Below are 42,518 nucleotides of genomic sequence, written 5' to 3' on the forward strand. Positions count from 1 at the left end.
CCTACATTCTTAACTTATTGTTTATTATGCTATCCCCCTTAAGTAAGCAGTATTAAGGACAGAAGGGGGTCGTGTAAAAACATAGTTGATTACCCATAACTCTTAGCCATATTACAATAATACTTGAAATATTAGTATGTTAAAAAACTCGTCATTCCCGAAGTCTACCCAGTCAAGCGTGGGCACAAGCTTTATCGGGAATCTTTGTCTAACCCCACGAGATTCCTGCTAAAAACATGCAGGAATGACGTAGTGTAGCTGAGAGTTATGGGTAATCAGGAAAACATATGCCATTGAAATTGCGTGATTAGTTTTAAGATATAAAACTTCCCCTAATCCCTCCTAACAGGAAGGGGATTTTGTTGAATACTTTCACTGTCTCTTTTGTCTGCATCTTATAAGGGTGGGCTAAATATCCGCACCTCATTGTGCTATGTTATTTTATCTATTTCCAAGAGAGGGTATTATTAAATTCTCATTCCTGTGGGTTTATTTCACATGATTTTTCACTATATTCATTTCAATTCGCACATTTAAACAGGAGTCTTTTGTGCATATTCATATTTTAGGTATTTGCGGTACATTTATGGGTGGGCTTGCTTTGATTGCAAGAGAGCTGGGGCATACTGTTAGTGGCTCTGATCAGAATGTATATCCTCCGATGAGCATGCAATTAGCTGAGCAAGGCATACAGTTAATGCAGGGCTATAGGGCTGAAAATTTACAGATCAAACCAGATTTAGTCGTGATCGGTAATGCGCTGTCGCGGGGTAATCCTGAAGTTGAAGCGGTATTAAATCAGGGTTTAAAATATACCTCGGGTCCACAGTGGTTGGCTGAATATGTGTTGCAGAATAAATGGGTGTTGGCTGTTGCAGGGACTCACGGAAAAACTACCACCAGTAGTATGCTTGCCTGGATTCTGGAGCACCAGGGCTTTAAACCCGGTTTTTTAATTGGTGGAATTCCGATGAATTTTGGCATTTCGGCGCGTTCAGGCGAGTCCGATTTTTTTGTTATTGAAGCGGATGAATATGATTCGGCATTTTTTGATAAGCGCTCCAAGTTTGTCCATTATCGACCGCGAACCGCCATTTTAAATAATCTGGAATTTGATCATGCGGATATTTTTGATGATTTAGCAGCGATTAAGCGCCAGTTTCATCATTTAGTAAGAACTATTCCGGGTGAGGGGATGATTATCTGCCCTGAAGCAGATGAAAATATACAAGATACTTTGGCTATGGGGTGCTGGACTCCGGTGCAATTAACTGCTATTAATCAGAATGCGGCATGGCAGGCAGAGTTACTAGAAGAGGATGGTAGTCATTTTAGTGTGGCATTTGAGCAGCAAATTCAGGGGCAAGTTAAATGGCCGTTAACCGGCTTGCATAATGTTTATAATGCAGTAGCAGCAATTGCAGCAGCACGACATATCGGAATATTACCTGTCAATGCAATAGCGGCTTTAACAAAGTTTAAAAATGTTAAACGGCGCATGGAAGTGATTGCCAATATTAAGGGTGTTACCGTCTATGATGATTTTGCTCATCATCCGACTGCTATTCAGATGACTTTACAGGGTTTACGCAAGCATGTGGGAGCAGAGAAAATCATTGCTGTGGTTGAACCTCGTTCAAATACAATGCGTATGGGAGTTCATCGTGAAGTATTGGCTGAATCCCTTGTCTTGGCAGATCGTACAATTATCTATCAGCCTGAAGAGCTAGACTGGGATTTAATGGCATTACAAACGGAGACAAATAATATTAAGATTTGTACCTCTATCGATGAAATTATCAGCGAACTGCAGCAAGAAATGGCGCCCAATAGTCATTTTTTAATGATGAGTAATGGTAGTTTTGGCGGTATTTATCAGCGCTTACAAAGTGAGCTGTGATTTGATAATAAACTTTATCTTAGGAATTAAAATTAATTAATATCCCAATTTGATACTTTCGGGTATTTTTAAATCCTCAATCCCCTTCGTAGCCATATCAAATAAGCAGACGATTAATAATCTCATGTCATAAAGCTGTCATATTCTCAATTCATAATACGTTACATGTTAATTTGATAATGAGAGTATTAAAATGAAATTTACTTCTAAAGCTAAATCTTTAGTCGCTGCTGCTGGATTGGTTTCAGCAAGCTTGGTAAGCAATTCTGTGATGGCTGTGCAAACAGTCGATCCTGATCTTGTAGAATATAAAAAAGAAAGTGGCGTTGCCGGTAATCTATCCAGTGTTGGCTCTGATACTTTAGCAAATCTTATGACTTTATGGGCTGAGTCATTCAAGCGTTATTATCCTAATGTAAATATTCAGATTCAGGCAGCAGGTTCATCTACAGCGCCGCCGGCTTTAACAGAAGCAACTGCAAATATCGGTCCTATGAGTCGTAAAATGAAAGACAAGGAACTGGATGCTTTTGAAAAAAAGTATGGTTATAAGTCTACTGCAGTTCCTGTTGCCATCGATGCATTGGCGGTTTATGTCAACAAAGATAATCCGATTGAAGGTATGACAATTGCTCAGGTTGACGCGATTATGTCGTCAACACGCAAATGTGGCTATGCAACTGATATAGCTACCTGGGGTGATGCGGGCTTAACTGATTCATGGGCGAGTAAGAGCATTCAGTTATATGGACGTAATTCGGTGTCAGGTACGTATGGTTATTTTAAGAAAAAAGCTTTATGTAAAGGGGATTTCAAGAACAACGTAAATGAGCAGCCTGGATCAGCATCAGTTGTGCAGTCTGTGTCTACCTCGTTGAACGGTATTGGTTATTCTGGCATCGGTTATAAAACATCAGGGGTTAAAGCAGTTTCATTAACGAAAAAAGAAGGCTCTCCATTTGTTGCTGCAACGCCGGAGAATGCACTATCAGGTAAATACCCTTTGGCGCGTTTCTTATATGTTTATGTTAATAAAAAGCCTAACCATCCTTTAGCACCATTGGAAAGAGAGTTTATTAAGATGGTTCTTTCTAAAGAAGGTCAGCAAATTGTAATTAAAGACGGCTATATTCCTCTGCCTGCCAGTGTCGTTAAGAAAAAGTTAGCTGAACTACAATAACTTTGCCTGAGCAGGGATCATGAAATTGTAGGGCGCGGCTTCAGCTCGCCAGTTCTAAATAAAGGTGGTCTGAAACCATGCCCTACAGTGCTCTCAATTTATTTCACGTTAATCCATTAGTGAGTTCTGGCTTTTTTTTGGTAAGGGAGCTGGAAATAAATAAACGTCCACTATTGGGCAGGATTTTTGTTCGTATTCAAGGCGTAGTAACAGGCGCATAGCAGGCTACGCAACTGTTACTACAGCGTAGAAGACGGACAAAAAGACCAGCAATCTTGGATGATGTGTGTTTCCATCTCCCTAAGTTCATGTCACATTGTTGTCATATAAGGATTGTACAATAGAATATTGATTCGAAAACCACGCAATGATCTTTATTTATGGCAACTTCTAACCTTCAGATAAGTGCAACTTATCAAAAATGGCGCAAGATAAAAGACCAGCTAGCCCGTTATGGCGTTGTTGCCGGCGGTCTGGGTGTTATTGTTGCCATTGTCTTGATTTTCTTCTATTTGATGTATGTGGTCTACCCACTTTTTGTTTCTGCAGAGGCGCATCCGGTACATCAATACCAGGTGCCTGAGGCTTCAGCTGGTAAGACTTTGTTCTTTACCCCTGAAGAGCAGAATGAAGTCGCAGTACGCTTTACCGATCAAGGTAAAGCCGTTTTTTTTGCAGTAGATAGCGGTGTGGTGCTTAAAACCGAGTCTATCGGAGTCCCAGTCGATGTGGCTATTACCAGTTTTGCCGTTGGTTCACCCTCGCAAGGTTATGTGGTATACGGACTGTCTAATGGCGGAGTTATTGTTGTAAGGCATAAATATCGCATTACATATCCCAATGATAAGCGCTTAATTACGCCGCAGTTAGAATTTCCATTAGGCGAGCAAGCTCTACAAATTGACCCGGAAGGGAAGGCTATTATTGATATTGCCTTTAGATCAAATGAGTCAGGTACAACCTTTGTCGCAAGAACAGCAGATAACCGGGTTTTATTAACTAATTTATTTAAGGAAGACTCTCTTTTTGCCGATGAAGACAGTTTTGAACGTTTCGATGCCAGGTTAGAAGTTGATGCAATTGACCTTGAATTTCTGTTACTCGATAAAGAGCAGAGAAACCTGTACCTGGCGACACGAGATGGCCATTTAAGCCTGTTTAATATCAGCGATAAGCAACATCCGGTCCTTGTTCAACATACACAAATCCTTAATGCAGGTGATCAGCTTACCAGTCTGGTTTTTTTGACCGGCGAGTTATCTTTATTGGCGGGAGATAATAATGGTCTCGTGAGCCAGTGGAGTCTGGTGCGTGATGCCACGAATCATTACTCTGTGCAGAAACTGCGCGCATTTAAAGTTTCTGAACTACCTGTTGTTGCCATAGATGCTGAGCAGCGGCGCAAAGGTTTTATTGCTGTTGATGCTCAAGGTGTTGCAGGGATTTATCATTCTACTGCAGAAAGAGAGTTACTCAGGATGAAGGTTACCTCGGCGGTGCCTAAGTTACTAGTGATGTCCCCAAGAGCTAATGCTTTCTTATTGCAGGATAATCTGGGCATGATTCATGTCTGGGAAGTTGATAATGAACACCCGGAAGTCTCAATAAAGTCAATCTGGCAAGAAGTCTGGTATGAGAGTTATCCACAACCTGATTATATCTGGCAATCCTCTTCATCAAGTAATGACTTTGAACCGAAATACAGCCTGACCCCACTAGTTTTTGGAACTTTGAAGGCGGCTTTTTATGCCATGATGTTAGCTGTTCCTTTAGCGATTATGGGCGCGATTTATACCGCTTATTTTATGGCGCCAGGCTTGCGCAGAGTGGTCAAGCCCAGTATTGAGATTATGGAGGCTCTGCCTACCGTTATTCTGGGTTTTCTGGCAGGTTTATGGCTGGCTCCTTTTGTCGAAGAGCACTTAATGTCAGTGTTTAGCATTTTATTAGTACTGCCCATCTCTGTGTTACTGTTCGCTTTTGCATGGCAGTTTTTACCTAAGTCTATACGTTTGAAAGTCCCTGATGGGTATGATGCTGCATTGCTTATCCCCGTCATTCTATTGGCGACGTGGTTCGCTTATAGCGTTAGCGCTCCATTAGAAGATCTGATGTTTAATGGTGAGCTTATTGTCTGGTTTAATAATGAGCTGGGCATAGGTTATGATCAGCGTAACTCGCTGGTGGTCGGTATCGCCATGGGTTTCGCTGTGATTCCTACTATTTTTTCGATTACTGAAGATGCAATTTTTAGTGTACCTAAGCATTTAAGTGTTGGGTCTTTAGCTTTAGGTGCAACACCCTGGCAAACGATGACTAAAGTGGTGTTATTAACAGCGAGCCCGGGGATTTTTTCTGCGGTTATGATTGGTCTGGGGCGAGCTGTGGGCGAAACTATGATTGTCTTAATGGCAACAGGTAATACTCCGGTAATGGATTTAAGTGTATTTCAGGGCATGCGTACTTTATCTGCCAATATTGCGGTTGAAATGCCGGAGGCGGAAGTGGATAGCACTCATTATCGGGTGCTATTTTTAGCAGCACTGGTTTTATTCGCCTTTACCTTTGTTTTTAATACGTTGGCTGAGCTGATTCGTCAGCGTTTACGTGAAAAATACAGCTCATTATGATGCATGATTATAGAATTACAGATTTAAGGGTGTCGGTATGATTCGTGAATGGTTTAAAACAGGTGCGCCGTGGGTCTGGTTAAATGCCGCCGCCGTAAGCTTAAGCTTGATTATGGTTTTTGGCTTATTAGCATTGATTGCAGTACGTGGCTTAGGGCATTTTTGGCCAGCGCAGGTCGCCGCTATTGAATATGTCGAAAAAGGTAGTAAGCAAACTATTACTGTTGTCGGGGAAATGGTTGAGCAGCAAGTACTCAAACCAGAGCTTGCCAAAGCCGCAGGTTATACACCAGAGCAGGCTGCTGCAGGGTTAGCACAGTATTTAGTGAAAACAGGTAATAGAGATATCAGTGGTCTGGATTTTCGCTGGTTACTGGGTAAAGATATGCGTCAGACTAGTTATCCTGAGAATTTAATGGTGCTGGAGCGTCGTGAGTGGGGAAATTTCTACGGCTATTTAGAAAGCATTAAGCAGAGTGGAGAAGTTGTTGCGCAGGGGGAAGGTGCCTGGGCGGATTTAGCAATCCGTATGCAGCGTACACTGGATATCTTTGAGCAAATTAAAGATATTGAGAGGGGTGAAATTGGTACTATTAATTATCAATTGGAGCGCCTACGTCTAAAGCAACGAAAATTAGAATTAGAAAATAAGTTTGATGCTACAGCAAAGCAAGGTCTTGTTTTGCAGAAAGCAGAGCTGCAAAAAAAATATCAGGCCTTGCAGGCTAATCTAACGGATCTCAATCAGAAAATTAGACGGGATAGTCTAGTCGCTAAAACATCTAATGGACAGCAAGTTGAGATTGCATTAGAAAAAGTTGTCCTTTATTATCAACCGAATGCGATGAATGTTTTGCAAAAAACAGGGCATTATTTTAGAAAAGTCTGGGAATTTTTAAGCGATGATCCACGCGAAGCTAATACTGAAGGGGGCGTTTTTCCTGCGATTTTTGGTACCGTGATGATGGTCATGATTATGGCGGTTATTGTCACGCCTTTTGGCGTGATTGCTGCAGTGTATATGCGTGAATATGCCAAACAAGGCACTATGACACGTATTATTCGTATTGCCGTCAATAATCTGGCAGGTGTGCCTTCTATTGTTTACGGGGTGTTTGGGCTAGGGTTTTTTGTTTATATTCTGGGTGGCAATATCGATGCCTTGTTTTTCCCGGAAGCAATGCCAGCTCCTACTTTTGGTACCCCGGGAATGTTGTGGGCATCATTGACGTTGGCATTATTGACTTTACCTGTCGTGATTGTGTCAACGGAAGAAGGTTTATCACGTATTCCTAAATCTATCCGCGAAGGTAGCCTGGCTTTAGGGGCAACTAAAGCAGAAACTTTATGGCGTACGGTGTTGCCAATGGCTAGCCCTGCAATGATGACCGGTTTGATTTTAGCTGTGGCTCGAGCTGCAGGAGAGGTTGCCCCGCTAATGCTAGTCGGGGTGGTGAAATTAGCGCCGACGCTACCGCTAGATGGTAATTTTCCTTTTATGCATTTAGATAGAAAATTTATGCATCTAGGTTTTCATATTTATGATGTTGGCTTCCAAAGCCCTAATGTTGAAGCAGCTAGACCTTTGGTTTATGCCACTGCCTTGTTATTAGTAATGGTCATTATCGGCTTGAATTTATTTGCTGTTGGAATAAGAAACCATCTACGCGAAAAATATAGAGCATTAGAAAATTAATAGCTCCTTAGGAACGAGAATTCAATAATACCCGAGTCTGACTTGTCTTTTGACTCCACATCCGCCCTAAAAAAACAGTTGCGTAGCCTGCTATGCGCCTATTTTCCTAGTACGACTGTGAATCCAAAATCCTGCGCCATACTTTCGGGTATTATTAAATCCTAGCTTCTTAGGTGAGTTTTTATCGCCATGAAGTACGTGAAGTGAGCAAAGAAAGTTTGCTAGTAATTTGCCGAATAAGCATCTGAATTTCAGAAAAGCATAGTTTCAAGGCCTGCAAACTTTTCATGGTAAAAATAATTATTTAAATACACAGTAACCGAGTAACCCTATGAGTACCGAACCAGTACGTACACATGCCATTGATATGAGTGCTATTGCACAAAATAATCAAGTCAAAAGCCAGGTAGCAGAAACCAGTATTAGCATACAGGGCTTAAATCTGTTTTATGGCGAAAAACAAGCCTTACACGGTATTACTATGGAAATACCTAAAAAACAGGTGACTGCTTATATTGGTCCGAGTGGTTGTGGTAAATCAACTTTATTGCGCTGCATAAATCGTATGAATGATTTAGTTGATATAGCCAGAATTGAGGGCAGTATTAAAATAGAAGGCAAAGATATTTATCGGCCTGGTGTTGATGTGGCAGAATTACGTAGGCATGTGGGGATGGTATTTCAGAAGCCGAACCCGTTTCCTAAATCTATTTATGAGAATGTTGCTTATGGTCTGCGTATACAAGGGATTAATGACCGTAGAACTCTGGATGAAGCGGTTGAAAAGTCACTGCGTGGTGCTGCAATCTGGGATGAAGTAAAAGATCGTTTGCAGGATAATGCTCTGGGGTTATCTGGAGGACAACAGCAGCGCTTGGTAATTGCCCGGGCCATCGCTATTGAGCCAACAATTTTGTTGCTGGACGAGCCTTCTTCGGCACTGGATCCCATTTCATCTTTAAAAATTGAAGAGTTGATCAATGAGTTGAAAAAGACCTACACCATTGTGATTGTTACGCATAATATGCAACAGGCTGCGCGCGTATCAGATTACACTGCTTTTATGTATATGGGGGACTTAATAGAGTTTGGTGATACCAATAATATCTTTACTAACCCTACAAAAAAGCAAACGGAAGATTATATTACCGGACGATACGGGTAAAGAAGAATAGCGAGTGCATTGATACTGTCAGGAAGCAGTAACTGGATACGATAATAAGCGAGCAAGAAAAAATGGAAAAAAAACATATAGGTCAGCATATTTCTCATAAATTTAATGAAGAGATAGAAGATATACGCAATAAAGTTTTGGTGATGGGCGGCTTGGTTGAGCAGCAATCGTTAGATGCGATGGAGGCGCTATCAATGGGTGATGTTGAACTAGCTGAACAAGTTGTACAAAAGGACGCGGCTGTCAATGCATTAGAAGGTGAGATTGATGAAGATTGCTTGTTAATTATAGCTAAGCGTCAGCCTGCAGCATTTGATTTGCGCCTGTTAATTGCTATTTCTAAAACAATAACCGAACTGGAACGTATTGGTGATCAGGCTACACGTATTGCGGAAATGGTGTTTAAACTTGAAGAGCACAATAGAGATTTATCGGAATTTTATGAGTTGAAGCATTTATCTGAATTAGTCAGAACAATCTTGCATGATGCGCTGGATGTGTTCGCTAGACTGGATGTAGAGAGTTCGGTAGGTATTTTAGCGCAAGATAAAGACATCGACCGAGAATATGTGGGTATTTTTCGCCAGTTAACGCTATCGATGATGGAAGATAATCGTAATATTAAGCGAGCACTCTATATCATGAATGTCATTCGTTCACTGGAAAGAATTGGGGACCATGCCTGTAATGTCTGTGAGTATGTGATTTATGCAGTTAAAGGTGAAGATGTCAGGCATATGCAGCAGGAAGATATTAAGCAGGTGATTTTGGGTTAAGCTAACCCGATAGCCTCTCGGCTAAAATAGAAAAAACGATAGTTGTGTAGCCCGTATGGAGCTTGTGTAATACGGGGAAGTGAGTGCGCTAATTTTCCTGTATTCCGCAAGCTCCATACAGGCTACGTGATTAATTCAGTGGCGCGATTGTCCGCGGAAACCGTAGCTATGGGCGTGCGAGCATATGCCCTTTCCTAGTAGTGGATGCGTGTTTGAGTGTACCTGTGTCGCCTGCAACGTTATAATGACAAATTATTCTTAATACTCCTGATTTGTTGGCCTATGGATAAATTAACAGGAATGAAGGTATTTGTCAGCGTTGCCAGGGCAGGTAGCTTTGTTGGTGGCGCGAAAGAAATGTCTATTTCCAGGGCAATGGCAACTAAGCATATGGGGCAACTGGAAAGTTATCTGGGTGCGCGTTTATTTAATCGTACGACGCGTAGCCTAAGTTTGACCGATGTTGGTGCAACCTATTTGCAAAGGTGCCGCACAGTTCTGGCGGAAATAGAGGAAATGGAAGATGCTGTTAGCCTCTTGCATACTGAACCTAAAGGAAAGTTAAAGATCAGTGCTCCAAGTGTTATTGGCGCTTTATATGTTGCTCCTGCTATTGCAGAATTTCTTAGATTACATAAGGAGTTATCGGTTAATCTGATTTTACAAAGCAGTTATGGTGACCTGGTAGATGAGGGGATTGATATTGCGATAGCCTTTGGAAGTCTGGAGGATACCAGTTTAGTCGCTAAAAAAATGGCTAGTTCGCCATTGCTAGTTTGTGGTTCTAGTTCTTATTTTGCCGAAAATGGATTGCCTTTGGTACCTGAAGACCTGGTGCAGCATAGTTGCTTAGTGAATAGTTCTATTCCACCGAGCAATAAATGGCTTTTTAAGGGGCAGGAAGGCAAAAAAGAAATTATAGTTTCTGGGCGGATGCAGGCAAATGCAGCGGACCCGATTCGTATTGCCGCTAAAAAAGGCCTGGGACTGGTGATGTTGCCTGAATATATTGTTGCCAGAGATATAGAGAAAGGGCATTTACGGGTTGTATTGCAAGATTATGCGATTGAACCCATGAATATTCATGCTGTCTATCCACACCGAAAATATTTATCAGCAAAAGTTCACGCATTTTTAGTTTTTCTTGAAGAGTGGTTAAGGACGCGCTCGGCCTTTAATGGTTAAGGTGCTGAGGGATAAATGGGATCAGGTTTATCAATCTGAGACTATTAATAGTGAGCCTGCATCAGTTTTATCTGAAAAAATACTGAAGTTTCCCAATTATTGAGTAGCTGAAATACACAATGCTGGTGTATCGAGGTTTATTTTAGGTGGTTTTGCCATGTTTATAGCAAACCCCTACTTAATTCCCCTTAGGCAATAGCATTTGAAACGAATGAAAAGACTATTTTTTTCATATAGTTGTAGCATAGTTTCAATTTTACCATAAATAATTATTGGGAAACTTCAGTATTAATAGTGAGCCTGCATCAGTTTTATCTGAAAACCTTTTTTTATTACCTTCAGCAGGGGTCGCTCTGGATTTAGCCAGTGGCTTAGGTGCCAATGCCTTGCTATTAGCTAAGCAAGGTCTGACCACGCAGGCATGGGATATTTCTTCTGTTGCGCTGCGTAAACTGCAACAGCAAGCAGATGCGCACGCCATAGCTATCAGGACCTTCACTCAAGAAATTACCACGCAAAGATTTTCTCCCAACTGCTTTGATGTGATTGTTGTCAGTCGATTTCTTGACCGTTCGATTTGTAATGCGATAATGGAGAGTTTAAAACCTAATGGTTTGCTGTTTTATCAAACCTATACGCAATATAAATCTTCTGAGCAAGGGCCAAAAAATCTTCGTTATTTATTGGCAGAAAATGAATTGTTACAAATATTTTCCTCGTTGAAGCTAGTGTATTATCGAGAAAATTCAGGCTTAGGTGCGATTCGACAAGGCTTAAGGAATGAAGCTCAGTTTGTCGGGCAAAAGATCTAATTATAATAAGTATTAAGTAAATGATAGAAAACTTAACACCTCAGCAGTCATGGGAATTAATGCAGAAGACCCCGGATGCTGTCATGATTGATGTTCGAACAACCATCGAACATGGTTTTGTTGGTCATCCAGTAGGTGCAGTGCTGGTGCCGTGGAAAGACGCACCTGACTGGCAGTTAAATGCAGATTTTATTAAGCAAGTTAAGCAAGCTGTGAGTGATGTTGCGATCCCTGTTTTGCTTTTATGTCGTAGTGGTAAACGCTCATTAGAGGCTGCCGATGTTTTGCAGCAAGCCGGCTTTAAACACTTGGTTAATATCCTTGATGGTTTTGAAGGCGATCTGGATAAGAATAAGCATCGTGGCAATCTAAGTGGTTGGCGTTTTTGCCAGTTGCCGTGGGAGCAGTCGTAGCTACAAATAAATTTAAACTTACATAGCTAGGCTGTGTAAGCCATAGTCAAAAGAATTAACAACATAAATGTTTTCATTATTTGAAAACATGAAATTCATTAACAATAGTACAAATAAAGTGATAGATAAATTAAGAAATATAGCCATTATTGCCCACGTTGACCATGGTAAAACAACGCTGGTTGACAAATTATTAGAGCAATCTGGTACGTTTGCAGAACATGAGCAAACCACTGAAAGAATGATGGACTCTAATGACCTGGAAAAAGAGCGTGGCATTACCATTCTGGCAAAAAATACGGCTATAGACTGGAATGGCTATCATATTAATATTGTTGATACACCTGGACATGCCGACTTCGGTGGCGAAGTAGAGCGTGTTTTATCCATGGTTGACAGTGTACTGTTATTAGTTGATGCGGTTGATGGACCTATGCCACAAACACGCTTCGTGACGCAAAAAGCCTTTGCTTTGGGTTTGAAGCCGATTGTTGTAATTAACAAGGTTGATCGCCCTGGTGCTCGACCTGACTGGGTTGTCGATCAGACTTTTGATTTATTTGATAATCTGGGTGCTACGGATGAGCAATTAGATTTTCCTATCGTGTATGCCTCAGCAATAAATGGTTATGCGGGACTGGAAGGCGATGTGTCAGGTGGTGATATGACGCCATTATTTGAAACGATTATCGACAAAGTAGAGGCACCTGCAGTAGATGTTGATGGTCCTTTTCAAATGCAGGTTATTAGCCTGGATTTTAACTCCTATGTCGGTATTATCGGTGTGGGACGTATTCAGCGTGGTACGGTTAAACGTAATATGCCACTAACCCTGGTTGATATTGAAGGTAACACTCGTAGTGGCCGGATGCTGAAAATTTATGGCTTTAATGGTTTAGAGCGAGTGGAGGTTAATTCAGCAGGAGCGGGTGATATTATTGCTTTCTGTGGTATTGATGCTTTGCAAATCTCGGAAACGATATGTGATCCAGACAATGTTGAAGCTTTACCGGCCCTATCTATTGACGAGCCAACGGTGAGCATGACTTTTCAGGTAAATAACTCACCTTTTGCCGGTAGAGAAGGAAAATTTATTACCACACGTCAAATCAGTGACCGCCTAGAGAAAGAGTTACAACATAATGTAGCTTTACGTGTTACGCCAACAGATGATCCTGATAAATTTAAAGTTTCAGGGCGTGGTGAATTACATTTATCGGTACTTATTGAAAATATGCGCCGTGAAGGATTTGAGATGGGAGTATCTCGTCCTGAAGTGATTATCAAGGAAATTGATGGGGTTAAATCAGAGCCTTTTGAATATGTGACCATTGAAGTTGAAGAAGAGCATCAAGGCACTATTATGGAAAGGTTAGGAGACCGTAAGGGCGATCTTAAAGATATGGTGCCGGATGGTAAAGGACGTATTCGTTTGGAATATATCGTGCCTTCGCGTGGCCTCTTAGGTTTTCAAACAGAATTCTTAACTGCAACGTCAGGATCTGGTTTGTACTACCATGTTTTCGATCATTATGGCCCTATTAAAGAAGGCGCTGTTGGTAATCGCGTGCGTGGGGTGTTAATTTCTATGGCTAAAGGTAAAGCGGTTGATTACTCTTTATATCCACTGCAAGCTCGTGGTGAATTATTGGTCGTTAATGGCGATGAGATTTATGAAGGCCAGTTAGTGGGTATTCACTCTCGTACTAACGATTTAGTGGTTAACCCAACTAAGCCTAAACCATTAACTAATGTACGTGCCTCAGGAACAGATGAAAGTTTAACCTGTGCCAAGATTCAAAAAATGACTTTAGAGCAATCCTTAGAATTTATCAGTGATGACGAACTAGTTGAAGTCACACCGAAGTCGATTCGTTTACGCAAAATTTTATTGACTGAAATAGAACGTAAGCGCTCTAAATAATAGGCATGTATTCTCGTTCCCATGTTCTGCATGGGAATGCAGTTTGTGACGCTCTGCGTCACGGAACGCAGAGCGTTCTTGCATGAATTCCCGCGGTCTCCGTGGGAACTAGGGTAGATAAAAGAAGATGACAACAAATAGAACCGCAACTGTTGAACGCAACACATTAGAAACGCAGATCAGTGTCAGTATTAATCTGGATGGTACTGGCAAGGCAAAGTTTGATACCGGCGTACCTTTTTTAGAGCACATGCTGGATCAAATTGCCCGCCATGGCTTGATCGATATGGACATCTATTGCAAGGGTGATGTGCAAATCGATGATCACCATACAGTAGAAGACATAGGTATAAGCTTAGGTAAAGCTTTTGCGCAGGCTTTAGGCGATAAAAAGGGCCTGGTTCGTTATGGCCATGCCTATGTGCCTTTAGATGAAGCTTTGTCGCGTGTTGTGATTGATTTTTCAGGGCGGCCTGGCTTGCATTACGAAGTAAATTTTAAACGTGCATTGATTGGTAGCTTTGATGTGGATTTGTTCCGTGAATTTTTTCAGGGCTTTGTCAATCATGCCGGAGTGAGTTTGCATATTGATAACCTGAAAGGTATTAATGCGCACCATGTTGCAGAAACGGTATTTAAAGCAATGGGGCGTGCAGTGCGCATGGCGATTGCCGAAGATCCACGTATGGCAGGCATAATGCCATCTACAAAAGGCGTATTATAATCTTGTAGCTTAGCTTATTTAGCGAAGTACAGATAACGTAACCCAGCATTTTTAGGAAATGCTATGAACAGTTGGTTTAAAGTTTTTTCAAAAAAACTATTCCGCTTGAAGGAGATCTATTGTTCTTTATTATTAAATTGATTAATTTATTCAAATGTCTTCTGTAGCAGTCATAGATTATGGCATGGGAAATCTTCACTCCATCGCTAAAGCTTTACAACATGCATCTCCTGAAGTTGATGTGCGTGTTGTTTCTGATAAACAATCCATCTTAGCGGCTGATCGTGTCGTATTCCCCGGAGTAGGGGCTATTCGCGACTGTATGCATGCTCTGCAAACTGCCGAGTTAGTTGAAGTGATTGCCCAGGTAGCAGATAGCAAGCCCTTGCTAGGTGTTTGCCTAGGAATGCAGGCTTTACTATCTAGTAGTGAGGAAAATGGAGGCACAGATTGCTTAAATCTTATCCCGGGGAAAGTAATACATTTTGAAAAAGACCTGCAGGATGAGCAAGGTCAAAGACTTAAAATCCCGCATATGGGCTGGAATAAAGTGCAGCAACATGCACATCCTTTATGGCAGGATATCGCACAGGATAGTCGATTTTATTTTGTGCACAGTTATTATGCTCTGCCCGATGAGTCTGATGCTATCGCAGCAACAACCGAATACCCAGAGGCTTTTGCCTGTGCCTTAGCAAAAGATAATGTGTTTGCTGTGCAATTTCATCCGGAAAAAAGTCAGGCAGTTGGCTTACAGTTGCTGAAAAACTTTTTGCATTGGGATGGGCAATCCTGATTTGTTTTCTTAATATTATTTTATAATTGAGGCTTAAAAATGTTGTTAATACCTGCCATTGACTTAAAAGACGGCAAATGTGTGCGCTTGCGTCAGGGACGTATGGAAGATGACACTGTTTTTTCAGATAATCCAGTCGAAGTTGCTGGCCGCTGGGTTAAAGCTGGTGCAAGAAGAATTCATTTAGTTGATTTAGATGGGGCGTTTGCAGGTAAACCAAGAAATGCTGAAATTATTCATCAAATAGTCGCGGCCTACCCTGACGTACCTGTACAAATTGGGGGTGGGATACGTGATGAAGATACCATACAAGCTTATTTAGAAGCAGGTGTTAAATATGTCATTATTGGTACTAAAGCAGTAAGCGAGCCGCATTTTGTACGTGATGTGGCGGTTGAATTTCCTGGGCATATTATTGTTGGGCTGGACGCAAAAGACGGTAAGGTGGCGATTGATGGCTGGTTAAAACTATCTCATCATGATGTCATAGATCTGGCGCAGAAGTTTGAGGAGCACGGTGTAGAATCAATTATATACACCGACATTGCTCGTGATGGCATGATGCAGGGAGTTAATGTTGAAGCGACTGCTAAATTAGCCCGAGCTATTAATATTCCTGTGATTGCCTCAGGTGGCATTACCAATATGGATGATATTCATGCGCTGGGTGCAGTTGCTGGAGATGGTATTATGGGTGCAATTACCGGGCGAGCAATATATGAAGGTACGCTTGATTTTGTTGAAGCAGAGAAGCTTGCTGAGTCATTTGCTTAAAGGATAGTTATGAGCCTGGCTAAACGTATAATCCCCTGTCTTGATGTTGATAATGGGCGGGTGGTAAAAGGTGTAAAGTTTGTTGATATTCGTGACGCGGGAGATCCTGTTGAAGTCGCGCGTCGTTATGATCGAGAAGGGGCTGATGAAATTACCTTTCTGGATATAACCGCGACACATGATAATCGCGATACTATTGTGCATGTTGTTGAACAGGTTGCCAGTGAGGTTTTTATTCCGCTTACCGTGGGTGGTGGTATTAGAAAGCTGGAGGATATACGCTGTATGCTGAATGCTGGTGCTGATAAGGTGGGTATTAATAGCGCCGCTGTATTCAATCCGGAATTTGTTAAACAAGCTGCAGAAAAATTTGGTTCACAATGTATTGTTGTGGCAATCGATGCCAAAAAAGTGAGTCTTGTGGGTGAGCCTGATCGTTGGGAAATATTCACTCATGGAGGACGTAAGGAAACGGGCATAGATGCGATCGAATGGGCCATAAAAATGGTTGACTATGGTGCTGGTGAAATTCTGTTGACTAGTATGGATAGAGATGGAACTAAAATTGGTTTTGATCTAGAGTTGACTCGTGCAGTGAGTGAGGCCGTAGCTGTGCCTATTATTGCATCGGGTGGCGTAGGAAATTTAGAGCATCTGGCAGATGGAGTCATAAAAGGTAAAGCTGATGCGGTATTAGCTGCGAGTATTTTTCATTTTGCTGAGTACAGTGTTGAAGAAGCCAAGCAGCATATGCGTGATAAAGGGATCGAGGTGCGCCTTTAAATGAATCAGGCATGGATAGATGAAATTCGCTGGACAGAGGATGGTTTGGTGCCTGTGATTGCTCAGCAAACAGGTACAGGTAGAGTGGTGATGTTTGCCTGGATGAATCGTGAGTCCTTGGCATTAACTGCTGAAAAAGGTTATGCAGTGTATTGGTCACGTTCACGCAAAAGATTATGGCGTAAAGGAGAAGAGTCAGGCAATCAGCAAAAAGTCATTAGTATTCAACTGGACTGTGATGAAGATGTTGTTTTGCTGGAAATTGAACAACAGGGTGGTATTGCTTGTCATACTGGCCGAGAGAGTTGTTTTTATCGGACTCTGGAGAATGGTGTATGGAAAGAAAATGCACCGGTATTAAAAGATCCGGCAGAGATGTATAAAAAATACGAGAAATATAATGAGTGAAGTTTTAACCGAATTAGCTACTGTTCTGGAGCAACGTAAACAGGAATCGCCAGACTCCTCTTATGTAGCAAGCTTATATGCCAAAGGGCTGGATACCATTTTAAAAAAAATTGGTGAAGAAGCGACAGAAACAGTGATAGCCGCAAAAGACGGTGATAAAGAACAAATTATTTATGAAACTGCTGATTTATGGTTTCATTGTATGGTATTACTTGCAGAGCAGGGCTTGCACCCTGATGATGTATTAAATGAATTACAACGACGTTTTGGCTTGTCAGGCCTGGAAGAAAAAGCTCAGCGTCAGAAATAACCTAAAGAGGACTTATTATGGGAATTAGTATAACCCAATTATTAATTGTATTAGTCATTGTGATTGTTTTATTTGGCACTAAACGCTTGCGTAATATCGGTGGTGATCTGGGTGGAGCAATAAAAGGTTTTCGCTCAGCAATGAAAGAGGGTGAGGGGGATAATAAGCTCTCAGAAAAAGATGATGATGTGATCGATGCGGATGTTATTAATGCAGAAGTTACAGAAAAAAAACCAGAAGATAAAGTTTAAGCCGTGTTTGATATTGGTTTTTGGGAGCTTTGTCTGATTGGGTTAGTAAGTTTGCTGGTTATTGGTCCTGAGAAATTACCTAAGGTTGCGCGTATTGCTGGCTTTTGGCTGGGTAAAACACGAAATATGGTTGCCGTAGTAAAAGAAGAAATCAAGGAAGAGTTTAAGGAAGAAGAGCTAAGGCAATTATTGCAAGAACAGCAAGATAAAATTGATTCCATGACTAGTGGCATGAATTTAAATGGCCGGGCAGAGCATTTTTTAGATGCAAAAAAAGAATCAACGGATAAAGAAAAGCATGGCGAAGAATGAAGAGCAGGAACAGCCACTAATTTCCCACCTTGTTGAGTTACGTAATCGCTTATTAAAAGTCGTATTGAGTGTCTTGCTGGTTTTCCTGGCAATGACGCCTTTTGCTAACGAGATATATAGCTTTTTAGCTAAGCCTTTGATGCAATTTTTGCCAGAAAACACATCGATGGTGGCCATTGATGTCGTTTCTCCTTTTTTAACCCCCTTTAAACTAGTTTTGGTCGCTGCGATATTTATCGCAATCCCTGTCATTTTGTATCAATTCTGGGCCTTTGTTGCGCCTGGGCTTTATGCGCATGAAAAACGCATGATTGCGCCATTATTAGTGGCAAGTACGCTGTTATTTGCATTAGGGATGGTATTCGCCTATTTTGTCGTTTTTCCACTGGTATTTGGCTTTTTAACTTCGGCAGTGCCTGAAGGCGTGTCAGTTATGACCGATATTGCTAAATATCTGGATTTTGTGCTGACTATGTTTTTTGCCTTTGGTATGGCGTTTGAAGTGCCAATTGTTACGATTGTACTGGTCTGGGTAGGTGTTTTTACGCCGCAGCAATTAGCTGAAAAACGACCCTATATTATTGTTGGTGCGTTTATTGTGGGTATGTTTTTAACTCCCCCCGATGCTATTTCACAGACATTACTAGCAGTGCCGATTTGGTTGTTATTCGAAACTGGCTTATTATTTTCGCGCTTGTTTGTCAGAAAAAGTGGTCAGCGACGTTTAGGGTCTGACTAGATATTACGGTAATTAGTAGCCCGTATGTAGCCAGCGGAATACGGGGAATGGTAGAGTAACCTTCATTATTAAGGCTTTGTCTCGTTAGGCTAAGCTCGAAAGCGGGTACCGCAACACAAAAGCGTGTGATAATTTCATAACCCGAATTTTAAATTACACCCTGATATGAAAAAACTTCTTATACTATTAATAGCTGGTGTATTATTTGCGGTTGAGGCGTATCAACAGCAAAATATTTCAGTACCAGAAAGCTTACTTCAGGCTTCTGATAGTAAAGAAAAGATTTCTGCTGATAATCGCGATCTAAAACGTGCTTATGAAGCAAAACAAAGCAATCTTCAGGTTCAGGGCTCAGGTGTCGTGGTAAAAGTTTTGCGCGATGATTTAAAAGGTTCTAGGCACCAGAAATTTATACTACAGGTAGGCCCTGGGTTAACAGTGCTCATCGCTCATAATATCGATCTGGCTCCCCGAATTGATGGCTTGAAAAAAGGGGATGCAGTCGAGTTTAATGGCGAATATGAATGGAATTCTAGAGGTGGAGTAATCCACTGGACGCATAAAGACCCAAGAGGCTACCATGTATCAGGCTGGCTAAAACACGATGCTAGAAGCTACCAGTGAGAGCTAAAAAAAATATACTAATTACCGGTGCGGCAAAAAGAGTGGGCGCTCATTGTGTGCGTTATTTGCATGGACAAGGTTGTAATATAGTATTGCATTACCGCTCTTCTAGCGAGGCTGCTAATGAGCTGGCTAATGAGTTGAATGAGTTACGGCCGGATTCTGTGCGGCTTTACCAGGCTGATTTACATGATATTCAAGAGTTGCAGGCTCTGGCGGATATTGCTAAACAGGCATGGGGTGGGGTTGATGTATTAATCAACAATGCCTCTGCTTTTTATGCGACAGAGTTGGCTGAGGTAACAGAGGCACAATGGGATGACTTGTTAGGAAGTAATTTAAAGTCGCCCTTTTTTCTAATTCAGGCACTTGCGTCGACACTGCAGAGCAGGAATGGTTGTGTGATAAATATCGTCGATATTCATGCTGAGAAGGGGTTGCCAGGCTTCCCCGTCTATAGCATTGCCAAAGCAGGCCTGGCAGCTTTAACAAAAATATTGGCTAAAGAGTTGGCGCCAGAGATAAGAGTAAATGCGGTGGCGCCAGGTGCAATTCTGTGGCCAGATCATCAGTTAGCAGAGCAGCAAAAACAGGAAATACAGAACAAAGTCGCTTTACAGCGTATTGGCAGTCCTGATGATATTGCCAAGGCGATTGGCTATCTGATTTACGACGCGCAATATATGACCGGGCAAATAATGACACTCGATGGCGGGCGAACTTTATTTAGCTAAGTTTTGCTTAACTTTTTGTTGTTCAGTTGTGCTTTTATCGAATTCTTGCCAAAGCTTCAAATAACAGACGTTTTTGACGGGGTGTTGCTGCTCAGGTGCTATTTCAGCAAGCGGTTCCAGTACAAAAGCGTAATTAAGAATATCATTGTGCGGGATGTTTAGTGCATCAGTGGCAATGATATGATGGTCGTAGAGGAGTAAATCCAGGTCAAGCGTACGCGATGAGAATTTCTCTTGCTTAGGGACTCTGCCGTGATCAGTTTCTATGCGTTTTAGTAGCAGGGCAATATCGAGTGCTTCCTTGTCGCTGTGAAAAGCAATAACCAGATTATAAAATGCATCACCAGTAAAGCCTACAGAACTTGATTCGTAAGTGCTGGAATGCCTGATACTACCAAAGGTGCACTGAAGTGCATCGAGAGCAGAGCTGATATTGTGCTCTCGATTAATATTACTGCCTATGCTGATAAAACAAAGTGGCATTTTATTTTGCGCCGCGCTCAATAATAATACCGACATCACTAGCGCCGCTAATAGCCCCTTTTTTATTTAGTATTAGCTTAACCCAGGGGACATGAAACTCTTTACGGATCATGCTATTAATTTCTTCTGCGAGTTTTTCAACTAGAAAAAAATCACTTTTTTCTACAAATTCAATCACCCGTTGAGAGACTGCTTTGTAATCTAAAGTATCTTCTATGTCATCAGTTGCAGCGGCTTTTTTGATATCATGCGCCATTTCAATATCTAGGATAACTGTTTGTTTTGTTTTACGTTCCCAGTCATAAATACCGATTATCGTATCAATTTTCAAGCCGCCTAAAAAAATAATGTCCATTAATATTCCAGTTATTATTATAATTACATCTGTTGTCAGGTAATTGTATCAGGGAATTACCCTAAAATACTTTGCATGGTGGTAGTGGTGAATTTTATAATGGCTGATATTTTTTGGGGTTGAGGTGCAGGGGTAGGTGCGTAGCAGGCTGCGCAACAGTTTCAGTAATACAGTTGTTGGTGGCAACCAGGTTTCAGAAAACCGCAGCCGTGACCGCATGAAGTCTATGCTGTAGTGAACTTATATTGTTAAAAATAGGATAGTAAGATGATTGAATGGCTATTAGTCCCGGGCGCATATTTATTAGGCTCTATCTCCAGTGCGATTATTGTCTGCCGAGTGATGGGCTTGCCTGATCCGCGAGCTGAAGGGTCTGGAAACCCGGGGGCAACTAATGTTATGCGTATCGGTGGGAAAAAAGCAGCCGCAATTACTTTGTTAGGCGATATGTTAAAAGGGTTAATCCCGGTGTTGCTGGCTCAGTTAATGGAGGTAGAGCCATTAATTTTGGCGGCAGTAGTGCTTGCTGCATTTTTAGGGCATTTATATCCGATATTTTTTGGTTTTGCCGGCGGGAAGGGAGTGGCGACATCTTTTGGTGTCTTGTTAGGTGCCAACTGGATGGTTGGCTTGGCGGTACTTATAAGCTGGATTACCATTTATAAGTTATTTAAGATTTCTTCATTGTCAGCTTTAGTGGCGGCATCGCTAGCCCCTGTATATGTTTATTTGATAATGGGCATGCAGGCCATGGTGTATGTGGCGGCTTTAATTGCAGTTATTTTAATCTGGCGACATAAGACTAATATTCAGCGTTTATTGGCGGGTGAAGAAAATTAAAGCCTGAAAATTCTGCCCAATTATTGGACGCTTATTTATTTTCAGGCAATTTACGGTTAATGTGAAAAAAGGATAAAGTAGCCCGTATGAAGCTTGCGTAATACGGGGCTTGGCTTGGTCGACTCCCCTCGTGTTCCTCTACGTTGCATACGGGCTACGATTACTCGTGGCTTATGTTGATGCCTAGCCGAAGTAGGGTGAAGTGTTATTGTGGCGGATTGTCGAATGGGGTTTTGTCTAGGGGTTGGGTTAGGGAGATGGAAACAAATAATCATCCAAAACTGCTGGTCTTTTTGTCCGTTTTCTGCGTTGTAGTAACAGTTGCGTAGCCTGCTATGCGCCTGTTACTACGCCTTGAATACGAACAAAAATCCTGCCCAATACTGGACAATTATTTATTTCCAGCTCCCTTATTCTGTAAGTTCATTGATTGGCCATCGAGGCCTGGCGATAATGCTTAAGGATTCTTGCTGCTGGGCTAGTAAACGTTGGCAACCTGCATAAGCAATCATTGCGCCGTTGTCAGTACAGAATTCAGGTCTGGGAAAGAAGATTTCAGCTCGTTCTTTGCGCGCCATCTCAACTAATGTTTGACGAATATGGGTGTTGGCGCTCACTCCCCCTGCAACGACAAGGCGTTTTAATCCTGTCTGTTGCAGAGCTCGCTTGCATTTTATTGCTAGCGTTGCTGCAGTGGCTTGCTGAAAGGCGAAGGCAATATCGGCTTTGTCCTGTTCCGTTTGTTCGGTATTATTCAGGCTGTTCATAGTGAAAGTTTTAAGGCCGCTGAAGCTGAAATCCAATCCTGGGCGGTTGGTCATTGGGCGTGGGAACTTGAATCGATTTGTCTGTCCCTGCTGGGCAAGTTTTGCTAATAAAGGGCCGCCAGGGTAAGCAAGTCCGAGCATTTTTGCTGCCTTATCAAAAGCTTCGCCTGCCGCGTCATCTAATGATTCGCCAAGTAATTGGTAGTGACCAATCTCTGTGACCTCGACTAATAAAGTATGGCCACCTGAAATTAGCAGGGCGACAAAAGGAAATTCTGGTGGGTGCTCTTCTAGCATAGGAGCAAGCAAGTGACCCTCCATATGATGCACGCCTATTGCCGGGATGTTTAATGACCAGGCCAGGCTTTTAGCTGTTGCTGCACCTACTAATAATGCTCCTATCAAGCCGGGGCCTGCAGTATAGGCGATGCCTTGAATATCTGCTTTAGTTAATTTGCTAAGCTGCAGGCATTCGGCTATTAGTGGAATAAGTTTGCGAATATGGTCGCGCGAGGCAAGTTCGGGAACAATGCCGCCGTATTCGTTATGCATTGCGATTTGGCTATATAAACTGTGCTGAATAAGGCCTTTGTCGCTATGATAAATAGCCACGCCGGTTTCATCACAAGATGTTTCAATCCCTAAAATATACATTGTTTTTGATTTTAAATAGATTGCTGCTATAATCGAGAGTTCGCTAGCTCACAAGTGTTTGGTTTGGCTAGCCCAATAACTAAGAATTTTAGCAAACTGGAAAAATTTATGCCCGCAATTAAAGTTAAAGAAAACGAACCATTTGATATTGCTCTTCGCCGTTTTAAGCGTTCTTGTGAAAAAGCAGGCGTTTTGTCTGAAGTGCGTCGTCGTGAGTTCTACGAAAAACCAACGGCAGAACGTAAGCGCAAAGCAGCTGCTGCTGTAAAGCGCCACCTGAAAAAATTATCACGTGAGCGTTATGCGTTGAAAAACCTACGCCGTGGTCGCCCACAGCTGTAAGTAGAGATGACTACTATGCGAGATCGTCTTAAAGACGAAATGAAGTTGGCGATGAAAGCTCGGGAAAAAGTCCGTTTAGGGGCTATCCGGTTAATGTTGGCAGCAATTAAGCAGAAAGAAGTCGATGAGCGTATTGTTTTAGATGATCAGCAGGTTATCGCTGTATTAGATAAAATGCTAAAGCAGCGTAGAGAGTCTATCAAGCAATATCGCGATGCGAGCCGAGAAGATTTGGCCGAAGTGGAAGAGGCGGAAGTGCTAGTAATACAGGACTTTCTGCCTCAGGCGTTGACTGAAGAAGAAATTAACGACATGGTTATGTCTGCTATTGCCGATTGTTCGGCAAGCTCGATTAAGGATATGGGTAAAGTTATGGCTGCCTTAAAGCCTGCTATGCAGGGTAGAGCAGATATGGCCGTAGTAAGTACACAAATAAAGGCGATGTTAGCCGCGTAGTATCTTGAGTAGGGCGAGAATTCAATAATGTTTGAATCTGGTTTGCTTTTTGATTTTATGTGTTACTAGTAGACAGCCTGTTTTATCGGTGCTGTTGTGAAACTAAAGCCCTACGTTAATCTTTCGGGTATTTTAACTCTTGTTCCTTAGCTAATTATGGCTGGTAGAATCCCACGTTCTTTTATAGATGACCTATTGGTCAGGGTTGATATTGTTGACCTGGTGGATTCTTATGTGCCCTTGAAAAAATCGGGTAGTAGCTATGTTGCCCGGTGTCCTTTTCATACTGAAAAAACTCCCAGTTTTGCAGTAACACGTAATAAGCAGCTTTATCATTGCTTTGGTTGTGGTGTGGGCGGCAACGCGATTAGTTTTTTGATGGACTATAGTCACCTTGATTTTGTCGAGGCTGTAGAGGGGCTGGCAGATTTTGCTGGCGTATCTGTGCCGAGAGAGTCAGGTGGCACTCCCGTTAAAAAAAATAATACCAGTGAGGTTTTTCAGGTTCTTGAGCAGGTGGCTGGTTTCTATATACAACAGTTACGAGAAAATGAAACGGCTAAAGCAGCTGTAGCTTATCTTAAGTCTCGGGGCTTAAGTGGCGAGGTGGCGCAAGAGTTTCAGCTAGGATATGCACCTGATCGCTGGGATGCACTATTGAAGCGGTTTAACGCGCAGCAACTTATCGATGCTGGGTTGGCAATATCTAAAGAAAGCGGTTCGGTTTATGACCGTTTTCGTGGTCGGGTTGTTTTTCCAATACGTGATAGACGAGGACGAGTTTTAGGTTTTGGTGGTCGGGTCCTGGATGACTCCTTGCCTAAATATTTAAATTCACCTGAGACTACCGTTTTTCATAAGGGCCGTGAAGTCTATGGTTTGTATGAGTTACTAGCCAAAAATTCCAAGCCAGAACGAATTATTGTTGTTGAAGGCTATATGGATGTGATCGCGTTAGCTCAGTTTGGTGTGGGTTATGCGGTAGCAACGCTTGGAACGGCAACGTCAAAAGAGCATCTGGAATTATTGTTTCGCTTTACCAGTGAGGTCGTGTTTTGTTTTGATGGAGATAAAGCAGGACGTGAGGCTTCCTGGCGCGCGGTCTTATCGGCTTTTCCTAGTCTTCGGGATGGTAGGCAGGTGAAGATCATGCAGATGCCTATGGGGGTTGATCCGGATACTTTTGTTAGAGATAGGGGTTTGCAAGAATTTGAGCATGGCGTGATGTCGGCGCAAGCCTTATCAGAGTTTTTTTTTGAGCGATTAAGTAATGGTTTAAACCTTGATGGGATGGAGGGGCGTGCAAGTTTGGTAAATAAAGCGAAAGCTTATTTGCAGACCTTACCTAATGGGGTTTTTCAAGAGTTAATGCTGGAGAAATTAAAAGCATTATCGAAAATAGATAAACTAGATTTTTTAGAAAAGCCAACTACACTTAAGCACTTAAGACATAAGCAGCAACAAGAAGATACTAAATTGTCGCCGATAAGGTTAGCAATTACTTTGTTACTACAAAACCCTGCTTTAATTATTGAGTTTGAAAAAAAACAAGTACAGTGGCCAATGCTGGATTTTCCAGGCATAGCATTACTAAAAAAAATAGTTGAAATAATCGAACAGCACCCCGATATTAACTTGCCTAGGCTATTGGAGCACTTTAGAGGGAAGGATGAAGAAAAATATATAAAAATCATGATGAATCATGATTTTTGTATCTCAGGTGATGAGATAGCAGAAGAGTTTTCAGGTGCAATAGACAGGTTAATTAATTTAGGCAGAGAACAGCGGCTGGATGAATTGATCGAAAAGGAAAGAGTGAGCGGGTTAGCTTTGCATGAGCAAAAGGAATTGTTAAGTATGTTAGCTAGTCGTATATAACGTAATTTTCTATATCAATAAAGTTTGATGTAGCATTTTAAGAGTAAAAAATGAATCAACAACAACAGCAGTCCCAGCTTAAACAATTAATTGCCAAAGGAAAAGCACAAGGCTACCTTACTTATTCTGAGGTAAATGATCATTTGCCTAGTGAAATTGTTGATCCTGAGCAAATTGAAGACATTATTGGCATGATTAATGGCCTTGGTATCAAGGTTCATGAGTCTGCGCCTGATGATGAAGATTTATCAGAAGAAGTGACGGCCGATGACGATGACGATGATGCTGAAGAAGTTGCTGTATTAGCATCGATTGATAGTGAGTTTGGACGTACAACTGATCCTGTTAGAATGTATATGCGTGAAATGGGCTCTGTAGGGTTGTTAACAAGACCTGAAGAGTTAAAAATTGCGCGCAGAATTGAGGCAGGCCAGCGTCAGATTGTGCGCGCAATTTCCCGTTCCAGATTTGTTGGTGAGTCATTATTTGCTGATTTTGCGACGATTGGGGAAGAAAATGGTTTGCGCTTGACTGATATTCTAAGTGATTTTATTGACTTGAATGAGCCAGATTACGACGACTCGAGAGTTGCTCCAACTCCAGCCGATGCAACTAGCAGTGATGACGATGAGGATGAAACTCCTGAGCCAACGGGGCCAACTCTGGAAGAAGCGCAGGAAAAAGTTGCTGCAATTAAGCTGGCTTATAAGCGAGTAGAAACTTCGCTAAAGAAGAATGGTTATAAGCATGAAAAAACTGAGCAGGCATTTGAAAATCTTTCTGATCGTTTTCTGGAAATAAAATGGGCTCCCCAGTATTTTAAAAAGCAGGTTGCTATGCTTGCTACTGTCACGAAAGGTATTCGCGATCAAGAAAGAAATATTCTGGATATTTGTGTTAAGCAGGCAAAAATAAATCGCAAGGACTTTATTGACGGCTTTATAGGCAATGAGGCGAATTTGAAATGGCTTTCTCGTTTTGCGGAGAGTGATGAGGCCATTGCGCTTGTGTTGAAGAGTAAAGCTAAGGAAATTAGAAGAGCTGAAGCTGCCTTTTTAGCGATACAGGAAGGCAACGGTATGGTGATTACCGAGCTTAAAGATATTAGTCGTCGTGTTTCTATCGGTGAGGCCAAGGCAAGGCGTGCAAAAAAAGATATGATTGAAGCCAATTTAAGGCTGGTTATTTCGATTGCAAAAAAATATACTAACCGTGGATTACAGTTTCTGGATTTAATTCAGGAAGGAAATATCGGCCTAATGAAAGCGGTTGATAAGTTTGAGTATCGTCGTGGATATAAGTTTTCTACTTATGCTACGTGGTGGATACGTCAGGCGATTACACGCTCAATTGCAGATCAGGCAAGAACCATTCGTATTCCAGTGCATATGATTGAAACGATTAATAAATTAAATCGTATTTCAAGACAGATTATGCAGGAAAAAGGTAGAGAGGCGACACCAGAAGAACTGGCAGTACAAATGGAAATGCCGGAAGATAAGGTGCGTAAGGTATTGAAAATTGCTAAAGAGCCAATTTCCATGGAAACGCCTATCGGTGATGATGAAGATTCGCATTTAGGTGATTTTATTGAAGATTCTAAGATGCTTTCGCCGGTAGAGTCTGCTACAATAGAGGGCTTGAAAGAATCTACGCAAGGTGTGTTGGCTGGATTAACGGCTCGCGAGTCGAAAGTTCTGCGTATGCGCTTTGGTATCAATATGAATACCGATCATACCTTGGAAGAAGTGGGTAAACAATTCGATGTGACGCGTGAACGTATTAGGCAGATTGAAGCGAAAGCTCTGCGTAAACTTCGTCATCCATCACGTTCAGATCAGCTAAGATGCTTTCTGGATGCAGAATAGAGTTTATTCCGTTTAAAGTTTAGGGCCCTTAGCTCAGTTGGTTAGAGCATCCGACTCATAATCGGCAGGTCCCCAGTTCGAGTCTGGGAGGGCCCACCATCCATAGAAAGGCTGCTTTATGCAGCCTTTTTTTATAGCTGAAGCTTTTTTTCTAACGTGGTTTCAGTTTTTTGTATAATTATCCCTTGTTAAAGAAGGACCATATTTATGAGTAATAACTATATTTTTACTTCTGAGTCAGTCTCAGAAGGTCATCCAGATAAAGTTGCCGATCAGATTTCTGATGCAATTCTGGATTCTCTGTTGGCGCAAGACCCTAAATCTAGAGTGGCATGTGAAACTTTGGTTAAAACGGGCATGGTCATCATTGCCGGCGAAATTACTACGGATGCCTGGGTGGATACGGAAGAAGTAGTGAGAGGCGTCGTTAAAGAGATTGGTTATAACAGCTCAGAGATTGGCTTTGATTATGAAAGTTGTGCGGTACTAAATGCGATAGGTAAACAGTCTGCAGACATTTCACAAGGCGTAGATGATAGTGAAGATCATGAGCAAGGAGCGGGCGATCAGGGTTTAATGTTTGGTTATGCCAGTAATGAAACTGATGTATTAATGCCTGCACCGATTACTTATGCTCATCGCCTAATGAAACGTCAGGCAGAAGTGCGTAAAAATGGTACTTTGCCATGGTTGCGTCCAGATGCAAAAAGTCAGATTACTTTTCGTTACGAAAATAATCAGCCAGTAGCCATTGATGCCGTCGTGTTATCCACTCAGCACTCGCCTGACATGGGTGGCAAGCTTCTGGAAGAAGCAGTGATGGATGAAATAATTCTGCCTACTTTACCGAAAGAATGGTTGCATGCGGGCACACAATACTTTATCAACCCAACCGGGCAGTTCATTATTGGTGGGCCTGTCGGTGATTGTGGCCTAACAGGGCGTAAAATTATCGTTGATACTTATGGTGGTATGGCGCGTCATGGTGGTGGCGCTTTTTCTGGTAAGGATCCTTCAAAAGTTGATCGTTCAGCAGCCTATATGTGTCGTTATGTGGCTAAAAATATTGTTGCAGCAAAATTGGCAGAGCGTTGTGAAATTCAGGTTTCCTATGCGATTGGTGTGGCTGAGCCAACATCTATTAGTGTTGAAACCTTTGATACTGGAAAAATAAGTGAAGAACGCTTAGTACAGATTATTCGCGATGTCTTCGATCTAAGACCTAAGGGATTGATTGCCATGCTGGATTTATTAAAACCCATTTATTTGCCTACTGCGGCATATGGACATTTTGGTCGTACCGAAGAAACATTTAGCTGGGAAAGAACAGATAAAGTCGATGCATTAAAAAGTGCAGCTGGCCTTTAGGTGATATTCTTTGACAGAAATCACCTTTACATAAAATATCAGGATAAAAACAAATGAGTCAAGATTACAAAGTAGCAGATATATCCCTTGCTGAATGGGGTCGTAAAGAAACATCAATTGCAGAAACAGAAATGCCGGGATTAATGGCTTTGCGTGAAGAATATGGCGCAGCACAACCTTTAAAAGGTGCGCGTATTGCCGGTTGTTTGCATATGACTATTCAAACAGCGGTATTGATTGAAACTCTAACGGCTTTAGGTGCTGAAGTACGCTGGTCTTCATGTAATATCTTTTCTACTCAGGATCATGCGGCAGCAGCAATGGCTGTGGTAGGTATTCCTGTCTTTGCCTGGAAAGGTGAGACAGAAGAAGAAGCAGAATGGTGTATTGAACAAACTATTATAGGCCCGAATAACTGGCGTCCAAATATGATTCTGGATGATGGCGGTGATTTAACGGTCATGATGCATGATAAATTTCCTGAATTAATGACAGATGTCAAAGGCCTATCTGAAGAAACGACGACAGGTGTACTGCGCCTGTATGAAATGGTGACTAAAGGAACATTAAAAGTACCAGCTTTTAATGTTAACGATTCTGTTACTAAATCTAAGTTTGATAATTTATATGGCTGTCGTGAGTCATTGGTTGATGGCATTAAGCGTGCGACAGACGTTATGATTGCAGGTAAAATTGCCGTAGTCTGTGGTTATGGTGATGTAGGTAAGGGTTGTGCTCAGTCATTGCGTGGTTTAGGTGCGACGGTCTGGATTACTGAGATTGATCCTATTTGTGCATTACAGGCGTCAATGGAAGGTTTTCGTGTGGTGACTATGGAAGAGGCGGCACCTCAGGCGAATATCTTTGTTACTGCAACAGGTAACTATCATATTATTAATCATGGCCATATGCTGGCAATGAGAAACAATGCCATTGTTTGTAATATTGGTCATTTTGATTCAGAAATTGAAATTGCTGCATTGCGTCAATATGAATGGGATACGATTAAGCCACAAGTTGATCATGTGACTTTCCCGGATGGCAAAAAAATCATTGTTTTAGCAGAAGGCCGCTTAGTGAATCTAGGTTGTGGAACAGGACATCCTAGTTTTGTAATGTCTAATTCATTCTGTAACCAGGTTCTTGCGCAAATGGAGTTATGGGCAAATGCTGCTGATTATAAAAATGAAGTTTATATTCTGCCGAAGAAACTGGATGAAAAAGTAGCGCGTTCTCATCTTGCGCAACTGGGCGTACAATTAACAGAATTAACGCCTGAGCAGGCTGATTATATTAGTGTGCCTGTAGAAGGTCCTTACAAGCCTGATCATTATCGTTACTAACAAGGGTAGGTTGGGTTAGATTTTTTTGCGAAGCAATAAAAACGTAACCCAACAGAGGCTGATATAAATGTTGGGTTGCGTTATACGTTTTAACTAGCACCGCACCAGTTTCTTAGAATTCTGTGGGGGGCTAGCGTTAGATAATCTAACCCAGCATTGATATAGATTATTAAAAATATTGTCATGACTATAAAGAATAAAGCAGATTTATTTAGTTTTGAATTTTATCCCCCTAAAACGGAGCAAGGGGATCTTAATTTAGAGCAGGTGCATCGCGATTTAGCTAAACTTAATCCTGATTTTTTCTCGGTAACCTTTGGGGCTGGTGGCTCTACGCGGGATAAAACCTACGATACGGTGGTTAAAATCCAGAAAAATGGTGTTTCGGCGGCGCCACATTTATCCTGTGTTGCATCAACTAAAGAAAATATTCGCGAGATATTAGCTAATTATCGTGAACATGGCGTTTCCAAGATTGTTGCTTTGCGCGGTGATTTGCCTTCAGGAATGATGTCGGCAGGGGAGTTTCGCTTTGCCAATGAATTGGTCGATTTTATCCGTGCGGAAACAGGTGATCATTTTCAGATTCATGTGGCGGGTTACCCTGAGGTCCATCCGCAGGCAGGTAATGCTACTGAAGACTTTAATAATTTCAAGCGTAAAGTGGATGCCGGTGCCGATGCGGTGATTACCCAGTATTTTTATAATGCTGAAGCTTATTTTTATTTTCTGGATAAATGTGAAAAGAGTGGCATAAATATTCCTATCGTACCGGGCATTATGCCGATAACTAATTATGCACAGTTATTTCGTTTTTCAGATATGTGTGGAGCGGATATTCCTCGCTGGATGCGTAAAACACTGGAATGTTTTGGTGATGATAAAGCATCGATTATGGCTTTTGGTGAAGATGTAGTGTCTAAGTTATGCCAGGAATTACTGGATAATGGCGCACCTGGGTTACATTTTTATACCATGAACCAATCAAAGCCAACTTTGGCAGTCTGGGATAATTTGAGTTTTGCATAAATCATCAAGTTTATTGGCTTTAAAACAAGATTAACCACGAAAGGCACGAAAAACACGAAATATATTTTTAGGGTATATTGTTTTTCTTTGAGGGGCAGACACGGCATAATATGCTTTGTCTGCCTTTTTTATTAGCGGATAAATGCACTGTAGAGCGGACTTTAGTCCGCTAATGTAGATTCGGGGGCAGCGGACTAAAGTCCGCTCTACGCCTTAATCCGATAAAAAATCAGTTGCTCACGGTTTCTAGAACAAGTTCTTGATTCCACAACACTTCAAGTTGTGCCCACTTAACCTATGGGTGAAGCTAAGATTTTTTTAAAGCATTGTAAAAGCATACCTTGCACTATAAATTTGCGGTTAAGTGCTTTTTCTAGGGTCAACAGACCTTTTGCTGATCAAGGTTAAATTTTAATAAGGCTGATAGGAAAAATAATGAGAGTATCAAGGTTATATCTTGCTATGCCTTTAGCCTTGCATAAAACTATTGAGTTAGATGAGGATGGTGCTCATTATTTGCGTGCGGTTTTACGGCTTAAAAAAGGGCAGTTAATTACTTTATTTAATGGTGAGGGTGGTGAGTTTCAGGGGCAAACTGTAGAGGTCTCGCGAAAACGTGTATTAATAGAGCTACAGTCTTTTGTAAGTCGTAGTGTTGAATCTGCTTTGCAGGTTAATTTGGGTTTAGGTATATCTCGTGGTGACCGGATGGACTTTTCGGTGCAAAAGTCAGTGGAATTGGGAATACATCAGATAGCACCATTGCAAACAGAACGATGTGTTGTGCAGTTAAAGGCTGAAAAAGGACAGAATAAAGTACGCCATTGGCAAAAAATAGCGCAACATGCCGCAGAACAAAGTGGGCGTACCTATAGGCCAAAAGTTGAGGATGTTGATTCTTTGGAGGTTTGGGTAAATCATCAGGACGGTCTCAAAGTTTTTTTAGATCCCTTTGCTACGCAAACATTACAGGAATTACAGCCGGAAGCTAATAAAGTTACGTTATTGGCTGGGCCTGAAGGTGGGTTTTCCGAGCAAGAGAGAGAAATTGCAAAACAGGCTGGGTTTATATCTGTACAACTAGGGCCACGCATTTTACGGACAGAAACAGCAGCACTTGCTGCATTAACGGCAGTGCAGGTTTTATGGGGAGATTTAGGGGCTAAAGATGCTGAATAAAATTGCTATCAGTTTACTGCCATTGTTGATGCTACTAGTCTTTTCCTTGGTGGCCTGTTTTCTGGGGTATGGGCTTTTTTTACTGTTCGATGGAGCGGTAGGCTTAAATAGGATAATCAGTAGAGTCACGCAGGCATTGTTGATTTTAAGTATTTATCCGGTTATGCGCTGGCTTAATATTAGTTTTGCCGAGTTAGGTTTTGTAGCTTATAAAAGATTTTTAAAGCAAATGTTAGCAGGTGCTGTTCTGGGTATTTTTACCTTGTTGCCAGTATTAATGCTCAGCTATGCTCTAGATATTATTGTTATTGATGAACTTAGACACTGGACCTTTGGGAAAGTAGTGAGTAGCCTGTTAGTCACATTTTTGCTGGCGTTACTCATTTCATTATTAGAAGAACCTATGTTTCGAGGGGTTTTAATTTCGGCATATATATCCCGGCTGGGAATAGTCGCGACTATTTTTATCAGCTCTTTTTATTATGCTATCTTGCATTTTATTAAAACAAAAACGACTATCCCCATTGAAGAGGCAGAGTTCTTAGATAGCTTTAGTCTTTTGCTAGAAGCATTTCAAAACCTATTGCGCCCTGAGAATTTAAGTGCTTTTTGGGCATTATTGATGGTCGGTATTTTTCTGGCGATCATGCGTGCGCATCTGAAGCTCAGTCTAGCCTGGGTTGTTGGTTGTCATGCGGCATGGGTGTGGCAGATTAAAATGGCGCATAAAATAACGGATGTAAATAAGAGCTCGGACTTGCTTTATTTAATTAGCCCTTATGATGGAGTTATTGGGCCGATGGTGGCAATATGGCTGACTCTGGTTTTGTGTGCTTACTTGGGTTATCAGCAGTTTGGAAGCAAGCAAGGGAAGTAGGCTAAGGCGCCTGGAAATAAATAAGCGTCCAAGTGTGGGCAGGATTTTTGTTTGTCATCAGTACGGTAGCAATAGGCGCATAGCTGGCTACGTAACTACTGCTACCGTACTGATGAAGGACAAAAAGACCAGCAAGGATGGATGATGTGTGTTTCCAGGAGCCTAAGACTAGCCTCTTCCCATTAAAACGCAGTAGAGGTTTTTAATCTCTGAAATTATTAAACTGTAAAGGCTGTTCTAAGTTTTCAGCACGCAACATCTGCATGGTTTGCTGCAGGTCATCGCGTTTTTTTCCCGATACGCGAATTTTTTCCCCTTCAATGGCGGCTTGTACCTTCAGCTTTTTATCCTTGATCAGTTTGACAATTTTTTTCGCCTGGAGTTTGTCGATGCCTTCCTTTAGCTCGATGGGTTGTTGTGCAGTTTTTGCAGCTTCTTTAACGTCGCCTGTTTCCAGGCAGGCAATATCAATACCGCGTTTAGTCAATTTGGAAAATAGAATAGGTAGCATCTGCTGTAGCTGAAAGGTTGACTCAGCCTTCATTAAAATCGAATTCCCGCTAAGTTCAAATTCAGCGTTAGAGCCTTTAAAGTCAAAGCGCGCGCCTACTTCTTTATTGGCCTGGGCAAGGGCATTTTGTGCTTCGTGCATATCAAATTCTGAAACAATATCAAATGATGGCATAGTGTGTCCTGTTTATAAATTTTGGGTGAATTGTTTTTTTACTTTACTGATCTCGTGAGTACGGAGTCTATGAATAGCTAGGCCTATTTCTTTGCCTTTTAGACTTTTATCTAAAATTGCAGAGCTGTCAATGCGTTTAGCTGCCTGTTGGGCGGCTAAGATATACTCTGCTTGTGGATAGGGGGTTTCTTCAAGTCCCAGGCGGCCCTTTGCATCAGCTTCGCAGGCAAGTAAAAAGTCATCTAGTTGATTGTCAGCTTTAAAGGCTCCAATACTGGCAAGGGTGTCGCACAATGTTGCGGGCTTTAATTCAAAGGCGCGGTGGCAATGGGTGTGGTATTGCATGACTTGTAAGGCTAGTTTCTGGTAATGATTCGGTACGCGCAGGCGTTGGCAAAGCCCCTTTAGTCCCAGTGTTTCATGCCCATGGTGACTAGGCCACTTATCTGCTGGCGTTAGTGCCTTGCCTAAATCATGCATTAAGGCAGCAAAGCGTACCGTGGTTTTGCCGCTTAATAAAGCAGCCTGATCTAAAACCATGAGTGTATGTACGCCAGTATCAATTTCAGGGTGATAGCTAGCTGGCTGAGGAACGCCAAATAATTTATCCAGTTCAGGGAAAATACGCGCTAATGCGTCACAATCTCTTAAAGCCTGAAAAAAGGCGGCAGGTGATTGTTCACTTAAAGCTTTGGCTGTTTCGGCCCATACGCGCTCAGGAACCAGGTAGTCAATTTCGCCTTGCGTCACCATTTCCCGCATTAATTGCTGGGTTTTTGGGGCGATGCTAAAGCCCAGATGTTGATAGCGGGCACAAAACCTGGCAATGCGTAATACTCGTACCGGGTCTTCACAAAAAGCGGGTGAAATATGACGAAAGATTCTGTTTTTTAGGTCTTCCTGTCCACCATAAGGGTCGAAAATTTCACCATTATCCATCAGTGCCATGGCGTTTATGGTTAGGTCGCGACGCATTAAATCATCTGTCATGCTGACATCCGGTGTTGCATGGACAGCGAAGCCTTTGTAGCCGCGCGTGGTTTTTCTTTCGATGCGTGCCAGGGCGTATTCATCTTTAGTTTCCGGGTGCAGAAATACCGGGAAATCTTTGCCTACTTCGGTATACCCGCGTGCAATCATGGATTCTGCTGTTTCGCCAATAACCACCCAGTCCCGTTCTCGAACAGGGAGATTAAGGAGGGTGTCGCGTACTGCGCCGCCGACTAAATAGGCTTTCATCATACTAGGGAGTTTTTATTGGATTTATGATGCATGATAAATGATTCGCAGACTATTTGGAAATCTGCGGTTTAATGAGGAGCTGGTGTGATGTGGTGTGGTGCTTGATAAAATCTTTATCATTTTACTAAGGAATGCGAATTTAATAATACCCAAAAGTTTACGTTCCACTGTAAGCCTGTATGAAGCTTGCGGAATGCAGGAAGAGCAGCGCACTCAATTTCCCGTATTCCGCAAGCTCCATACGGTCTACACAAAGTTTCGGATTTTATTAAAACCTGATTCCTAAGAATAATGTAGGGATAAAAAACTACTTTTATGCTGAGGCCTAACTAAAATACATGTAATAAATGCAGTAAATCTTCAGCTGCTTTGTGGTCAGTGCGGCAGGATAACCAGGAATCATCGCTCTTTAAACGAAAGCTTAATGTATAGTATCAGAGATTCTTTATACAACGATTGATAGATAACGATAATGTTAGATATATTGCTGATTTGCCTTGCTTTTGGTTGTTTTTCTGGTGTTTTAGCTGGGCTTTTTGGGTTGGGTGGAGGGGTCGTGCTAGTACCTTTCTTTCTGGTTTTGCTTGAGGCGCACGGAATTGCAAATCATCTGCTAATGTTGATGGCGGTGGCAACATCATTGGCAACTATTGTTGTTACTTCTACCGCTTCTTGCTTTGCTCATCATCGTCTGGGGGCTGTTATCTGGAAGTATGTCTTTAATTTGAGTTACGGTATAGTGCTAGGGGTAATGATAGGTGCCTGGGTGGCTGATTCTATTGCTGCAGAAAATTTACGTTTTATCTTTGCCGTGTATTTGTTGTATGTTGCCGTACAAATGGCAATGCAAAGCAAACTTAAAGCAACGCTTAAGCCGCTTAACGCGTCAGTGTTAAAAATATCGGGTGTGGTCATAGGTTTTGTTTCATCTGTATTGGGAATAGGCGGAGGAACCTTGACCGTTCCTTTGCTCGCCAGGCATCAGATGCCTATGCGTAATGCAGTTGCCATTTCCAGTGCCTGTGGTTTACCGATAGCTGTTATGGGTACGATAAGCTATGCTTTTTTAGGCTGGCAGAGAGCGGGGCTGCCTGAAGGGAGTATTGGCTATGTATATTTACCAGCTTTTTTTGGCATCATAATGACCAGTATGCTAACTGCGCCAGTGGGTGCTAGGTTGGCTAATAAGTTACCGACCAAAAGGCTAAAGCGGTATTTTTCATTGTTATTATTTGCTGTTGCCGGCAAATTATTGTGGGCAATTTATATTTGATTAAGAGGATTATTATGGCTGAATTTAAAAAATATCGTTGTCAGGAATGTGAGCATGTTTACGATGAAGAGCAGGGTGATTCTGATAGCGGTCTTGCACCAGGAACTTTATGGGATGATATTCCTGATGATTGGGCTTGCCCTATCTGTGGGGCGCCGAAAAGTTTTTTTAAGTTAATGGAGTAACTCCTTTATTGAAAAAGGTGTTGATTTGTCTGTAGGGCGAGGCTTTAGCCCGCCTTTAGATTACTTTTATGGGTATTGGTGGACTTGAAATCACGCCATAGGTGTGTCTTTTTTCAGGTATCTTTATTTATGCTATTAAAAGATCATCAAGTCATAGTATAATAATCGGTTAATTTTTATTGACTGTACTGAAGGTGTTATGCAAATTATACAGGAAGCCTTAACTTTTGATGATGTGTTATTAGTGCCAGCTCACTCAACAGTGATGCCGCGTGAAGTATCAATGAAAACACAGCTAACGCGCAAGATAGCACTTAATATTCCGCTGGTTTCTGCGGCAATGGATACTGTTACCGAGGCAAGACTAGCGATTGCAATAGCACAGGAAGGTGGTATCGGAATTATTCATAAGAATATGACGGCCGAGGAACAGGCGCAGGAAGTTCGTAGTGTTAAGAAATATGAAAGTGGTGTTATAAGAGAGCCGATTACTGTTGCATCAACGGCAACTGTGCGTGATGTGATGGCGTTGACTCAGGAAAACAATATTTCGGGTGTACCTGTTGTTGATGGCAATGAATTAGTAGGTATTGTGACTAGTCGTGACTTGCGTTTTGAAACGCGTCTTGATGAATCTATTGCCAATGTGATGACACCTAAAGCACGCCTAGTGACTGTTAAGGAGGACTTTACTCAGGTAGAGGCCTTGAAATTGTTGCATGAGCATCGTATCGAAAAAGTGTTAATCATTAATGATGATTTTCATTTGCGTGGCATGATTACGGTAAAAGATATTCAAAAAGCCAAAGATTACCCTAATGCCTGTAAAGATGAATTAGAGCGTTTACGAGTTGGTGCTGCTGTTGGAACCGGAGAAGGGACTGAAGAGCGTGTAGCCGCCCTAGTTGAGGCGGGAGTCGATGTGATTGTGGTTGATACCGCGCATGGACATTCGCAAGGTGTGTTAGAGCGTGTGCGCTGGGTTAAACAAAACTACCCTGATTTACAGGTTATCGGAGGCAATATAGCAACAGCAGATGCAGCTTTAGCGTTAGTTGAAGCCGGTGCCGATGGCGTGAAAGTGGGGATTGGTCCTGGATCGATTTGTACTACACGGATCGTTGCTGGTGTTGGTGTGCCACAAATTTCAGCCGTGGATAATGTTGCTCAGGCTTTAAAAGGCACAGGTGTTCCTTTAATAGCCGATGGTGGTATACGTTATTCAGGGGATATGGCAAAGGCATTATCTGCCGGAGCATATTCAGTCATGTTAGGCGGTCTTTTTGCGGGGACAGAAGAGGCGCCTGGTGAAGTGGAATTATTTCAGGGGCGTTCATACAAATCTTATCGTGGTATGGGCTCGATTGGTGCAATGGCGCAGCAGCAAGGTTCTAGTGATCGTTATTTTCAGGAAGATGCTGACTCATCAGATAAGTTAGTACCTGAGGGTATTGAAGGGCGGGTACCTTATAAAGGTAGTTTAGTCGCTATTATTCATCAGGCACTTGGTGGTATCCGTGCCAGTATGGGTTATACCGGTTGTGCAACCATTGAAAAACTACATGAAAATGCACAGTTTGTGCGTGTGAGTAGCGCGGGTATGCGTGAAAGTCATGTTCATGATGTCATCATTACAAAAGAAGCACCTAATTATCGGGTGTAACAAACTGCAATATAAATTATATTATCGAGGCTCCTAGTGGGCCTCGATTTGTTTATAGCCCTTGTTTGTAACCCAGCAAGTATTACAACGATAAATGTTGCGCTCTGCTAACTCAAACTACGAACAACCTAAGAGATTACCGTGAACCAACAAACAACAGATATTCATGCACATAAAATCCTTATTCTGGATTTTGGCTCACAATACACCCAATTGATAGCACGACGCATTCGTGAAATTGGGGTTTATTGCGAAATTTATTCCTGTGATTGCTCTGACGAAGAAGTGAGCGCATTTGGCGCGCAAGGGATTATTTTATCGGGTGGTCCTGAATCAGTGACGTCAGGTCACACGCCAAGAGCGCCACAAGCAGTATTTGATGCAGGTGTCCCGGTATTAGGTATTTGCTATGGTATGCAAACCATGACCGAGCAATTAAATGGCAAGGTAGAATCCTCAGATCACCGTGAATTTGGTTATGCACAAGTTAGAGCGCGTGGACATTCTAAATTATTCATTGATATAGAAGACCATACGAGCCCTGAAGGCTATGGTTTACTAGATGTGTGGATGAGTCATGGTGATCGTGTTGTGGAATTGCCTGAAGGCTTTAAGTTAATAGCCAACTCCGATGGCGCACCTATTGCTGGTATTGCCAATGAAGAAAAGGATTTTTATGGGGTGCAATTTCACCCGGAAGTAACTCACACAAAACAAGGCGGGCGTATTTTAAGTCGTTTTGTCCTGGATATTTGTGGCTGTGATGCTCTATGGGACTCGGCACATATTATTAGTGAAAACCTGCAAAGCATTAAACAGAAAGTAGGTACTGATCAGGTTATTCTGGGTCTTTCTGGTGGTGTAGATTCATCTGTAGTCGCAGCGTTATTGCATAAAGCAATCGGCGAACAACTTACGTGCGTGTTTGTCGATACTGGTTTATTACGCCTGAATGAAGGTGACCAGGTAATGGCAACTTTTGCCCAGCATATGGGTGTAAAAGTGATTCGTGTTAATGCCGAGCAGCGATACTTAACAGCTCTAGCGGGGATAACAGACCCAGAACAGAAGCGTAAGATTATCGGTAATCTATTCGTTGAGATTTTTGATGAACAAGCGGGTAAATTAACCGATGCTAAATGGCTGGCACAAGGAACAATTTATCCTGATGTGATCGAATCAGCAGGTGCTGCTAGTGGTAAAGCACACTTAATTAAATCACATCATAATGTCGGCGGCTTACCCGAAAATATGACCCTGAAATTACTCGAGCCTTTACGTGAGTTATTTAAAGATGAAGTACGTAAACTGGGTACAGAGCTAGGTTTGCCTTACGATATGGTTTATCGCCACCCTTTCCCGGGCCCTGGTTTAGGTGTACGTATATTAGGTGAAGTAAAAAAACAATATGCCGATTTATTGCGTCAAGCCGATGCTATTTTTATGGATGAACTGTATAAACAGGATTTATATCAAACAGTCAGTCAGGCCTTTGCTGTATTCCTACCGATAAAATCTGTGGGTGTCATGGGTGATGGCAGGCGTTATGATTATGTCATTGCGCTACGTGCAGTAGAAACCATCGATTTTATGACGGCTAGATGGGCGCATTTGCCTTATGACTTTTTAGGTCATGTATCCACACGTATTATTAATGAAGTCGATGGTATTTCACGCGTGACTTATGATATTTCCGGCAAGCCTCCCGCGACCATAGAATGGGAGTAAACCAGGCAGAGGATCAAGCCTGGATGCGCCATGCTATCAGGCTTGCACAACGTGCAGAAGCACAGGGTGAAGTCCCGGTCGGTGCTGTGCTTGTTTTGGATAACAAATGTATTGCCGAAGGCTGGAATACGCCAATTACAGATAATGACCCAACAGCACATGCAGAAATTAACGCAATGCGCCTGGCAGGGCAGCAGTTAGATAATTACCGTTTAATAGACAGCACCTTATATGTCACCTTAGAGCCTTGTGTGATGTGTATGGGGGCTATTGCCCACGCACGTGTTAAGCGATTAGTCTTTGGTGCAATTGATGAAAAGCGTGGCGCAGTGTGTAGTGCATTAGAGCTAAGTAATGCGGATTTTTTAAATCATCAGATAGACTGGCAAGGCGAAGTGCTAGCAGAGACCTGTGGCAATTTATTAAGAGATTTTTTTAAAGCAAAGCGAAAAAAGCTGTAGAGCGGACTTTAGTCCGCAACTCTGCCCGATATCGCTTAAATATCTAAAGGAGAAGCAGATGCAAGAACAAAGCAAATCAAGTGCCTTTATACTGGGCGCCTTTATATTTCTGGGGTTAGCTACCGTTGGTTACCAACTGGGAAATGCGGCAATTCAATACAAAGAGTATGAGCGTACGGTCACAGCAAAAGGCCTGTCAGAACGTGAATACCCAGCCGATATTGTTATCTGGCCGATTCAATTCACAGAGTCGAGTAATGATCTTGCTCAGCTTTATAGTTCTATTGAGGCTAGTAATTCCAAGATTAAGGGTTTTCTGGAAAAAAATAAAATCAACCCTGATGAAATATCCATTTCTGCGCCGAATATTACCGATAAATCCGCCCGGCAATATGGCAATGCCAAGGCCGAATATCGCTACACTGCGCAACAAACTGTGACGGTGTATTCGAAAAATATTCCGAGAGTTCAGAATGTTATGAAGTTATTGCCCGAGCTAGGCAAGACAGGTATAGCATTTACAGGAAGTAATTATCAAGGGCAGACAGAATATATTTTCACTCGTTTAAATGAAGTAAAGCCAGAAATGATAGAAGAGGCTACGCGCAAAGCAAGAGAGGTCGCAGAAAAATTTGCCGCAGACTCTAATAGCCAGCTGGGCAAAATAAGACAGGCAAAGCAGGGGCAATTTAGTATCAATGCCCGGGACAAAAATAGCCCGTCTATCAAAAAAGTCAGGGTAGTCTCGACAGTTGAGTATTATTTGTCTGATTGAAGTCATTATTAGCTGGCTTGTCAGGAATAGAACTGAAGAGCGGAAAAAACAAAGGGGAAGTAAAAAATGCTAGTATATGTTTTTATAAATACTTGCTATTTATGACTACCCCTGCTAAAATTTACATATGGTTGATGGATTTGCATCTGTCGACATTATCATTATTTTTAGCTATAATGGCGCGTTCTGAAAGGCAGTCTCAATAAACCTATCATGGAATAAGTCTGTCTGGTTGAGAATTGAATATATGGATAGTTAACAACCTATATATTGGCATGTATAATTTTATTTAGAAGAACCTAACTGAACCATTGAGTATGACAAATTTGACTGCAAATAATTTCTGGAATACAGACCTAGAGGACGTGGAGGCTGTTTTCTTACCTAAAGGCATGAAAATCACAGACTTACCCGTCACTTTAGACGAGCGAATTCCTACTCAAGGTAGCGTTATTCTTGATAAAACAATTAATATCAATGATGAAGTAAAAACACCTAGTTTAATACAGAAATTTATGTACTTTATGTTCAAATAATGCCTTTTACCATGCTATTCTCACTCGCTGAAAATCATGGAAACGGAGCTTAGCGAAGTGGTGATTTTTAGTCCCTGATAGGCGACAGGGCAATTCGCTGATTCGACGTGTGCTAGCAGCACGCGAGAGGAGCAAGAATTGCATTCCGAATAGCCGTCCAGCCAGTGAGGTAGTAATGACGAAGCGGCTTTTGTGCGTAGTCGTTGCGGACGCAGGGCGTTCAGGGCATCTCCCATCCGCTGCGTAGGTGAACGAATTATGGCGACAGGAGTCCCGGCATTTCGTGAGGTAGCATGGCGCGCCTGATTCTGGCGCAGGTATTGAACCTAAGAAGAGAATATTTATTGCCTTTGCTATAATTCCTTATCCCGAACTCAGGTTAAATC

At 42.0% G+C, this 42,518-nt stretch carries 43 protein-coding genes and 1 tRNA gene; 39 read left to right on the forward strand and 5 right to left on the reverse strand.

The window, feature by feature from the left end:
- The first annotated feature begins 550 nt into the window (after window positions 1-550).
- The 21 genes from mpl (at window position 551) to CDZ78_RS01060 (ending at window position 20,145) form a co-directional block, all read left to right on the forward strand.
- Window positions 551-1,900: a UDP-N-acetylmuramate:L-alanyl-gamma-D-glutamyl-meso-diaminopimelate ligase gene (mpl, locus tag CDZ78_RS00960; protein ID WP_087868272.1), complete on the forward strand. Its 1,350-nt coding sequence runs from the start codon at window positions 551-553 to the stop codon at window positions 1,898-1,900.
- A 193-nt stretch (window positions 1,901-2,093) separates the two neighbouring features.
- Window positions 2,094-3,080 (forward strand): PstS family phosphate ABC transporter substrate-binding protein, encoded by a 987-nt coding sequence (locus tag CDZ78_RS00965; RefSeq protein WP_087868273.1) that lies wholly within the window; start codon window positions 2,094-2,096, stop codon window positions 3,078-3,080.
- 380 nt (window positions 3,081-3,460) lie between these two features.
- Window positions 3,461-5,710: an ABC transporter permease subunit gene (locus tag CDZ78_RS00970; RefSeq protein ID WP_087868274.1), complete on the forward strand. Its 2,250-nt coding sequence runs from the start codon at window positions 3,461-3,463 to the stop codon at window positions 5,708-5,710.
- 37 nt (window positions 5,711-5,747) lie between these two features.
- Window positions 5,748-7,406 (forward strand): phosphate ABC transporter permease PstA, encoded by a 1,659-nt coding sequence (gene pstA, locus CDZ78_RS00975; protein ID WP_087868275.1) that lies wholly within the window; start codon window positions 5,748-5,750, stop codon window positions 7,404-7,406.
- Between the two features lie 331 nt (window positions 7,407-7,737).
- Window positions 7,738-8,571 carry a phosphate ABC transporter ATP-binding protein PstB gene (gene pstB, locus CDZ78_RS00980; protein WP_087868276.1) on the forward strand — a complete coding sequence of 278 codons (834 nt, stop codon included), beginning with the start codon at window positions 7,738-7,740 and terminating at the stop codon, window positions 8,569-8,571.
- A 71-nt stretch (window positions 8,572-8,642) separates the two neighbouring features.
- Complete coding sequence (phoU, locus tag CDZ78_RS00985) at window positions 8,643-9,356, forward strand: phosphate signaling complex protein PhoU (protein WP_087868277.1); 714 nt, start codon at window positions 8,643-8,645, stop codon at window positions 9,354-9,356.
- A 282-nt stretch (window positions 9,357-9,638) separates the two neighbouring features.
- A complete protein-coding gene (locus tag CDZ78_RS00990) occupies window positions 9,639-10,541 on the forward strand; it encodes a LysR family transcriptional regulator (RefSeq protein ID WP_087868314.1) in 903 nt (300 codons plus the stop codon).
- A 272-nt stretch (window positions 10,542-10,813) separates the two neighbouring features.
- Window positions 10,814-11,353, forward strand: a complete 540-nt coding sequence (locus tag CDZ78_RS00995) for a class I SAM-dependent methyltransferase (RefSeq protein ID WP_087868278.1) — start codon at window positions 10,814-10,816, stop codon at window positions 11,351-11,353.
- A 20-nt stretch (window positions 11,354-11,373) separates the two neighbouring features.
- Window positions 11,374-11,766: a rhodanese-like domain-containing protein gene (locus tag CDZ78_RS01000; RefSeq protein WP_087868279.1), complete on the forward strand. Its 393-nt coding sequence runs from the start codon at window positions 11,374-11,376 to the stop codon at window positions 11,764-11,766.
- A gap of 118 nt (window positions 11,767-11,884) precedes the next feature.
- Complete coding sequence (gene typA, locus CDZ78_RS01005) at window positions 11,885-13,690, forward strand: translational GTPase TypA (protein WP_087868315.1); 1,806 nt, start codon at window positions 11,885-11,887, stop codon at window positions 13,688-13,690.
- A 127-nt stretch (window positions 13,691-13,817) separates the two neighbouring features.
- A complete protein-coding gene (gene hisB / locus CDZ78_RS01010) occupies window positions 13,818-14,414 on the forward strand; it encodes an imidazoleglycerol-phosphate dehydratase HisB (RefSeq protein ID WP_087868280.1) in 597 nt (198 codons plus the stop codon).
- A 154-nt stretch (window positions 14,415-14,568) separates the two neighbouring features.
- Complete coding sequence (hisH, locus tag CDZ78_RS01015) at window positions 14,569-15,210, forward strand: imidazole glycerol phosphate synthase subunit HisH (RefSeq protein WP_087868281.1); 642 nt, start codon at window positions 14,569-14,571, stop codon at window positions 15,208-15,210.
- Between the two features lie 39 nt (window positions 15,211-15,249).
- The gene (gene hisA / locus CDZ78_RS01020) at window positions 15,250-15,984 is read left to right on the forward strand and encodes a 1-(5-phosphoribosyl)-5-[(5-phosphoribosylamino)methylideneamino]imidazole-4-carboxamide isomerase (protein WP_087868282.1); all 735 of its coding nucleotides are present in this window, start codon (window positions 15,250-15,252) and stop codon (window positions 15,982-15,984) included.
- A 9-nt stretch (window positions 15,985-15,993) separates the two neighbouring features.
- A complete protein-coding gene (hisF, locus tag CDZ78_RS01025; protein ID WP_087868283.1) occupies window positions 15,994-16,767 on the forward strand; it encodes an imidazole glycerol phosphate synthase subunit HisF in 774 nt (257 codons plus the stop codon).
- Window positions 16,768-17,175 (forward strand): phosphoribosyl-AMP cyclohydrolase, encoded by a 408-nt coding sequence (hisI, locus tag CDZ78_RS01030; protein WP_087868284.1) that lies wholly within the window; start codon window positions 16,768-16,770, stop codon window positions 17,173-17,175. It begins immediately after the preceding gene.
- Complete coding sequence (locus tag CDZ78_RS01035; RefSeq protein WP_087868285.1) at window positions 17,168-17,485, forward strand: phosphoribosyl-ATP diphosphatase; 318 nt, start codon at window positions 17,168-17,170, stop codon at window positions 17,483-17,485. The genes hisI and CDZ78_RS01035 overlap by 8 nt, the downstream gene beginning before the upstream one ends.
- Before the next feature lie 17 nt (window positions 17,486-17,502).
- On the forward strand, window positions 17,503-17,736 hold the full coding sequence (gene tatA / locus CDZ78_RS01040; RefSeq protein WP_087868286.1) for a twin-arginine translocase TatA/TatE family subunit: 234 nt from the start codon (window positions 17,503-17,505) through the stop codon (window positions 17,734-17,736).
- Window positions 17,737-17,739: 3 nt separating this feature from the next.
- Complete coding sequence (gene tatB / locus CDZ78_RS01045) at window positions 17,740-18,048, forward strand: Sec-independent protein translocase protein TatB (protein WP_087868287.1); 309 nt, start codon at window positions 17,740-17,742, stop codon at window positions 18,046-18,048.
- Window positions 18,035-18,787 (forward strand): twin-arginine translocase subunit TatC, encoded by a 753-nt coding sequence (tatC, locus tag CDZ78_RS01050; RefSeq protein WP_087868288.1) that lies wholly within the window; start codon window positions 18,035-18,037, stop codon window positions 18,785-18,787. The genes tatB and tatC overlap by 14 nt, the downstream gene beginning before the upstream one ends.
- Before the next feature lie 165 nt (window positions 18,788-18,952).
- The gene (locus CDZ78_RS01055) at window positions 18,953-19,411 is read left to right on the forward strand and encodes a DUF3465 domain-containing protein (protein ID WP_087868289.1); all 459 of its coding nucleotides are present in this window, start codon (window positions 18,953-18,955) and stop codon (window positions 19,409-19,411) included.
- A complete protein-coding gene (locus tag CDZ78_RS01060) occupies window positions 19,408-20,145 on the forward strand; it encodes a pteridine reductase (RefSeq protein ID WP_087868290.1) in 738 nt (245 codons plus the stop codon). The genes CDZ78_RS01055 and CDZ78_RS01060 overlap by 4 nt, the downstream gene beginning before the upstream one ends.
- On the opposite strand, the gene folK is transcribed toward CDZ78_RS01060, so the two are convergent.
- Entirely contained in the window at window positions 20,134-20,664 is a 531-nt protein-coding gene (gene folK / locus CDZ78_RS01065) for a 2-amino-4-hydroxy-6-hydroxymethyldihydropteridine diphosphokinase (RefSeq protein WP_230991021.1), read from the reverse strand. The two genes, CDZ78_RS01060 and folK, sit on opposite strands and share 12 nt — an antisense overlap.
- Window positions 20,630-20,983, reverse strand: a complete 354-nt coding sequence (gene folB / locus CDZ78_RS01070) for a dihydroneopterin aldolase (RefSeq protein ID WP_087868292.1) — start codon at window positions 20,981-20,983, stop codon at window positions 20,630-20,632. The genes folK and folB overlap by 35 nt, the downstream gene beginning before the upstream one ends.
- A 267-nt stretch (window positions 20,984-21,250) precedes the next feature.
- On the opposite strand from folB, the gene plsY reads away from it, so the two are divergent.
- On the forward strand, window positions 21,251-21,823 hold the full coding sequence (plsY, locus tag CDZ78_RS01075; RefSeq protein WP_087868293.1) for a glycerol-3-phosphate 1-O-acyltransferase PlsY: 573 nt from the start codon (window positions 21,251-21,253) through the stop codon (window positions 21,821-21,823).
- 410 nt (window positions 21,824-22,233) lie between these two features.
- Here plsY and tsaD read toward each other — a convergent pair whose 3' ends face one another.
- A complete protein-coding gene (gene tsaD, locus CDZ78_RS01080) occupies window positions 22,234-23,244 on the reverse strand; it encodes a tRNA (adenosine(37)-N6)-threonylcarbamoyltransferase complex transferase subunit TsaD (protein ID WP_087868294.1) in 1,011 nt (336 codons plus the stop codon).
- Window positions 23,245-23,352: 108 nt separating this feature from the next.
- On the opposite strand from tsaD, the gene rpsU reads away from it, so the two are divergent.
- From rpsU to CDZ78_RS01130, 10 genes are all read left to right on the forward strand, one after another.
- Window positions 23,353-23,586 carry a 30S ribosomal protein S21 gene (gene rpsU, locus CDZ78_RS01085; RefSeq protein ID WP_087868295.1) on the forward strand — a complete coding sequence of 78 codons (234 nt, stop codon included), beginning with the start codon at window positions 23,353-23,355 and terminating at the stop codon, window positions 23,584-23,586.
- A 6-nt stretch (window positions 23,587-23,592) separates the two neighbouring features.
- Window positions 23,593-24,042, forward strand: a complete 450-nt coding sequence (locus CDZ78_RS01090) for a GatB/YqeY domain-containing protein (RefSeq protein WP_087868296.1) — start codon at window positions 23,593-23,595, stop codon at window positions 24,040-24,042.
- Window positions 24,043-24,198: 156 nt separating this feature from the next.
- Entirely contained in the window at window positions 24,199-25,920 is a 1,722-nt protein-coding gene (gene dnaG, locus CDZ78_RS01095) for a DNA primase (protein ID WP_087868297.1), read from the forward strand.
- 50 nt (window positions 25,921-25,970) lie between these two features.
- Window positions 25,971-27,788 carry an RNA polymerase sigma factor RpoD gene (gene rpoD / locus CDZ78_RS01100; RefSeq protein ID WP_087868298.1) on the forward strand — a complete coding sequence of 606 codons (1,818 nt, stop codon included), beginning with the start codon at window positions 25,971-25,973 and terminating at the stop codon, window positions 27,786-27,788.
- Window positions 27,789-27,810: 22 nt separating this feature from the next.
- Window positions 27,811-27,887, forward strand: a tRNA-Ile gene (locus CDZ78_RS01105).
- 108 nt (window positions 27,888-27,995) lie between these two features.
- Complete coding sequence (gene metK / locus CDZ78_RS01110; RefSeq protein WP_087868299.1) at window positions 27,996-29,156, forward strand: methionine adenosyltransferase; 1,161 nt, start codon at window positions 27,996-27,998, stop codon at window positions 29,154-29,156.
- A 53-nt stretch (window positions 29,157-29,209) separates the two neighbouring features.
- The gene (ahcY, locus tag CDZ78_RS01115; protein ID WP_087868300.1) at window positions 29,210-30,499 is read left to right on the forward strand and encodes an adenosylhomocysteinase; all 1,290 of its coding nucleotides are present in this window, start codon (window positions 29,210-29,212) and stop codon (window positions 30,497-30,499) included.
- A gap of 183 nt (window positions 30,500-30,682) precedes the next feature.
- Entirely contained in the window at window positions 30,683-31,528 is an 846-nt protein-coding gene (gene metF / locus CDZ78_RS01120; RefSeq protein WP_087868301.1) for a methylenetetrahydrofolate reductase [NAD(P)H], read from the forward strand.
- Between the two features lie 435 nt (window positions 31,529-31,963).
- Window positions 31,964-32,707: a 16S rRNA (uracil(1498)-N(3))-methyltransferase gene (locus CDZ78_RS01125; RefSeq protein WP_087868302.1), complete on the forward strand. Its 744-nt coding sequence runs from the start codon at window positions 31,964-31,966 to the stop codon at window positions 32,705-32,707.
- Window positions 32,697-33,584, forward strand: a complete 888-nt coding sequence (locus CDZ78_RS01130) for a CPBP family glutamic-type intramembrane protease (protein WP_087868303.1) — start codon at window positions 32,697-32,699, stop codon at window positions 33,582-33,584. Before CDZ78_RS01125 ends, CDZ78_RS01130 begins: the two co-directional genes overlap by 11 nt.
- Before the next feature lie 202 nt (window positions 33,585-33,786).
- Here the strand turns inward: CDZ78_RS01130 and CDZ78_RS01135 are convergent, their stop codons facing one another.
- Together CDZ78_RS01135 and CDZ78_RS01140 are read right to left on the reverse strand one after the other, a co-directional pair.
- Window positions 33,787-34,269 carry a YajQ family cyclic di-GMP-binding protein gene (locus CDZ78_RS01135; protein ID WP_087868304.1) on the reverse strand — a complete coding sequence of 161 codons (483 nt, stop codon included), beginning with the start codon at window positions 34,267-34,269 and terminating at the stop codon, window positions 33,787-33,789.
- 12 nt (window positions 34,270-34,281) lie between these two features.
- Complete coding sequence (locus CDZ78_RS01140; protein ID WP_087868305.1) at window positions 34,282-35,508, reverse strand: multifunctional CCA addition/repair protein; 1,227 nt, start codon at window positions 35,506-35,508, stop codon at window positions 34,282-34,284.
- Window positions 35,509-35,983: 475 nt separating this feature from the next.
- Here CDZ78_RS01140 and CDZ78_RS01145 point away from each other — a divergent pair, with 475 nt between their 5' ends.
- The 7 genes from CDZ78_RS01145 (at window position 35,984) to CDZ78_RS01180 (ending at window position 42,132) form a co-directional block, all read left to right on the forward strand.
- Window positions 35,984-36,784, forward strand: a complete 801-nt coding sequence (locus CDZ78_RS01145) for a sulfite exporter TauE/SafE family protein (RefSeq protein WP_087868306.1) — start codon at window positions 35,984-35,986, stop codon at window positions 36,782-36,784.
- A 14-nt stretch (window positions 36,785-36,798) separates the two neighbouring features.
- On the forward strand, window positions 36,799-36,969 hold the full coding sequence (locus tag CDZ78_RS01150) for a rubredoxin (protein ID WP_087868307.1): 171 nt from the start codon (window positions 36,799-36,801) through the stop codon (window positions 36,967-36,969).
- Between the two features lie 199 nt (window positions 36,970-37,168).
- The gene (gene guaB / locus CDZ78_RS01155) at window positions 37,169-38,632 is read left to right on the forward strand and encodes an IMP dehydrogenase (RefSeq protein ID WP_087868308.1); all 1,464 of its coding nucleotides are present in this window, start codon (window positions 37,169-37,171) and stop codon (window positions 38,630-38,632) included.
- Window positions 38,633-38,773: 141 nt separating this feature from the next.
- Window positions 38,774-40,360, forward strand: a complete 1,587-nt coding sequence (gene guaA, locus CDZ78_RS01160; RefSeq protein ID WP_087868309.1) for a glutamine-hydrolyzing GMP synthase — start codon at window positions 38,774-38,776, stop codon at window positions 40,358-40,360.
- Window positions 40,351-40,821, forward strand: coding sequence for a tRNA adenosine(34) deaminase TadA (gene tadA, locus CDZ78_RS01165; RefSeq protein ID WP_087868310.1), 471 nt, complete (start codon window positions 40,351-40,353; stop codon window positions 40,819-40,821). Before guaA ends, tadA begins: the two co-directional genes overlap by 10 nt.
- Before the next feature lie 58 nt (window positions 40,822-40,879).
- Window positions 40,880-41,596 (forward strand): SIMPL domain-containing protein, encoded by a 717-nt coding sequence (locus CDZ78_RS01170; protein WP_087868311.1) that lies wholly within the window; start codon window positions 40,880-40,882, stop codon window positions 41,594-41,596.
- A 311-nt stretch (window positions 41,597-41,907) separates the two neighbouring features.
- Window positions 41,908-42,132, forward strand: coding sequence for a hypothetical protein (locus CDZ78_RS01180; protein WP_373862412.1), 225 nt, complete (start codon window positions 41,908-41,910; stop codon window positions 42,130-42,132).
- Window positions 42,133-42,518: the final 386 nt, after the last annotated feature.

Source organism: Bathymodiolus platifrons methanotrophic gill symbiont (assembly GCF_002189065.1).
GTDB lineage: Bacteria > Pseudomonadota > Gammaproteobacteria > Methylococcales > Methylomonadaceae > Methyloprofundus.

What these genes read in the sequence shown, in the direction of transcription:
- CDZ78_RS00965 (WP_087868273.1), top strand. Translation starts at nt 2,094, where the DNA reads ATGAAATTTACTTCTAAAGCTAAATCTTTAGTCGCTGCTGCTGGATTG.
- CDZ78_RS00970 (WP_087868274.1), top strand. Translation starts at nt 3,461, where the DNA reads ATGGCAACTTCTAACCTTCAGATAAGTGCAACTTATCAAAAATGGCGC.
- pstA (WP_087868275.1), top strand. Translation starts at nt 5,748, where the DNA reads ATGATTCGTGAATGGTTTAAAACAGGTGCGCCGTGGGTCTGGTTAAAT.
- pstB (WP_087868276.1), top strand. Translation starts at nt 7,738, where the DNA reads ATGAGTACCGAACCAGTACGTACACATGCCATTGATATGAGTGCTATT.
- phoU (WP_087868277.1), top strand. Translation starts at nt 8,643, where the DNA reads ATGGAAAAAAAACATATAGGTCAGCATATTTCTCATAAATTTAATGAA.
- CDZ78_RS00990 (WP_087868314.1), top strand. Translation starts at nt 9,639, where the DNA reads ATGGATAAATTAACAGGAATGAAGGTATTTGTCAGCGTTGCCAGGGCA.
- CDZ78_RS01000 (WP_087868279.1), top strand. Translation starts at nt 11,374, where the DNA reads ATGATAGAAAACTTAACACCTCAGCAGTCATGGGAATTAATGCAGAAG.
- hisB (WP_087868280.1), top strand. Translation starts at nt 13,818, where the DNA reads ATGACAACAAATAGAACCGCAACTGTTGAACGCAACACATTAGAAACG.
- hisH (WP_087868281.1), top strand. Translation starts at nt 14,569, where the DNA reads ATGTCTTCTGTAGCAGTCATAGATTATGGCATGGGAAATCTTCACTCC.
- hisA (WP_087868282.1), top strand. Translation starts at nt 15,250, where the DNA reads ATGTTGTTAATACCTGCCATTGACTTAAAAGACGGCAAATGTGTGCGC.
- hisF (WP_087868283.1), top strand. Translation starts at nt 15,994, where the DNA reads ATGAGCCTGGCTAAACGTATAATCCCCTGTCTTGATGTTGATAATGGG.
- hisI (WP_087868284.1), top strand. Translation starts at nt 16,768, where the DNA reads ATGAATCAGGCATGGATAGATGAAATTCGCTGGACAGAGGATGGTTTG.
- CDZ78_RS01035 (WP_087868285.1), top strand. Translation starts at nt 17,168, where the DNA reads ATGAGTGAAGTTTTAACCGAATTAGCTACTGTTCTGGAGCAACGTAAA.
- tatA (WP_087868286.1), top strand. Translation starts at nt 17,503, where the DNA reads ATGGGAATTAGTATAACCCAATTATTAATTGTATTAGTCATTGTGATT.
- tatC (WP_087868288.1), top strand. Translation starts at nt 18,035, where the DNA reads ATGGCGAAGAATGAAGAGCAGGAACAGCCACTAATTTCCCACCTTGTT.
- CDZ78_RS01055 (WP_087868289.1), top strand. Translation starts at nt 18,953, where the DNA reads ATGAAAAAACTTCTTATACTATTAATAGCTGGTGTATTATTTGCGGTT.
- folK (WP_230991021.1), bottom strand. Translation starts at nt 20,664, where the DNA reads ATGTCGGTATTATTATTGAGCGCGGCGCAAAATAAAATGCCACTTTGT.
- folB (WP_087868292.1), bottom strand. Translation starts at nt 20,983, where the DNA reads ATGGACATTATTTTTTTAGGCGGCTTGAAAATTGATACGATAATCGGT.
- plsY (WP_087868293.1), top strand. Translation starts at nt 21,251, where the DNA reads ATGATTGAATGGCTATTAGTCCCGGGCGCATATTTATTAGGCTCTATC.
- tsaD (WP_087868294.1), bottom strand. Translation starts at nt 23,244, where the DNA reads ATGTATATTTTAGGGATTGAAACATCTTGTGATGAAACCGGCGTGGCT.
- rpsU (WP_087868295.1), top strand. Translation starts at nt 23,353, where the DNA reads ATGCCCGCAATTAAAGTTAAAGAAAACGAACCATTTGATATTGCTCTT.
- CDZ78_RS01090 (WP_087868296.1), top strand. Translation starts at nt 23,593, where the DNA reads ATGACTACTATGCGAGATCGTCTTAAAGACGAAATGAAGTTGGCGATG.
- dnaG (WP_087868297.1), top strand. Translation starts at nt 24,199, where the DNA reads ATGGCTGGTAGAATCCCACGTTCTTTTATAGATGACCTATTGGTCAGG.
- rpoD (WP_087868298.1), top strand. Translation starts at nt 25,971, where the DNA reads ATGAATCAACAACAACAGCAGTCCCAGCTTAAACAATTAATTGCCAAA.
- metK (WP_087868299.1), top strand. Translation starts at nt 27,996, where the DNA reads ATGAGTAATAACTATATTTTTACTTCTGAGTCAGTCTCAGAAGGTCAT.
- ahcY (WP_087868300.1), top strand. Translation starts at nt 29,210, where the DNA reads ATGAGTCAAGATTACAAAGTAGCAGATATATCCCTTGCTGAATGGGGT.
- metF (WP_087868301.1), top strand. Translation starts at nt 30,683, where the DNA reads ATGACTATAAAGAATAAAGCAGATTTATTTAGTTTTGAATTTTATCCC.
- CDZ78_RS01125 (WP_087868302.1), top strand. Translation starts at nt 31,964, where the DNA reads ATGAGAGTATCAAGGTTATATCTTGCTATGCCTTTAGCCTTGCATAAA.
- CDZ78_RS01130 (WP_087868303.1), top strand. Translation starts at nt 32,697, where the DNA reads ATGCTGAATAAAATTGCTATCAGTTTACTGCCATTGTTGATGCTACTA.
- CDZ78_RS01135 (WP_087868304.1), bottom strand. Translation starts at nt 34,269, where the DNA reads ATGCCATCATTTGATATTGTTTCAGAATTTGATATGCACGAAGCACAA.
- CDZ78_RS01140 (WP_087868305.1), bottom strand. Translation starts at nt 35,508, where the DNA reads ATGAAAGCCTATTTAGTCGGCGGCGCAGTACGCGACACCCTCCTTAAT.
- CDZ78_RS01145 (WP_087868306.1), top strand. Translation starts at nt 35,984, where the DNA reads ATGTTAGATATATTGCTGATTTGCCTTGCTTTTGGTTGTTTTTCTGGT.
- CDZ78_RS01150 (WP_087868307.1), top strand. Translation starts at nt 36,799, where the DNA reads ATGGCTGAATTTAAAAAATATCGTTGTCAGGAATGTGAGCATGTTTAC.
- guaB (WP_087868308.1), top strand. Translation starts at nt 37,169, where the DNA reads ATGCAAATTATACAGGAAGCCTTAACTTTTGATGATGTGTTATTAGTG.
- tadA (WP_087868310.1), top strand. Translation starts at nt 40,351, where the DNA reads ATGGGAGTAAACCAGGCAGAGGATCAAGCCTGGATGCGCCATGCTATC.
- CDZ78_RS01170 (WP_087868311.1), top strand. Translation starts at nt 40,880, where the DNA reads ATGCAAGAACAAAGCAAATCAAGTGCCTTTATACTGGGCGCCTTTATA.